Here is a 48712-nt window from a genome sequence, read left to right as displayed (position 1 = left end):
CAGGTGCTGAATTACATCGTCTCGCGTTATGGCGAGTTCGTGCTGCTGAAGCCGCGCGTCAGTGTGCGCACGCTGCTGCTTTGGGGTGCGCCGGTGCTGCTGATCCTCGCCGGCGGTGCCTCGCTCGTCGTCTTTGCCCGCAAGCGGGCAGGCAAGCCCACCGGCAGCAAACTCACCGCCGAAGAGCAGGCGAGGCTCGCCGAGTTGCTGGAAAAATAAGAAGCCATTCCGCCGCGACGAACCACGACGGAATGATTGATGCCTATGCCTTTCGGTAGGGAAAGAGCGCCCTGACTGCAGGATCCCGCAGCCACAACCCACCCCACATGAACAGCCCGAGATAGATGCTGAACAGGATATGGCTGAAGAGCGGGCTTCCGGCCCGGATCTGCGTGGCCATGGCGCCGCCGAGCAGGCCCATCATCAGCACAGCGCCGAAAATGCTCGTCTGCGGGATGAGGTAGAGCACGAGGCAGGTCAGCTCGATCAGACCGATCATCAGCACATATCCACCAGGCCATCCGAGCTGGATCATCGTTTCCTCGGCGACGGACAGTCCCAGGAGCTTGGGGGCGATCGATGCACCGAGCATGAAGAGCGCGAAAAGCCCGGTCAGCACGCGACCGGTCCAGACCATGGCACTATCGCTCATCGCCGATCCGCCGGGATCGTATTGACCATCCAGGGTGTGCCGAAGCGATCGGTGAACATGCCGAAGCCCGGCGACCAGAAGGTGGCGTTGAAGGGCATGGTGACCTTGCCGCCGTCCGACAGCGCCTCGAAAACTCGCTTCGTTTCCGCCGCATCCTCACTGTGATAGGTGGCGCTGAAGCCGCCCATGTCTTCCTGATATCCGGGAGGGGCATCGCAACCCATCAGGGACTGGTCGCCGATATCGAGCCAGGCATGCATGATCTTGTCCTTGAAGGACGGGTCTATCTGCATGTCGCCGGGCGCTTCGGCGAAGGTGAACATGCCGTTCAGCTTGCCGCCGAGCACTTTGGCATAGAATTCGAAGGCCTGCCGGCATTCGCCTTTGAAGACGAGATTCGTTACGAGTTTCATGGTCCTCACTCCCTTTGATTTCCTTGAGTTGCAATCCAGCTTTCCAGCCTGCCGAAGGTGCTCTCCCAGCCGTGCCTGTGTCCGGTAAGGCTCTCTTCGGACCTCAGGTCCGCATGGGTGAAATCCATTCGCGTTCGGCCATCGGCCATTTCCTCGAAGACGACGGTCACAAGCGTTACGACCGGTTCTCCATCCTCATGCGATCCCTCCCACTGGAAGGTGAAGGAGAGGCGCGAGGGCTCCTCGATTTCCCTGTAGACGCCGCTCTGCCACAGCAGGCTGCCATCCCCGGTATTCTTCAGGCATGCCCTGTATGTGCCGCCGATGCGCAGATCCTGCACGACGCTGACCGCCGGCCATTCGACAGGGCCAAGCCAGGCAACGACCATTTCCGGCCGGGTCCAGGCAGCCCATAAGAGGGCACGCGGTGCATTGAATATCCGTTGCATATGCAATGTGGGGCGCGAGAGCTGATCGGCCATGATATTCCCCTGTCGTGATTTGAAAATATGGGGCCGACATTCAGTTGCGGGGGCCGCTGTCGTCCGCTTTCTGGATCTTCTGAAGGTAGCCGTCCAATCGGTCGAAGCTCGATTCCCAGAAGCGCCTGTATTGCTCCAGCCAGTCCGCAATGCTCTTCATCGTTTGCGGTTCGAGCCTGGCCGGTCGCCACTGGGCTTCCTTGCCGCGGCTGATCAGCCCGGCCTTTTCCAAGACCTTCAGATGCTTCGAAACCGCCGGAAGGCTCATGTCAAAGGGGGCTGCGAGCTCGTTGACCGAAGCCTCTCCTTCGGCCAGCCGCGCGATGATCGCCCGGCGCGTGGGGTCTGCGAGGGCTGCGAAGGCGGCGCTCAGAGTGTCGGTCTGCATGATGGGCCTCGTATGTAACTATTAGGTTAAATACAGGACGCAGTCTCAATTGTCAACCGATCGGTTAAATACGGTCCGGCAATTGGTCTCGCCCCTTCGGCATGCAACCAAAGAATATCAGTACATTACGAATTTTTCATCGGCCGGACAGTTCGTAGTAAGGTGCGGCGTCCTATATCTCGGTCATCACAGATCCGGCACCGCCGGAACGAAAGTCTGAAAAAGAAGAGAAGGTGCTCTCATGCTGAAAAATTTCCGCGGACGTCCGTCCCTTAAAACGGTGCTTCAGGCATCCACCGTTGCCGGTCTGGCAGCCGCAGTGCTTGCAACCGGTATCCCTGTCGAGATCTCCCGTTCCTATGCCGAGGCTGTCAATGTTCAGTCGCCTTCGGTTCCGAGCTTCGCCAATGTCGTCGACGCCGTCTCCCCGGCCGTTGTTTCCGTCCGTGTCGAAAGCCGCGTCAAGCCGGCATCCGATGATGGTGATGGTTTCTCTTTCGATTTCAACGGCCGCGGTTTTGATGATCTGCCCGACGCTCTGAAGCCGTTCTTCCGCCAGTTCGGCGAGCAGCAGAACCGCCAGAACCAGGAGGGTCAGAACCAGCAGCGCCGCTTCGGCCATCAGGGCGAGGGCCGTCTGCGCCCGGTCGCTCAGGGTTCGGGCTTCTTCATCAGCGAAGACGGCTACGTCGTCACCAACAATCACGTCGTTTCCGACGGCTCGGCATTCGTGGCCGTCCTGAACGACGGTACCGAACTCGACGCCAAGCTGATCGGCAAGGATCCGCGTACCGACCTCGCGGTGCTGAAGATTGATGGCAAGGGCCGCAAGTTCACCTACGTGAATTGGGCCGATGACAACAAGGTCCGCGTCGGCGACTGGGTCGTCGCCGTCGGCAACCCCTTCGGCCTCGGCGGCACGGTCACGGCCGGCATCGTTTCGGCCCGCGGCCGTGATATCGGCTCTGGTCCCTATGACGATTACCTGCAGGTCGACGCAGCCGTGAACCGCGGCAACTCTGGTGGACCGACCTTCAACCTCAATGGCCAGGTCGTCGGCATCAACACCGCGATCTTCTCGCCGTCGGGCGGCAGCGTCGGTATCGCCTTCGCAATCCCGGCCTCCACCGCAAAGGACGTTGTTGCCGACCTGATGAAGGATGGTACGGTTTCGCGCGGCTACCTCGGCGTGCAGATCCAGCCGGTCACCAAGGATATCGCCGACTCGCTGGGCCTCTCCGAAGCCAACGGCGCTCTGGTCGTTTCCGCACAGGAAGGCACACCGGGCCAGAAGGCCGGCATGAAGACGGGTGACGTCGTCACCGCCGTCAATGGCGAACCTGTCAAGGATGCCCGAGATCTCAGCCGCCGCATCGGCGCGATGACGCCGGGCAGCAAGGTCGAGCTTTCGGTGTGGCGTTCCGGCAAGGCCCAGTCGGTCACCGTCGAGCTCGGAACGCTGCCCGCTGACCAGCAGGCTTCTGCCGGAGATGACAACAGCCCGCAAGAGCCGGCCCAGCCGCCGGCTTCCGAAAAGGCGCTTGCCGATCTCGGCCTGACCGTCGGCCCGTCGGATGACGGCAAGGGCCTCGCCATCACCGGCATCGATCCGAATTCGGATGCTGCCGACAAGGGCATCAAGGAAGGCGAGACGATCACCTCGGTCAACAACCAGGACGTTTCCAGCGCCGATGATGTCGTCCGCGTCATCAACCAGGCCAAGAAGGACGGTCGCACTCGCGCGCTGTTCCAGATCCAGTCGAAGGACGGCAGCCGCTTCGTCGCGCTCCCGATCAACGGCCAGGGCTGATCTTCTGGCCTCAGAAAGCCGGAGCCGCGCCAGCGTAAATGCTGCGCGGCTCCAGATTCCTCAAGTCTGCCAATCTACCCAATTTTAAAGCTGCCCAATCTTCGAATTTGCCCAATTCTCCAAATCTGCCCAATTCTTCGAATCTGAAGGACGACCGCGATGGCCCCCGCACAACAGGAAGACGCTTTGAGCCTTGCCGAAACGCAACCGGCGGGTAATGTCGGCCGCATGAAGATTCTCATCATCGAAGACGATCTGGAGGCGGCGGTCTATCTCACGAAAGCCTTTCGCGAGGCGGGCATCGTTGCCGACCATGCAAGCGATGGCGAAAGCGGTCTCTTCATGGGGTCGGAGAATACCTACGACGTCATCGTCATCGATCGCATGCTGCCGCGCCGCGATGGTCTCTCCGTCATCAGCGAGCTGCGCCGCAAGGCCATCCACACGCCCGTTCTCATTCTTTCTGCCCTCGGCCAGGTCGATGACCGCGTAACGGGTCTCCGCGCCGGCGGCGACGATTATCTGCCGAAGCCTTATGCCTTCAGCGAGCTGCTTGCCCGCGTCGAAGTGCTTGGCCGCCGCAAGGGCACGCCGGATCAGGACGTCGTCTACCGTGTCGGCGATCTCGAGCTCGACCGCCTCTCCCATGAGGTCCGCCGCGGCGGCAAGGAAATCCCGCTGCAGCCGCGCGAATTCCGCCTGTTGGAATATCTCATGAAGAATGCCGGTCAGGTCGTGACCCGCACCATGCTGCTGGAGAATGTCTGGGATTACCATTTCGATCCCCAGACCAATGTCATCGACGTGCATGTCTCGCGCCTGCGCTCCAAGATCGAGAAAGACTTCAGCCAGCCGCTGCTGAAGACGATCCGAGGTGCGGGGTACATGATCAAGGACGAGGGATGAGCCGTTTCTGGGTTCTCTTCAAGTCCACTGCAGTCCGCCTTTCGGCCCTTTATATCCTGCTTTTTGCCATCTGCGCCGCAACGCTCGTCTTCTATGTGACGGCGATGTCCGAGCGGCTGCTGACCGGCCAGATCCGCGACGCGGTTGCCCAGGAAGTGACGCAGGTCCAGCGCGCTTATGATGCCGGCGGCATGAACCTGCTGCTGCGCACGATGGAGCGCCGTGCCCGTCAGCCGGGCGCCAATCTCTATCTCATTGCTGGTCCCTCGGGCGATATCCTCGCCGGTAACGTCGCCTCCGTGCAGCCGGGTGTTTTCGAGGAGCAGGGTTGGACCTCGGTGCCGTTCATGTATCAGCGCTACACCGATAGCGGTGTGGTGCGGCATACGGCGATCGCCAACATTTTCGTCCTCGACAACGGCCTGCGGGTGTTGATCGGCCGCGACCTGGGAGAACCGGAACGCTTCCGCGTGCTGGTGCGCCAGGCGCTGATGATCGCGCTCGCCATCATGGGTCTCGGCGCCATCATCATCTGGTTCGGCATCGGCCGCAACGCGCTGAAACGCATCGATCGCATGTCGGATGCCGGCAAGAAGATCATGGCCGGAGATCTCTCGCAGCGCCTGCCGGTCGGCGGATCGGGCGACGAGTTCGACCGTCTTTCCGTCTCGCTGAACAACATGCTGGAACGCATCGAGAAGCTGAATGAAGGCCTGCGGCAGGTCTCCGACAATATCGCCCACGACTTGAAGACTCCGCTGACGCGCCTGCGCAACAAGGCCGCCGATGCGCTTGATATCGAGGATGGCGAGGTGCGCCGCAGCGCTCTGGAAGGCATCATCTCCGAATCCGACCAGTTGATCCGTACCTTCAATGCGCTGCTGATGATCTCCCGTGTCGAGGCGGGTTCCGTCGCCGCCGAAATGTCACCGATCGAACTGTCAGCCATCGTCGCCGACAGCGCCGAACTCTACGAGCCGGTCGCCGACGAAGCGGGCATGGCGCTGACCTCCGAGATCGACCCCGGCATTGAGATCCAGGGCAATCGCGAACTGATCGGCCAGGCGATCTTCAATCTGCTCGACAACGCGATCAAATATTCCGCCGATACGGAAGGGGCAGGCTCCGTCTCGGTGAAGCTCAGCCGCCGTCCCGACGGCTTCTGCCTGTCCGTCGCCGACCACGGACCGGGCGTCCCGCCTGACCGGCGCGAGGACGTAGTGAAGCGCTTCGTGCGCCTGGACGAAAGCCGCTCGAAACCGGGCACCGGCCTTGGCCTCTCGCTGGTGGAAGCGATCATGGAGCTGCATGGCGGCACGCTGGAGCTTTCGGACACGGATCCCGGCAACGCACAACGCCCCGGCCTGACCGTCAGCATGGTTTTCCCCGCTCGCGCAGCCTGATTCCTTGTCATTTTCATATTGGCGCTTTCACGCCGGCACCCTAGTTTAAAATCGCATTGCGGCTATGCCAGGGAGAGCGAATGCTGACGAAATCGAAGCACGGCCTGAAGGATGTCACCGAGGGACTTCTGCGGCCGTTGAACCAGACGGAACTGAAAGCAGCACTCGTCGACCTCCAGGAAATCGGCAGGAGCGAGCCTGTTGTCGCCGATATGCTGAAGGCCGAAGGACCGCTTCGCGATTTCGTCGCCGCCGTCTTGACCCTCTCTCCCTACCTGCGCGAGATCGCCAATCTCGATCCGGCAATCCTTGCCTCCGCCATCAGCGATCCGCTGGAACCGCAGATCGAGGCGCTGATTGCAGAGGCGCGCGATTGCTGGAAACCGGACAATGAAGGAAGCGCGCCGGGTGAAGGCCAGGTGATGAGCAGGCTGCGCATCATCAAGCGCAGGGTGGCCTTCCTCACAGCACTTGCCGACCTCGCCCGCATCTTCGACGGCAAGGCGACGACCGGCTGGCTCAGCGAGCTTGCAGAAGCCTCAGTCGCAGCGGCGATCGATCATCTGCTGTTCTCCACCCACGAAAGCGGCAAGCTGAAGCTGAAGAATGTCACGGCACCCAGCGAAGGCTCCGGCCTGATCGTTCTCGGCATGGGCAAGCTCGGAGCGTCCGAGCTCAACTATTCCTCCGACATCGACCTCGTCGTCTTCTTCGACGAAGAAGCCGGCATCGTGCCGGACCCCGATGATGCGATCGAGATTTTCCCGCGCATGATGCGGCGGCTGGTGCGCATCCTGCAGGAGCGCACGGCGGATGGTTATGTCTTCCGCACCGATCTGCGGCTGCGGCCGGACCCCGGCTCGACACCGCTCGCGATTTCCGTCGATGCCGCCATGATCTATTACGAGGGCAGGGGGCAGAACTGGGAGCGGGCGGCTTTCATCAAGGCCCGCGCCGTCGCCGGCGATCTGCCGGCAGGCGAGCAGTTTCTGCGCGGCCTGGTCCCCTTCGTCTTCCGCAAATATCTTGATTATGCGGCGATCGCCGACATCCACTCCATCAAGCGGCAGATCCACGCCCATAAGGGTCATGGCGCCATCGCGGTAAAGGGCCACAACGTCAAGCTCGGCCGTGGCGGCATTCGCGAGATCGAATTCTTCGTGCAGACCCAGCAGCTGATTGCCGGCGGTCGTATGCCCGCACTGCGCTCCCGCGTGACAGAGGAGACGCTGGCAGAGCTCACCAGGGCAAAGTGGATCGACGCGGAGACGCGCGACGAACTGACGGAGGCCTACTGGTTCCTGCGCGATGTCGAGCACCGCATCCAGATGGTGCGCGACGAGCAGACCCATCTTCTGCCGGAGACGGACGCAGAATTGAAGCGTATCGCCTTCATGATGGGCTTTACCGACACGCCGAGTTTTTCCGAGCGGCTGGTGGAAGTGCTGAAAGCGGTCGAGCACCGTTACGCCGACCTCTTCGAACAGGAGACCAAACTGTCCGTCGGCACAGGCAACCTCGTCTTTACCGGCCAAGGCGACGATCCCGATACGCTGGAAACGCTGAGGAAACTCGGCTTCGAACGCCCTTCGGACATCTCTCGCATCATCCGCACCTGGCACTATGGCCGCTATCGTGCCACGCAATCGGTGGAGGCGCGCGAGCGGCTGACGGAGCTGACGCCGGAGCTTCTGCGCGTCTTCGGCGAAAGCAAGCGGGCGGATGAGGCGCTGCTGCGCTTCGACAGCTTCATTTCCGGCCTGCCATCAGGCATCCAGCTCTTCTCGCTGCTTGGCAGCAATCCGGCGCTGCTCTCCCTCATTGTCAACATCATGTCCTCGGCGCCCAAGCTCGCGGAAGTCATCGCCGCCCGCCCGCATGTCTTCGACGGCATGCTCGATCCCGCCCTGATGGCCGAGCTGCCGACACGCGACTATCTCGGCGAGCGCCTGGAGGCTTCGCTCGTGCAGGCCCGGCACTATGAGGAGGTGCTCGACCGGCTGCGCATCTTCGCTTCCGAACAGCGCTTCCTGATCGGCATCCGCCTGCTGACGGGCGCGATCAACGGCGACATGGCCGCACGCGCCTTCACCCATCTCGCCGATCTCATCATCAAGGCGGCGCTCGACGCGGTCATGAATGAGATCCGCGTGGCACATGGTGATTATCCCGGCGGGCGGATCGCCATAGCAGGCATGGGCAAGCTCGGCAGTTTCGAGCTGACGGCCGGCTCCGACATCGACCTTATCCTGCTTTACGACTACGACGATTCCGCCACCGACTCCGATGGTGCAAAGCCGCTCGATGCGACGCGATACTTCACCCGCATCACCCAGCGCCTAATCGCCGCCTTCTCCGCCCCGACGGCTGAAGGCGTGCTCTACGAAGTCGATATGCGCCTTCGCCCCTCCGGCAACAAGGGACCGGTCGCCACCCGCATCAATTCCTTCGGCAAATATCAGCGCGAAGAAGCCTGGACCTGGGAGCACATGGCGCTGTCGCGCGCCCGGCTGATCTGCGGCGATCAGAGCCTGATCGGCGAAGTGGAAGGCATCATCGCCGACGTGCTTCAGGCAAAACGCGATATCGCCAAGGTGGCCCATGACGTCACCGAGATGCGTGAGCTGATCGAGAAGGAGAAGGCGCCGGAGAACGGCTGGGATCTGAAGCTCATCCCGGGCGGCGTGATCGATATCGAATTCATCGCCCAATATCTGGCGCTGATCGCGCCGGCAAAGGGTGTCGAGATTACGGTGAACGGCTTGACGACAGGCGTAGCCTTGAAGGCGCTCGGCGACAAGCTGATGGCCTCCGCCGACCTCGATACCTGCCTCGAGGCATTCACGCTCTACACCGAGCTTTCACAACTCATTCGCCTCTGCATCGACGGCCCCTTCGACCCGAAGGAGGCCCCCGCCGGCTTGATCGAACTCGTCTGCCGCGCCGGAGACTGCCCTGACATCAAGACGCTGGAGGCTGAAGTGAAACGGCTTTCCAGGGCGGTGCGTAAGGTTTTCCAAGCGGTGGTGAAGGCCTAGCGCCTGGTCACCTTAAGCATGATCGGGAATGCGCAGCGAGATCACCGTCCCGACGGACTCGCGGGAGCGGATTCTCATGCTGCCGCCGTGCAGATTGGTCAGCGAACGGGAGATGGCGAGGCCGAGGCCCGAGCCGCCCTTGCTTTTGGCATACTGGCTCTGCACCTGCTCGAAGGGCTGGCCGATCTTGATCAGCGCTGTCTGGGGAATGCCGATGCCGGTATCGGCAATGGTGACCATGACGCCATCTGCGACGCGGCGGGTGCGGACGGCAATGCGCCCGCCCTCATTGGTGAACTTGACGGCGTTGGAGAGCAGGTTGAGCAGCACCTGCTTCATGGCGCGGCGGTCGGCCATCAAGGTCATGCCCGAGGAGATGCGCTGCTCGATGACGATGTTCTTCTCTGCCGCCGGAATGGCGGTGAAGCGCAGGCTTTCCTCGATCAACGGTGCAAGGTCGGTGCGCTCGCGCGACAGCAGCATGTGGCCCGCCTCGATCTTCGACATGTCGAGAATATCGTTGATGACGTTCAGGAGATGCTTGCCGCTGTCATGGATGTCGCGGGCATATTCATTGTACTTGGCCGAGCCGAGCGGGCCGAACATCTGGTTCTGCAGGATCTCCGAGAAGCCGAGGATGGCGTTGAGCGGCGTGCGCAGCTCATGTGACATGTTGGCGAGGAATTCCGACTTCGCCTTGTTGGCTGCTTCCGCGCGTTCCTTCTCCACGAGATAATTGGAGTTGGCGGTGGAAAGCTCGGCCTTCTGTGATTCCAGCGTCTGGCGCGAGGCGGAGAGATCGTTGATCGTCGCCATCAGCCGGCGCTCGGAATCGCGCAGGCGCTCCTGATGGCGCTTCAAAGGCGTGATGTCGGTGCCGACCGATACGCGGCCGCCATCGCGGGTGCGCCGCTCGTTGATCTGCAGCCAGCGCTCGTCGGCAAGCTGCACTTCCGTCGTGCGCGAATAGCCGGAGCCGTCGGCATCGGCAATGCGCCGCTCGATGACGGGACGCGCCGCGGCAGAGTTGACGGCCGTGCGCTCGGTGCCGGGCACAAGCACGCTGTCGGGAAGCCCGTAGGCCTGCTGGAAATGCGCGTTGCACATGACGAGCCGGTCGTTCTTGTCCCACAGCACGAAGGCTTCCGAGGTACATTCGATGGCATCGGCCAGACGCTGGTCGGCCTCGGCATAACGCTGCGCCAGGCGATGCTGCTCGGTCACGTCCATGGCGATGCCGATCATGTGCACACGGCCGGAATGGCTGCGGATCACCTGGGCGCGGGCACGCATCCAGACATAGTGGCCAGCCGCATGGCGCATGCGGAAGATCTGGTCCACCTGGCCGGAATCGCCCTTGGCGACGGCGCGGGCGATCTCGTGCAGGCCATTGTCTTCCGGATGCATGAGCCGCGCCGCATCGGCAAAGCCCATCGTCTTGTCGGAGCCGGCAAGCCCGAGCATGTCGTACATCGAGCGCGACCAGAAGAATTCGCGGTTCTGGAAATCGAAATCCCAGAGGCCGCAACGACCGCGCGACAGCGCCGTCTCGACCCGCAGATTGGATTCCAGGAAGATGTCGTCGGCATCGCGCGCCCGTTTCACCTGCATGTAGTAGGCGTAGAGGACAACGAGCAGGATGGAGGAAATGCCGGCAAACAGCGTGACGTTGAGTGTCAGCTCCTCGCGCCAGAGACGGTTGATGTCATTGAGCGAGATGGCGGAAATGATGTAGCCGCCGGCCGTGCCCATCAGGGCGATCTCGGCATAATGCAGTTCGCCGCCGATGCTCGTTTCGATGACATCGGTGCGGTCGCCAAAGCGGCGGATGGCGGAGATCTCGGGAAAAAGGGTCGAGACATCGGCGCCGACATAGGAGGCGCCGGCCGCCGTCGCCGCAAATACCTTGCCGCTTGCCTGGACCAGCAGAACGAAGGCGCCGTTTTCCAGCCGGTCCTGCGGCAGGAATTTCGCAAGACGCGCCTGTGCCCCGGCGGCATTGCCGCCATCGAAGAGATCGGTCGCATCGGAAAAGACGGCGGCGGCGGTTGCAGCGGAAAGCGCCGTCGCATGGCGCGCGGAAGCCTCCATGCGGGTATATTCGCTGACCATGCCGAAGAAATGCGAGGCCGCCACGACAGCAAGAAAGGCGACGATCAGAACCGGGATGGTGCGCTTCAGCAGAAGCTCCGCCTTTGGCAGGTGGCGCAACAAGGGTTCAGGAGCCTTTGCGGCCTGACCGGACAGGCTGTCGCGCCAGGCTTTGAGCCCGGCAAAATCGACACGCAGCCGCCCTTCGGCCGCGGTTGCCCGCCGCACGTCCATCATCTCTGAACCCTGTCCCTCGTGTGATTCGCGCGCCGCTCGCTCGAACTACACCTAGAGAATCATGCGTGATTCGCCTTGTCCATAGCTGGCGGTAAAAATTTATTAACTATTTGTGATTGCTGGTTTTTCAGAGGGATTCGCTGATGGCGAGCCTAGCTGCTCCACGGGTGGAAGACAGCTAGGCGGCAAATCATTTGCGAGAAATCACCCCTTGAGAGTGCGCTCGACGATATCGCGAACATCGGTCGAAAGGCTGGCCGCCCGCTCGATCTCGATCAGTGCCGAGCGTGCGTGATCGGCACGCGCCGATTCCAGCGAGCGCCAGGAGCGCATCGAGGTCAGCAGGCGAGCGGCGAGCTGCGGGTTGCGCTGGTCGATATGGAGGATCTCGCTGGCGAGGAAACGGTAGCCTTCACCGTCGGCGCGGCCGAAGCCGGTCGGATTGCCGAAGGCGAACGTGCCGACGAGCGAGCGCATGCGGTTCGGGTTCGTGCGCTTGAAGAGCGGGTTTTCCATCAGCGCCTTGACGCGATCGACCGCGCCGTGGCCGGGAATGCCGGCCTGGATGGCGAACCACTTGTCGACGACGAGCGCATTTTCCTGGAAACGGCTGCGGAAGGTTTCGAGCGCGGCCTTCGCCTCTGCGCTGTCGGGGAAGCGATGGGCGAGGATCGTCAGCGCATGGCTGAGATCGGTCATGTTGTTGGCGCCGTCGAAGGCGGCCTTGGCGCGGTCAGGGCTGCCCTCGGCATAGGAGAGATAGGTGAGGGCGGTGTTGCGCAGCGCGCGGCGGCCGGCGCTCTTGGCATCCGGGCTGAATTCGCCCGGTGTGGTCATCGCGTCGTAGAGGGCCGCGAAGGTGGCTTTGCCGGCTTCGGCGATCTGTTTCATGATCGCCTGGCGGCCGGCATGAATGGCATCCGGATCGATATTGCTTCCGAGTTCGCGGGCAATGTCGGATTCGCTCGGCAAGGCCAGCGCCTGGGCGCGGAAGGCGGGCTCGAGGTTTTCATCGGCAGCGGCCGCAAGCAGCGTCTCGACGAAGGTCTGTTCGCAGACGATCGCGGCACCCTCGCGGGCATCGCGGGCGGCCTTGAGCAGGTTCGGCAGCGCGAGATCGGTCAGCGCCTGCCAGCGGGCGAAATGATCCGTCTCATAGCGCGCAAGCAGGGCCAGATCGGCCGGGCTCTGGTCGAAATGCAGGTTGATCGGTGCGGAGAAGCTGCGGTTGATCGAAACCACCGGACGTGAGGCAACGCCGTGGAAGACAGCCGTTTGCGTGCGCGCGGTCAGATGCAGCACCTCGCCAGCATATTCGGCGCCGTCGACCTTAACAGGCTCGATCTTGGAACCGTCCTCGGCAAACAGAGCGAGGCTCAGCGGAATGTGCATCGGCTCCTTGTTCGGCTGGCCGGGTGTCGCGGGAATCATCTGTTCCAGCGACAGGCTGAAGCTCTTGGCGCCGGCATCATAGGTGCCGGAGGCGGTGACGAGCGGTGTGCCGGCCTGATGGTACCAGAGCGAGAACTGCGAAAGGTCGCGGCCGCTCGCATCTTCGAAGCATTTCACGAAATCCTCGATCGTGACGGCCTGGCCGTCATGGCGATCGAAATAGAGGTCCATGCCCTTCTTGAAGGTTTCGCGGCCAAGCAGGGTCGCGATCATGCGCGTGACTTCGCTGCCCTTCTCATAGACCGTCGTCGTATAGAAGTTGTTGATCTCGCGATACTTGGTCGGGCGCACCGGATGGGCGAGCGGGCCGCCGTCTTCCGGGAACTGCTCGGACTTCAGGTGGCGCACCTCGGCGATGCGCTTGACCGGGCGCGAGCGCTGGTCGGACGAGAATTCGTGGTCGCGATAGACAGTCAGGCCTTCCTTGAGGCAGAGCTGGAACCAGTCGCGGCAGGTGATGCGGTTGCCGGTCCAGTTGTGAAAATATTCATGCGCGATGATCGCCTCGATATTGGCGTAGTCGGCATCCGTCGCGGTCTCGGGATCGGCGAGCACGTATTTGTCGTTGAAGATATTGAGGCCCTTGTTCTCCATGGCCCCCATGTTGAAGTCGGACACGGCGACGATCATGAAGATATCGAGATCGTATTCGCGGCCGAACACTTCCTCGTCCCACTTCATCGAGCGCTTCAGCGCGTCCATGGCATAGGCCGCGCGCGGCTCCTTGCCGTGCTCGACATAGATCTTCAGCACGACCTCGCGGCCGGACAGGGTGGTGAAACTGTCTTCCACGACACCGAGATCGCCGGCGACCAGTGCGAAGAGATAGCTCGGCTTCGGATGCGGGTCGAACCAGGCGGCGAAATGCTTGCCGGGGCCATAACCGGCGCCGCCGAGGAAGTTGCCGTTCGACAGGAGCAGCGGGTTGGCATCCTTGTCGGCGATGATGTTGACCGTGTAGGGCGCCAGCACGTCCGGCCGGTCGGGGAAATAGGTGATACGGCGGAAGCCTTCGGCCTCGCACTGCGTGCAATAGATGCCGCTGGTGCGGTAAAGGCCCATCAGCTGGGTGTTGGCTTCCGGATTGATGATCGTGGTGACGGTGACTTCGAAAGGCACCGTTTCCGGCAGGTCGCGGATGGTGAGGCTTTCGGGCGTTACCGTGTAGCGTTCCGGCGCCAGTTCGTTCTGGTCGAAGAGAAGGCTGTAAAGATTGAGTTCGTCGCCATCGAGGATCAGCGGGGCAGAAAGATCAGCGCCTTCGCGACGGTGGAAGATCAGCCGCGCTTCCACCTTCGTTTCGGTCGGATCCAGTTCGAAAGTCAGGTCGACGCGTTCCAGCACGAAATCGGTTGGGCGGTAGTCTGCCAGATTGATGACCTGACCGGTATCTGTTCGCATGTTCCGTGAAGACCTTTATTAGACAATGGCCGAATATAGAGGCGGGCGCACTCTGCTGAAATTTGGCCGCCATAATTACATTAAAGTCTGAACTAAAGTTAAAGCAAATTGGCCGTGAGCGCGAAGTTCACAGCCAAATTATCATGGTCAAATTGTCGTGTATGTGCAGCCGAAAGGGGAAGACTGCTATTTGAGATTGAGGGCAGTCTTGATTGCAGCATCACTTTCCGTCTGCTGTACCACGACGCCACACCAGCCGAGCCCGTCATAATCCTCGTAGCCGAGCGTGCGCGCAAAGGCGACGATCGAGCCGTTATTGTCGTAATAGCTGCCCTTCGGCTGGCCGGTCTGGTTGGCGAGCGCAAAATGGGTGAAGAGCATGGCCGGATTGGTGCTGGCAATCACACGACTTGCGCCGTCGAGCAGCATGACGGTGGTCTTTTCCGCAAGCTGCGGCGGCAGGTTCGCTTCCTTCTCGACGATCGCCTGGCCCTGGTTCTGCCAGTCGAAATAGACGCCCAGCGTGCCGAGCAGCTTGCCGTCGACCTTGCCGCCTTCGCGGATGCCGGTGGCATAGACGAGGGCATGCCGCTGGTCGTGGAGAAGGCTCGGCTTTACCTCGTCGACGATATAGTCGTCGCCGGAGGCGCAGCTTGCTGCAGCCCGGAACCAGGGATCGCCCGCAAGCGAAGAGCCTGATATCTTGCGCTGGAAGGTCGGATTGGCCGACGCGATCACCCGGCCGGAGAGATCGGTCATCACGAGATCGAGATAGACGGTATAAAAGCGGTTGATGACGCCGAGCCGTTCAGCCGCGAAGGCGACACGATCCTTGTCCGGATCCTGCAGCGCCTGCCAGAGCGCCGCATCCGTTGCCCACCAGCGCACGTCGGCTGTGCGCTCGAAGAGGTTGCGCACGATGAGCTGAACCAGCGTCTGCGCGAGATCGGTCAGCCGCACGCCTTCCATCTCGGTGACGAGCGAATCCGCCATCGCACGGCTGAGGCCGATGCGCCCGAGCACATTGCTCTCGAACTTGCTGGTGATCTCGGTGGCGATCTGCGCCAGCCGCTGCACTTCGTTGGCGACGACGGCAAAGCCCTTGCCGGTTTCGCCGGCGCGGGCCGCCTCGATCAGAGCGTTGATGGCAAGCAGCTTGATCTGTTTGACGATGCTGGTGTTGTCGGTGCTGAAACGCTCCAAATCCGTGCTGATGCCATCGGTCACGACACGCATCGAGCGGGGCGTTGCGTTCTGTGACTGGGATATGATCTCTGCGCTGAGCGGCTTCATCAAAAAGATCCTGAAAATAATCTACGCGACTGGCTGCGGAACGAATGCGATTCTTTTGTATGGCTAATTCGCTGAGAACGATGCGGTGGCATGGTTTGCAACCGGTTAACGCAATAGGTGCGGATACGAACATTTTCGGGGGAATGAGCGTAAAACGTGAAGTTTTTTCACCAGAAAACGGAGTTGCACAGAAAAGCGGCAGATAAAAACGGGTAGATACTTGCTACCTGGGTGGGGCAGATTTTTCCCCACTGGCGCATTTCTTCGGTTACGATGAAAAAATCGTCCGCTGCGTTCGAGTCGAACGCGTCTCCCCCGCTCGGCATACCCGCATAAGAGCCTGGATCATGGAATCGGTTCTCAGAAACCCGATGAGAGGCATTGCGCTGAAAGTCTCGTCGGTCGTGGTCTTCCTGGCCATGCAGACATTCATCAAGCTGGCAGGGTCGGGTATCCCGCCGGGGCAGGTAACTTTCTGCCGCTCCTTCTTCGCGCTGTTTCCAATCATGGCCTATCTCGGCTACCGGCATCAGCTGCGCTCAGCCTTCTACACCGCCAATCCGATCGGCCATCTGAAGCGCGGCACCCTCGGCATCATCTCGATGGGGCTCGGCTTCTACGGGCTTCTGCATCTGCCGCTGCCGGAGGCGATCGCGCTCGGTTATGCGACGCCGCTCGTCGCCGTCATCTTCGCGGCCGTCTTCCTGGGGGAGACGGTGCGCGTCTATCGCTGGAGTGCCGTCTGCTTCGGCATCATCGGTGTCGCCATCATCTCCTGGCCGAAGCTGACCTTGTTCCGGGAAGGCGGCATGGAGGCCGAACAGGCAACCGGCGCGCTCTGCGTACTTTTGTCGGCCGTGCTCGGTGGCATGGCGATGATCCAGGTGCGCCGCCTCGTCGAGGAAGAGAAGACGGCGACGATCGTGCTCTATTTCTCGATTATCGCTTCGGTTTTCTCGCTGGCGACCGTGCCCTTCGGCTGGCTGCTGCTGGACTGGTCATCGGCCCTCTTCCTGATTGCCGCCGGTTTCTGCGGCGGTGTCGCGCAGATCCTCCTGACCGAGAGCTACCGCCACGCGGACGTGTCCACCATCGCTCCCTTCGAATACAGCTCGATCCTGCTCGGCGGCATCGTCGCCTACTATGTCTTCGACGACGTTCCGAGCAACACGATGCTTTTCGGCACCGTCATCGTCATCGCCGCCGGCATCTTCATCATCTACCGCGAGCATCAGCTTGGCCTCGAACGCCGCGAGGCGCGAAAAGCCGGCGCGCCGCAATCCTGAGCGGCTGAATCTATATCAAAAGTCGAATTTCCTATCGCATAGATTGAAAAATGATGCCATCCGCCCCTCTAAAGAGAGTGGGATGGTGAAATATTGGGATATCGCATTCCGCAAAAATGTGGTTATGAAAGTGAATTACTTTCATTTATTCAAAGCTGTGCATAATCGATAGGCCATTGATGCCGGGGGAGTTTCGGTATCGCTGCTCCGAACGCTGGCTTGCGAGCGAGGGTTGAGGAAAAGCATATGGCGTTCACGGCAGAACAACTGGCGCAGAACCCTTCTTTTTTAGTGAGTATTCGCTTCCTGGCCGGGCAAATGCGCGGCATGTTTGATGCGGGGCCGCGGCTGGCGCGCCTGCTGGCCTCGCATCAACGCTGGCTGCTGACGCAGACGGCCTATGCGCTGCATCTGGAATACGATCCGCAGGACGTGACCTCGGGTTTCACCGCCGTTCGGCTGACCGGCAAGATCACCGCCCACAAGATCGCCAGCCGCAATACGGTGCTCGCCTTCATCGAAGAGCTTTTCACCTATCGCTTCATCACCCATACGCCCGGCGACGAGCGCCGCCGCCCTCGCCATTTCGAGCCGGCCGAAGTCAGCCATCAGGCAATGTTCGGCTGGTTGCACACCAACCTCGGCGCGCTTGATCTCATCGATGGTGGAAACCGGGCGGCGCTCCTGCTGGAAAATCCTCTGCTATTCCGCCAGATCCAGCCGCGTGTCGCCTATAACTGCCTCGAGGATGCCAACTGGCGTGAGCCGCCTGAACAGGTGGCGCTGTTTCTCTGGACGGAAGCGGGCGGTATGGTCATCGATCATTTCATGTCCCGGCTCGATCTCGAAGGAACCGATCCGACACGGCTGGCGATCGGCAAGATGGAAACCCGCGCGCTGGCCGGTGATTTCATGATGTCGCGCACGCATCTCCAGCGGCTGCTCGCCAAAGGCGCGCAACGCGGCTGTGTCGGCTGGTACGACGAGCCGAAGAAGTCGCAGCTGTGGTTGTCGCGCGATTTCCTTAGAGAATATGTCGGCTGGCAGGCGATCAAGTTCGCCTATGTCGATGAAGCCTTCGAATCGGCAAAGGCGCAGCTCGAAAGCGCGAACGGTGACAGCATCAGCCCAAAAATCGGAATCGATTTTCGGAAAGCCTGATGCGCAGATTAAAGAGAGTGAGAGCGTCCATTGTGCATTCGAATGGACGCGCGGCGCTCTGAATCAAATCCAGCAAAAGTGCGCAGCGGTTTTGCGTCCACAACTGCGTGAAAATACCCTCAGAGCGCGATGGCGGAAGCCGGGCTCTTGACCTCGGACGGGGTGTCGCAAAGCTCGCTCCGATATTCGCGCGCGGCGCAGACGGCAGCACGGATATGCTCGAAAGATTCGATGTTGCGCAGCAGTGAAATCAGGATTGTGGACATCGGTCGATACGTCTGAAAACGGAGAAGGGCAGGCGAACCGCCTGCCGGATCGTCATTCCGGAATTCTCAATATTCCTGGAAATCCGCGAAGATCATCGCCGGACGCGACGTGCGGCCGCTGATGCCGGTGCCGCGGGCGATCATCTGTTCGTTGGTGGCAAAGCCGAAACGGCTGTAGCCCTGGGTAGTGCGAACTTGATCGCTTGCTTGGCGCAGGGTTTCAAACCCGCAATGTATAGGACGAAAACGCTTGCTCATGGCCTTGGTTCCTGTTCGTTCCTCCCAAGACACGCCTTCTATATTGCAGTGCAGCATCGATTCTTCAATGCACCCTTGCAGGATGCAGCCATGCGCATATTGCATGGACAAATTCATAATATTTTCAAACTTGGCTAATTTGTAAGCAAAGACAGTTCTCTAAGTCTAGCCTGGAAGGCCAGCAGATCGCTCCAGGCGAGCCGCTTATTGACCGGTGCAGTTAACAGGTCCTGCGGATGCAGACTGGCTATGGCCGGGATGACCTGATCTGCGACAGCGATCTCCTTCCACCGGCCGCGAAGCCCGTGAATCGTGTCATTCTCGCCAAAGAAGAACCGTGCCGTGTAATTGCCGAGCAGCAAAATGGCACGCGGCTCGGCGAGCGCGATCTGCCGCTCGATGAAGGGACGGCAGATCTCCGTTTCGGCCGCCGAAGGCATGCGGTTGCCGGGCGGACGCCAGGGAATGATCTGCGTCAGGAGAATGGCTGAGCGCTCCAGGCCGATCGAGGCCAGCATCCGGTCCAGCAGCTGGCCCTGACGGCCGGCAAAGGCCGCGCCCTCGCGCTCGTCATCAGCGCCCGGCGCCGGGCCGATCACCATGATGCCGCTTGCCGGATCGCCGCTCGCAAAGATGGTCGAGCGGACGCTGTGCTTGAGATTGCAGCCGTTGAAGGCTTCGAGCGCCGTCTTCAATTCCGCAAGCGAGCGGGCGCTCTCGGCTGCGAATCGCGCCTGTTGCACCGCTTCGCCGTCCGGGATTGCCGGTTGCGGCCGCGAGGCAGGCGGTGGCGCCGCTGCACGCTGTTGCGGTGCGGGCGAGGCTGGACGGACGACAGCTTGCATCTCCGGTTGCGCCGGCCGTTCCGGTTGCTGTTGGGCAATCGGTGTCGCCGGACGGCGCGCGGCCTTCATCGCCTCGAATTCGGCGAAACGGTCGACCGGCTCTTCTTCCAGCAACCAGTCCACACCCGCTTCCGCATGAAAATGCAGAAGCGCGGCAAGTTCGGCCGGACTCAGGTCGTTGGCGGAGATCATGGACAGACTTTAGCGGAGCGAAAACGGCAATGAAAGGGCGGGCGGACCTGCCGCCGCCCTTTCGGCCGTCATTGCACAGTCCATTGGTCGATGTCGTCGCGTTCGCCGATCAGCGCCAGACCGTGCGCGATCGAGAGCAGCTCGCCGCCGCTTTCGATCTTGTCGCGGTCAAATCGCTCGGTGAAGATGCGCCGCACGGCCGGCACGAAGGATGTGCCGCCGGTCAGGAACACCTTGTCGATGCCGGATGTATTCGTGTTGGTCTTCTCCAGCACCTCGTCGAGCGCCCCTTCGATGCGGGCAAGGTCGTCGACGATCCAGCTTTCGAAATCGCTGCGTTTGATCGTGCGATGGCCGCCGCGGCCGAGCGGCGCGAAATCGAAAGCCGCCTCTTCGGCGGAGGAAAGCGCCATCTTTGTCGCCGAGACCGCCTGATAGAGTGGATAACCTTCGTCATGGTCGATGAGATCCACGAAGGTTTCCAGCTTCTCCGGCTCCAGCGCCGTACGCACCAGTCTCTTCAGATCCTCGAATTCCCGCGATGTCTTGAAGATCGACAGCTGGTTCCAGCGGCTGAAGCTCGCATAATAATTTGAGGGCACCTCAAGGATCTTGTCGAAGCTCTTGAAATGGCTGCCCTTGCCGATTTGCGGCGCCACGATGTTGTCGATCATGCGCGCATCGAAATGATCGCCGGCTACACCAACACCCGAATGGCCGATCGGCGTTGCCGTCAGCTTTCCGGCCTTGGTCTCGAAGCGGATCAGCGAATAGTCCGTCGTGCCGCCGCCAAAGTCGGCGACGAGTACGGTCGCATCGGACTTCAGGTTTTGCGCGAAGTAGAAAGCGGCGGCAACCGGCTCATAGACATAATGAATTTCCGGAAAGCCGAAGCGCGTCAATGCCTCGTTGTAGCGCTTTACCGCAAGCGCCGGGTCCGGACTGGCGCCGGCGAAATGCACCGGCCGACCGGCGATGATGCGGCTGATATTATCGGGCCAGTTTTCGCCTGCGTAATGGCGCAGGCGCCGGATGAAGATTTCCATCAGGTCTTCGAAGCTCTGCCGCTTGCCGAAGATGATCGTGCCCTGGAAGAGCGCGCTTGCCGCAAAGGTCTTGATGGACTGCAGGAAACGGCAGTCGCCGGGATTGTCGATGAACTGCTGGATAGCCGCATGCCCGGCCTCCACCTTCAGCGCCGAAGCACCGAGCTGGGCATCCTTCATGAAGGAGAGCGCGGTGCGCATGCTATCGGCCGTGCCGGCGCTGCTGGTCAGCGATATGGAATGGGTGTCAGCGCCGCCATCTGCCAGCGCCAGAACAGTATTGGTCGTGCCGAAGTCAAGCCCGAGCGCCTGTGCCATGGCCGTGCTCCCTTATCAGATCTATCGAAAATGACTGAACCGGGGCAGGTGCCCCGAAATACGAAAGGGCGCCTTATGGTGCGCCCCTGACATGTTGTGAGAGGCGCGTGATCGCACAGGAGAGGGTGGAAAGCAACCCGCTCCAATCAGTTTCCGAGCTGCACCCGCGTCTCCCCGGCCATCTTGCCGATCCACTTGCGGAACATCTCCATGGCAGGGGTGACGGAACGGGATTGCAGCCGAGTCAGCCAGTAGCTGCCCTTCGAAATCCAGATCGGGAAGGGCTGTTCCAGTTCGCCCGCTGCAAGCTGACGGGAGAACATCAGGGGCGGCGCCAGCGCTACGCCCGCGCCCTGCAATGCCGCCTCGATCATCAGCACGGAAGAATCGAAGACCATGCCGCGGATCGGCGGGGAGGTGACATCGGCCTTCTCGAACCAGCCCGGCCATTCGTCGGCACGGTAGGAGCGCAGCAGCGTCTGATGGGCGACATCTTCGGGGGCGGAGAGCTGGCGGGCAATTGTGGGGATGCAAAGCATGGAAAGCGGTGCTTCGAACAGCGCTTCGGCTTCTATGTCATGCCAGGCGCCATTGCCGAACTTGATCGCATAGTCGAGCCCTTCGGCGGCAATGTCGACGCGGTTGTTGTTGGTCGAAAGCCTGAGATCGATGAAGGGATATTGCTCGCGAAAGTCGGCAAGCCGCGGCAACAGCCAGCCGACCGCAAGCGTGCCGACGGCGCCGAGCTTGAGGACTTCACGCACATGGCCGCCCTCGAACCGCTCCAGCATGTCGGCCATGCGATCGAAGGAATCCTGCAGGGCCGGCAGCAGCGCAAGCCCTTCCTCGGTGATCATCAGCCCGCGCGGCAGGCGGCGGAACAGGCTGACGCCAAGGCGCTGTTCCAGAAGCTTGACCTGATGGCTGACGGCGGCCTGCGTGACGCAGAGCTCGATGGCCGCCCGGGTGAAGGAAAGATGCCGCGCCGCCGCCTCGAAGGCGCGCAGCGAATTCAGCGGCAAATATGGTCGAACCATGGCAATGGCCTAATCTGATTTATGCCTGACCGGAAATATCATCGTTTGATCGGGCCTTCCAGGCTGGCCTAGAAAGCTGAGGTCCAACCATTTGGAGAACGAAAGTGGCTTTCGAAAGACTTTTCCTTCTGGCATTTTCCATAAGTATTACAGCAATTTCAATGAACGCGACGCCGGCCTATGCCGCCGATCCGATCCGCTGCACCCTCATCATCGACGAGAAGACCGGTGACACGGTCTATCGTCAGGGCAATTGCGATCAGGGCTTTTATCCGCAGTCGACGTTCAAATTGCCTTTGGCCATGATGGGCTACGATTCCGGCATTCTCGTCGACGAACACACTCCACTCTGGATATATGATCCGAAGCTCAAGCGTTCCAAGCGCGAACAGAAGGATACCGATCCGACCATCTGGGAGCGGGATTCCATCGTCTGGTTCTCGCAGGCGCTCACCCGCAAGCTCGGCAAGCGCGCCTTTGCCGATTACGTCGAGCGCTTCGGCTACGGCAATCAGGATGTTTCGGGCGGGCCTGGCAACACGGATGGACTGACCGAAGCCTGGTTGATGTCGTCGTTGAAGATCTCGGCCGAGGACCAGGTACAGTTCCTGCGCCGTTTCCGCACCGGCAGCCTGCCGATCTCGGAGCGCGCGCGGCAGATGACCGAGGCGATCGTTCCGCATTTTGAGGCCGCCGCCGGCTGGAATATCCAGGGCAAGACCGGTGCCGGCTGGCTGCGCAACGCGGCCGGCAAGACCCATTACGAACGGCCGCTCGGCTGGTTCGTCGGCTGGGCGACGAAGGGCGACAGGCGGCTTATCTTCGCGAGACTTCACATCGCCAATCACCGCTATAGCGACAATCCGATCAGTTTCGAGACGCGGGATTCGCTGATCGCGGATTTCCCGAAGCTGGTCGACGGCCGCTGACATGAAAAGGGCGCCGGAAGGCGCCCTTTCTGTCTCTCTATTCCGCGGCCATCGCTCGCGCTTCCTGTACCACGTGCTCTTCCTTCTTCCCGCGGCTGAGCATGCGGTGGAGGAAATTCCCGAAGCGGTCCATCTCGACGAAGATGACAGGGGTAATGAAGAGCGTCAGCATTTGCGAAACGATGAGGCCGCCGACGACGGCGATGCCGAGCGGCTGGCGCAGTTCCGAGCTGGCGCCTGTGCCGAGCGCGATCGGCAGGGCGCCGAGCAGGGCGCAGAAGGTCGTCATCATGATCGGGCGGAAGCGTCGCACGCAGGCTTCGTGGATCGCCGCCGTCGCCTTCTCGCCCGTCGTGCGCATGGTCTCCACCGCAACGTCGATCATCATGATCGCGTTCTTCTTGACGATGCCGATCAGCATCAGGAGGCCGATAAGGGCGATGATCGACAGGTCGAAGCCCATGATCTTCAGCGCCAGCAGCGCACCGAAGGCCGCAGCCGGCAGGCCGGACAGGATGGTGAGCGGGTGAATGAAGCTTTCATAGAGCACCCCGAGCACGACATAGATGGTCAGAACAGCCGCCAGGATCAGATAGGGCGTATTGCCCTGCGACTGCTGGAAGATCTCGGCCGTACCGCCATAGGAGGTGAAGACATCGGCCGGCATGCTGATTTCCGTCTTGATCTGGTCGATCCTGGCCGTCGCGTCGCTGAGCGATACGCCTTCCGGCAGGTTGAAGGAAACGGTGGTGGAGACGAGCTGGCCCGTCTGGTTGATGGTGACGGGTCCGACCGTGCGCTCGACATGCGCGAAGTTCGAAAGCGGCACCAGGCTGCCATTGGACGAAGCGACGCGGATTTCCGAGAGTTTCTGGTCATCCCAGGGCTTGCTCGTGTCATATTCGACAATGACGTCGTAGCTGTCGCCGGTCGACTGGATTTCCGCAGCCGCAAAACCGCTGAAGGATTCCTGCAGCGTCGTGCGCAGCGTGTCGTTGTCGATCCCGTAGGCGGCTGCCCGCTCGGTATCGATGACGATATTGGCCTGCAGGGCGTTGTTCTGCGCATCCGAGGTCACGTCCGTGAACAGGCGGTCGCCTCGCATCGCCTGCTGGATCTTGCCGGCCCACAGGTTGGTCTGGTCGGCATTCAGCGCCTGTATGACCAGCTGATATTGGCTGGCGGTCTGGCGGCCGCCAAAGCGCAGGCTCTGGTTCGGCGTCACGAAGGCCTGCAGGCCGGGGATCTTGTTGATCGCCGTACGCAGTTCGCGCAACGTCTGGTCAAGCGGTGCACGCTGATCCTTGTCCTTCAGTTCGACGAACATCGAGCCGTTGTTCTGCGGCTTGTTGGGATTGCCGCCGATCGTCGACATCACGTGGTTGACCGCCGGGTTCGCCTTGACGACGGCCGCGGCCTGCTGCTGCAGGGCCTCCATCGCCGAATAGGAAATATCCTGCCGTGCCTGGGTGCTGATCGTCAGCCGGCCGATATCTTCCTGCGGGAAGAAGCTCGTCGGCAGCGTCATGAAGAAATAGATCGTCAGCGCCACCGAGCCGAGGAAGACCCCGAGGATGATGGGACGATGGCGAAGGCACCAGCCGACGGCATTGTCGTAACCGCGCAACGTCCGTTCGAAACCGGCATCGAAGATGCGGATGAGAAGCGGCGGGCGGCTGTGGTTGTTGGAAAGGCGCGAACCCAGCATCGGCGTCACCGTCAGCGAGACGATCGCCGAGGAGATGATGGCAATCGCCACCACCATGCCGAATTCGTTGAACACGCGGCCAACGACACCACCCATCAAGAGGATCGGGATGAAGACCGCGATCAGCGACACCGACATCGAGATGATGGTGTAGCTCACTTCGCCCGCACCCTTGATCGCCGCCTCGCGCACCGGCATGCCTTCCTCGACATGGCGCAGGATGTTTTCCAGCATGACGATCGCGTCATCCACCACGAGGCCCACCGCGAGCGTCAAACCCAGCAGCGAGATGTTGTCGATACTGTAGCCCAGCACATACATCATGCCGAAGGTCGAGATCAGCGACAGCGGAACGGCAAGGCCCGGAATGATCGTTGCGGTCGCATGGCCGGTGAAGAGGTAGATGACGAGAACGACGAGGCCGATCGTCAGAAGCAGCGTGAACTTCACGTCGGCGATGGCATCGCGGATCGGCTTTGCGGCATCGTTCATGACGACGGTGTTGACCGAAGAGGGTATTTCCGCGTGAAGCAGCGGCAGCTTGGCATTGATCGCATCCACGACATCGACCGTATTGGCATCCGGCTGGCGCTGGATGGCAAGGATGATGCCGCGCTGGCCGTCATACCAGCTGCCTGTATACTGGTTCTCGACGCTGTCCTGCACGTCGGCAATATCGCCGAGATGGATCGGCGCACCGTTCGGATTGGCAATGACCAGCGAACGGAACTGCTCGGCGCTGGTGCGCTGCGTATTCGCCGTGATGGTCATGGCCTGCGAATTGTTCTGCAGCGTGCCGACCGGCTGTTGGCTGTTGGCGGCGGCAAGCGCCTTGTTGACGGTATCGATGCCGATGCCGCGGGTCAGCAGCTTGTTGGGATCGACCTCGACGCGCACGGCATAGGTCTGCGCGCCGAAGACGCTGACCTGGGCAACGCCTGGAAGCGTCGAGAGCGACGGCGAGATGATGTCTTCGGCGATCTCGTCGAGCTTGCTGCGCGGCACGGTGTTGCTCTGCACCGAAAGCAGCATGACCGGCGCGTCGGCCGGGTTCGTCTTGCGGTAGCTCGGCGGCGTCGTCATGTTGTCGGGCAGCTGCCGCGTCGCATGCGAAATGGCTGCCTGCACATCGGCGGCGGCCGCATCGATATCGCGGTTGAGGTCGAACTGCAGCACGATGCTGGTGCTGCCGAGCGAACTCGACGCGCTGATTTCGCTGATGCCGGGGATCGTCTCGAACTGCTTGATCAACGGTGTCGAGACCGAGGTCGCCATTGTCTGCGGTGAGGCACCGCTCAGCTGTGCCGAGACGTTGATGGTCGGGAAGTCCACCTGCGGCAGGGCCGCGACCGGCACGAGCCGGTAGCCCGCAAGGCCCGCCAGGATGACGCCGATCGCAAGCAGCGTCGTTGCGACCGGGCGCTGAATACAGAAATTCGGGATCATTGCGCAGCCCCCACCGCGATCGTTTCGGCCTGCTGCTGTCGTTGCTGAGGCACGTCAGCGGACGCGACATCGAGCGTCTTGGCGTCGAATTGCTCGTTGACCGCCTGCTGGTCGCTGAGCTGGCCCTGGCCTTCGACGACCACGTGGTCGCCCTCCGAAAGGCCTGACGCGATAGCGGTGAAGCCGCCGTTGGCGCGGGCGACGGTAACAGGCGTCAAATGCGATTTTCCGTCCTTGGCCACGAAGGCAAAGAAGCCGTCGGGGCCGGGGCTGACGGCAACCGTCGGCACGACCACCTGCTGCTCGTCATTGTTGAAATGCACGACGATATTGACCGACTGGCCCGGCCACAGGGCGCCGGAGGCGTTTTCGAACTTCGCCTTGGCAAGGATCGTGCCCGATGCCGTGTCGACCGCGTTGTCGTAGAAGCTGACCTCGCCCTTGCGCACTTGTCCCTTGGTGGAATCGGGCGCCGTGCTGACCTCGACCGGACCGGAGGCCAGCGCCTTCTTCAGTACGCGCAGGTAGCGCTCCTGCAGGTGGAACTTCACATAGATCGGATCGTATTTGGCGATGGTGACAATCGCCGCACCGGCATTGACGAAGGCACCCTTGCTGAGGGCTATATCGCCGAGCCTGCCATCGAAGGGCGCACGAATATCGGTATGCTCGAGGATGACCTGGTCCGAAGCGAGCATGGCCTTGTCGGCTTCCACGGTTGCGGCGGCGGTATCGCGGGCAGCCTTGGCCTGATCGAGGCTCTGTTGGGTGCCGGCCTTCTGGTTGAAGAGGTCCTGCGCGCGGGTCAGCGCCGTCTCGGATTCTGCAAGCGTCGCCGTATCGCGCACGATCATCGCATTGTCCTTGTCGACGGCAGCCTTGGCCGTCCGGTCGTCCAGCTTGGCGATCAGGTCGCCCTCCTTGACCGTGGCGCCGTCTTCGGCCTCGATGCTGACGACCAGGCCCTGTTCCTGTGCGGCAATCGTCGTATTGTCCTCGGCATCGGCCCAGCCAGTCGCCGTTACATCCATGGGCAGAACGGCCTTTACGGCCGCCACGGTGTTGACCATGGTGGGGCCACCGGCACCGCGCCTGCGTCCGCCACTCTGTTGTTGACCACCTTGCTGCCCGCCGCCGCTCTGGGCCTGATCGGCCTGCGCTCGCTGATGGCCGCTGTTCTGGCCGCCCTCAGGCTTGTTGATGAGCTGTGACAGATAGGGGATATCAGAAGCATAGGGAATCTTGTCCCCGAACTGCCAGAAGCCAACCGCGGCCACGGCTACAATGCTGATGGTGATCCAAAATTTCTTCATGAGCGAGACCGGTCTTGTTTGGGCAGATTGCATGATTTTCCAGCCCGATTGAGCCGCCTATATTGCGGCGCAAAAAAGACATAATCACCCCGGCGATGATCACTAACCGGTTATAATGGCTTAAATTTTCGTAATGAACATTCTGTAATATTCAAACTATACTAATATATATTCGGGTAGGCAGCGTCGTCCACCTTGGTGACCTGCCAGCGCAGGCTGTATTGGCGAAACACTATTTCGTCCGCATTGCAGGTCTTGCGCGCGATGGAACTGGAAAACGCAGAGGCAGACGGTCATGGCCGAGTTGAATGCCGGTGAATTTCGCTCACTCATCACCAACATCTTTCCGGAACTTACGGCCTCCGTTTTCAGGCTCGCGACGAAGGGCTGGGATTCGATGGCCATCGATGTGGATGACAAGCTGATCTTCAAGTTTCCGCGCAATCCGGAGGCGGAGAGGGCGCTGGTGAAGGAGGCCGCCCTTCTCGGCATCATCAGGCCGTCGCTATCGATGGCAGTTCCCGACATGCGGGTCCATGACGGCCCTCCGGTCTTCTCCAGCCATGCCAAGATCCGGGGCGAACATCTCATCACCGACGATTATGAGGTGCTTCCGGAAGCGGTTCGCCAACGTCTCGGCGACGATCTTGCCCGTTTCTACGCAGAATTGCACGATCTCGACGACGATCGCATGCGTGCAGTCGGCGCCGCACCGATCCTGCCCTGGCAATCGCCCGAGACCGTCAGGGACAAGGCCTTGCCGCTGCTGTCCTCTCAGCTGGCAAGCTATGCGGAAAATGTCATCCGGGATTTCCAGGCCCTGTCGCCCGACCCCTGCGGCATCACTTACGGCTTCTTCGACGGCCACGGCTGGAACATGGCCTTCGATCATGCTGCGGACAGGCTGAACGGCCTCTATGACTTCGCTGATTCCGGCTTCGGCCCGCTGCACCAGGAATTCATCTATTCGAACTTCATCTCACCCGATCTGACGGCGCGTATCGTCTCGGGCTATGAGACGTTGACAGGTCGCCAGCTCGACCGCCGGCGCATCGCCATCCTGACCGGTTTCCATCGCTTGTCCGAACTCGCCGAACTTGCTGATGATCCCGCCTATATCGGCGCAAAGATCGATAGCGTCACGGCATGGGCCGCTGCTTCGGCCCATGCCGGATGATGCAATCAGTCAGACGGAACGCGCCGCGCCGCCGTCGCAGCGGATCAGCGAGCCGGTGATGTAGCTCGCCGGCTGGCTGCAGAGGAAGGCGGCCGTCGCGGCGAATTCCTCGACCTTGCCATAGCGGCCGACCGGAATGCGTGCTTCCTTTTCCACGCGGATGTCTGCGACGCTCTTGCCGGTCCGTTTGGCGGCGGCACCATCGAGATCGTCGAGCCGTGCGGTCAGGATGCTGCCGGGCAGCAGCAGGTTGGTGGTGACGCCGTGGCCGGCCACTTCCGATGCCAGCGTCTTGCTCCAGCCGGCAAGGGCCGGGCGCAGCGTGTTCGACAGCGCCAGATTGGCAATCGGCTCGATAACCCCTGACGAGGCCACCGTCAGGATGCGGCCCCAGCCCTGCACCTTCATGCCGGGCAGCAGTGCGTTGGTCAGCGTGATGACGCGCGCCACCATGGAGAAGAAATAGGTTTCGAGCTTCTCCGGCGTCATGTCCTCGGTGGTGCCGGGCGTCGGTCCGCCGGTATTGTTGACGAGGATATCGAGCCCGCCGAATTTCTCCTGCACGGCGGCCGTGACGCTTCCAACGAAATTGTCCTCGGAAAGGTCGGCCCAGATCCAGTCGGCCTTGCCCTTGCCTTGCGCATTGATCGCCTTGCAATTGGCGTCGAGCTGCTCGCCGCTGCGCCCGCAGAGAAGAACATTCGCTCCCTCCTGCGCCAGCGCCTTCGCAATGCCGAGCCCGAGACCGCGCGAGGAGGCCAGTACGAGTGCGCGTTTGCCCTTGATGCCGAGATCCATGATTTCCTCCATTTCCTGTGCCCTTTCTATAGGGCGCAAGTCCCGTGAAAGAAAAGGCCGAAGACAGCTTCCGAACCACTTCAATAATTGACGTTAACGTAAGCGTTATATAATCTTTTGTGCTAGGGAACATCATTGTGCGAATTGGGGGATTGGCTGTCGCTTCCCGGCTCGACAATGTTTTCCGGTTTTGACAAGAGAGTACCCCATAATGGGGATGAACGGCCTTGAAACGGCCGAGCGGAGACGGATGGATGACCGACATGACTGAGCTGCCCGAACGCGAAAGCATGGAATTCGACGTGGTGATCGTCGGCGCCGGTCCGGCCGGTCTTTCGGCGGCGATCCGGCTGAAGCAGGTCAATCCGGAACTGTCCGTCGTCGTCCTGGAAAAGGGGGCCGAAGTCGGCGCCCATATCCTCTCCGGGGCAGTCGTCGATCCCATCGGCATCGATCGCCTGCTGCCCGGCTGGCGCAGCGAAAGCGACCATCCCTTCAAGACCGAGGTCAAGGACGATCACTTCCTGCTGCTCGGCCCTGCCGGTTCCATCCGCCTGCCGAACATCATGATGCCGCCGCTGATGAGCAACCACGGCAATTACATCGTATCGCTCGGGCTTGTCTGTCGCTGGCTGGCGACGAAGGCTGAAGAACTCGGCGTCGAGATCTATCCGGGCTTTGCCGCAGCGGAAGTCCTCTACAATGACGAAGGTACCGTCATCGGTGTCGCGACCGGCGACATGGGCATCGAGAAGAATGGCGAGCCCGGCCCGAGCTACGCGCGGGGCATGGCGCTCATGGGCAAATATGTGCTTGTTGGAGAGGGCGTGCGCGGGTCGCTTGCCAAGCAGCTGATCGCCAAGTTCGACCTCTCAAGCGACCGCGAACCGCAGAAATTCGGCATCGGCCTCAAGGAGCTCTGGGAGGTCAAGCCCGAGAACCATCGCCGCGGCCTCGTGCAGCATTCCTTCGGCTGGCCGCTCGGCATGAAGACCGGCGGCGGCTCGTTCCTCTATCACCTGGAAGACAATCTCGTCGCCGTCGGCTTCGTCATCCACCTGAACTACAAGAACCCCTATCTCTACCCCTTCGAGGAGTTTCAGCGCTTCAAGACCCATCCGGCCATCCGCGGCACTTTCGAAGGCGGCAAGCGCCTCTCCTATGGTGCGCGCGCCATCACCGAAGGCGGTTATCAGTCGGTGCCGAAGCTCTCCTTCCCGGGCGGCGCGCTGATCGGCTGTTCGGCGGGTTTCGTCAACGTGCCGCGCATCAAGGGCAGCCACAATGCCGTGCTCTCGGGCATGATGGCGGCCGACCGCATCGCCGACGCCATTGCATCAGGCCGCGCCAATGACGAAGTGGTCGAGATCGAAACCGACTGGCGGGCGAGCGATATCGGCAAGGACCTGAAGCGGGTGCGCAACGTCAAGCCGCTCTGGTCGAAGTTCGGCACGGCCTTGGGCGTGGCGCTCGGCGGTCTCGACATGTGGACCAACCAGCTCCTCGGCTTCTCCTTCTTCGGCACGCTTGGTCACGGCAAGACCGATGCTGCTTCCCTGGAGCCGGCCTCGCGGCACAAGAAGATCGACTATCCGAAGCCGGATGGCGTGCTCACCTTCGACCGTCTCTCCTCCGTCTTCCTGTCGAACACCAATCATGAGGAGGACCAGCCGGTCCATCTGCAGGTCAAGGACATGGCGCTGCAGAAGTCATCGGAACTCGGCATCTATGCCGGCCCGTCGACACGCTACTGTCCGGCCGGGGTCTACGAATGGGTGGAAAAGGACGGCGAAGAGACCTTCGTCATCAACGCCCAGAACTGCGTCCACTGCAAGACCTGCGACATCAAGGATCCGAACCAGAATATCAACTGGGTGCCGCCGCAGGGTGGCGAGGGACCGGTCTATCCGAATATGTAACACGGGATGATCGTTCGGTGCCGCGAACTCGGCTCCAAACCGGTCGCTGGGAAAACTTGCTGCAGATCAATGTGGCGCGCTGCTTGGAAGTATTGAACCTATAGCCGAGTAACGCGTCGCCTATACCTGATAACGCATTCGTTATCTCTATTTGCTGCGTCCGTTTATCATTTCATTAACCATAATCTCCTTAGCTTGCGACATCTTCTTGACGCGCTAAGGACACATTCATGACGATCTCGCGCAGGGGCTTTCTGATCGCTCTGCCCCTTTTTGTTGCCGGCTGCTCTTCGACCACTCTGAACAGCCAGACGAACTATGCAGCCCTTCCGGATGAGAAATTTCCGCTGCGGCAGGTGCCGATCGACAAGATCAAGCCGGAGCTGCGCCGCACCGAAGTGGCCTATGAGGGCAGCTATGCGCCGGGTACTATTATCGTCGATACGCCGGCGCGCCGAGCCTATTACATCCTCGGTGACGGCAGGGCGATGCGGTATGGCGTCGGCGTCGGCCGCGAAGGGCTTGCCTTTGCCGGCAATGCCTATGTCGGCCGCAAGGCGGAATGGCCGAGCTGGACGCCGACCGAAAACATGCAGCGCCGCGAGGAGCGCTATCGCAAGCTCGCCGGCGGCATGCCGGGCGGTCCGAACAATCCGCTCGGCGCGCGTGCCATGTATCTCTATCGCGGCGGCGGCGATACGCATTTCCGCATCCACGGTACCAACCAGCCGCAATCGATCGGCCTTGCCATGTCGAGCGGCTGCATCCGCATGATGAACCACGATGTGATCGATCTCTACAGCCGCGTCGAAGTCGGCGCCAGGGTCGTGGTCATCCAGGCGACAGCCTGACCCCAAGCCGGAACTATCGCCACATAAAAGCCGCCGCAGCTGATCGCCGTCGGCGGCTTTTATTGTTGGAGAATGCTCAGCGGCGCTTGGCGGCAATGCCGGTCGAAAGCGCCACGCCGATGCCGGTGATGACGGCGGCGCTGATTTCGGCAAGTCCCATCTGCTCGCCGAGCAGCAGGCCACCGCCGAGTGTAGCAAGCACCGGGGTCAGTGCCGTGAAGGCGGCAGCCTGTGTCCCGCCGAGGGTACGAACGGCCGTGCCATAGGCGACCATGGCGACGAGGCCCGAGAGAATGCCCTGGCTCAGCACCTGCAACCCGATCTCCGGCAAAGGAACCTGCGGCAGTGAAACGCCGAAGACCAGCGCAAGGGCGGCCATGATCAGGAAGGACCAGATGGCGATCAATGCGCTCGCCTGGATGGCGGTCAGGCCCGAGCGGCGGAAGGCATGCGTATAGCTTGCCCAGAGAACGGCGCCTGATGGCAGCAGCACGAAGCTGGTCCAGGGCAGGGAAGCATCGGCAAGGCTGCGCGCAAGCAGGATCATCACACCTGCGACGATCGCCAGCAACCCGGCAATCCGCGTGGCATCCGGCCGTTCGCGAAACAGCAGAATGCCGATCAAGGCGGTGGCAAGCGGCATGGAACCGCCGAGCAGAATGCCCGACGAGGCCGCCGGTGTGGAGTGAATGGCAAGCGTGGTCACCAGGAAGAAGATCGCACCGCAGCCGGCAACCATGATCGCCAGCAGATGCAGCGGAAGACCCTTCGGTAAGAGCCCGGTCCGCAGCCAAACGGGCGAAAGCACGAGCGCCGGAATGCCGAAGCGGATAAGACCGATGTCGATCGACCCAAGCGGCGTTGCCGCACTATGGCGCGTCGCCAGAAACCATGTCGACCAAATCAGCACGGTGATCGTGCCGGCAGCATAACCCAGGGATTGCGAAGGCGATTTGTCGTTTGAAAATGCGATCGTGCTCATCGTCCTGATCCTTTCCTCCGTCCGGATCCTGTCCGGTTGAAGAGAAGATTAGCGCCAGACGCAGAGGCATGTCCTTGCTATCTATGGCTCAAAAATCATGCTATGCGCAATGATCTGCCAATTTGTGCCTTCAGAGTTCGCGAAAATGCCAAATCTCGATAAATTCGATATTGCCATCCTGAAATGCCTGCAGGAAGATGCGCGCGCCACCAATGTCGAGATCGCCGAGAAGGTGAACCTCTCGCCATCCCCTTGCCTGCGCCGTATCCGCAATCTCGAGAAAATCGGCGTCATCCGCCGCTACACGGCCGATATCGATCGCAAGGAGGTCGGCCTCGGCCTCACCGTCTTCGTCGAATTCAAGGTCGCCCACCACAGCCGGGAGAATTCCGAGGCGCAGCAGGCAGCCCTGCTCGCTATTCCCGAGATCGTTTCCTGCTTCCTGATCTCGGGCACCGCCGATTTCCTGGCGGAGGTCGTGGTCGAAGACCTCTCGGCCTACGAACGGCTGCTGACGGAGACGTTGCTGACCCTGCCGAATGTCACCGATATCCGCTCGAATTTTGCCATCCGCAGTATCAAGACGCATGGACCACTGAAGCTGCCCGAGCGCAATTGACGCAGCAGCGGAATAAGGTGAGTGCGATTGTAAACTTTACTTGAAAAATCCGCTTCATTTCTGTAGCCGGTGTCTCACTCGGTGTGAGGGCCGGTCGATCATTTCAGTATGAAGGATTTTGTCGTGAGCGTTTTTGATATTCCGCTGTCGCGCCGCCAGTTCGGCCTGTTGCTTTCGGCCTGTGCTACCGCTGCCGTACCGGGCCTTGCCCTTGCAGACGATAATAAGCGCACCATCAAACATGAGCTCGGCACGACCGAAATCTCCGGCAAGCCGTCGCGCGTCGTCGCTCTCGAATTCTCCTTCGTGCAGGCCCTGAATGCGGTCGATGTCCTGCCCGTCGGCATCACCGACGACAATCAGTCGAAGCGCATCGAGCAGCTTCTCGGCAAGAAGATCGACTACAGCTCGGTCGGGACCCGCCTGGAGCCCAATCTGGAACTCGTCGCAGCGCTGACGCCCGATCTCATCATCGCCGATGAACTCCGCCATTCGGCGATCTATGAACAATTGAGTGCCATTGCGCCGACCATCGTGCTGAACAGTTGGGAAGGCAGCTACGAGGTGATCAAGGCTTCTGTCGTGACCATCGCCGATGCGCTCGGTGAAAAGGAAAAGGGCCAACAGGCGCTTGCCACGCATGAGGCTATCATCGCCGGATTGGTCGCAAAGATCCCGGCAGGCGAAAAGCGTCGCTTCCTCCTCGCCGTCGCCAATCCGGATTCCATGAGCCTGCATAGCTCCTCCTCCTTCACCGGTTCCGTCTTCAAGGCCATGGGCCTGACGCCGGCCATCGATTCCAGCGATGCCGTGGAAAGCGGGGCAGGGATCGAGCGCCTTGTCGCCATCAATCCGGACGTATTTCTGGTTGCGACCGATACCGGCGCCACCGTGTTCGACCAGTGGAAGAGCAACGCCGCCTTCAACAACATTGCGGCGGTGAAGGCCGGCATGATCTTTCAGGTCGACCGCAACCAGTTTTCCCGTTTTCGCGGTTTGACGACGGCGGAGATGATCGCTCGCGAGATACTCGCCAAGGTCTATCAGGCCGGATAAGCGCCAATGACGACAAGGAGCGGCGCAATCATGCGGCATGGAACCGGCAGCCCTGTGCTGCTGGCGCTTTGCCTTTTGCTTGCGCTTGCCATTATCATCCTGGGCAGTATTTCCTTCGGCGTCTCCGAGCTGCCGGTTATCAGGGCCCTGCACCTGCTCTTTGCACCCGATGGCTCGCCCGACAGCGCGCTGGTCTGGGACGTCCGCCTGCCGCGGGCGATGCTCGCCATGCTGGTCGGCGCCAATCTCGCTGTTGCCGGGGTACTGATCCAGACGCTCACCCGCAATTCGCTGGCCTCACCCCAGACTTTCGGCATCAATGCCGGGGCTTCACTGGTCATCGTCATCAGCCTTATTGCAGTGCCGGGCCTAAGCGCCGGCGGTACGGTCTGGCCGGCCTTCATCGGCGCGGCCGCCGTCGGTTTTGCCATGTGGGCGCTTTCGGTGTCCGGCGGCATGAACGAAATGAAGCTGGCACTCGCAGGCATCTCCATCCAGCTCGTGCTTGCAGCTCTTATGCAGGCGATTCTCATCGCCAACAATGCCGGGCAGGATATCGTTTACTGGCTCGCCGGCTCCATCAACGGCGCGCAGTGGAGCAAGGTCTGGATCATCCTGCCCTTCACGCTCTTGGGTGGTGGTATCGCCCTGATTGGCGGCCGTCATTTCGGCGTTCTGGCGCTCGACGACGCCACAGGCGTCTCGCTCGGCCAGAATGCCAGGCGCGTCGGCGGTCTTGCGGCGGTGCTGATCGTCATTCTCGCCGGTTCCGCCGTCGCCGTCAGTGGCCCGATCGGTTTCATCGGTCTGCTGGTGCCACATATCGTGCGCCGTCTGGCGGGCGGCGATCAGCTGACGGTCATTGCGCTCAGCGCCATCACCGGTCCCCTGCTGCTGAATGCCGCCGATCTGCTGGGCCGCGTCGCCGCCTTTCCGGCGGAGACGCCTGTCGGCATCGTCACGGCGCTGATCGGCGCACCGGCCTTTCTCGTCATCCTCTGGCATCAGAGGGCGAAATGACGAGTGCCGCCTTGCCATCGAAGAGCCTGCGCGCAGCAAGCGTCTGCCTTGCCATCGCGGTCCTCATTCTCGTCGTTGCCGTTATCGGCATGACGATCGGCGCCGTCACGCTGTCGGTCGGTCAGGTGCTGGATGGTATCGCCGGCGGCAAGAGCGGATTCATCGTCATGCAGTACCGCGCCCCGCGCGTCATCGTTTCCATCCTCGCCGGCGCCTCGCTCGGCGTTGCCGGCGTCTTCCTTCAAGGCGCGCTGCGCAATCCGCTGGCCTCACCCGATGTCGTCGGCATCACCAAATGGGCAGGCTTCGGTGCCTTCCTTGCCGGCCTCTTTGCGCCGCCGGCCTGGGCCGTCTGGGCAATTCCGGCCGGCGTCGTCGCCGGTGCCGTTGCCGGTGCGCTGGTGCTGCTCGCCATCGGACGCGCATTCGGCGGCGGTATTGCGGCATTGGCGCTCGTCGGCGTGGCGCTCGGCATGCTGGCCCAGGCGCTGATGCAATATGTCATGGTGCTCTTCCCGACCCGCGCCGACCAGTCGATGGTCTGGCTCGCCGGCAGTGTCTACGGCTCGACGATGACCGATGTGATTGCGCTCTCGCTCTGGCTTGTCGCCTGCCTGCCCTTGGTGCTGATCGCTACTATCAGGCTCGATGCCGGCGGTTTCGGCGACGATACGCTGACGAGCCTCGGCATTTCGCCCGGCCTGTTGCGCGGCGGCCTTATTGTCGTCTCGGTGCTGCTCTGCGCCGGCAGCGTCGCCGCTGTCGGCTCAATGGGCTTCCTCGGCCTGTTGTCACCGCATGCCGCGCGCCTGCTCGTCGGCCCGCGCGCCCGTCATATGGTTCCGGCAAGCGCCCTGATCGGCGCTTTGACGCTATCGACTGCCGATCTGATCGGCCGGCTCGTGGCCCTGCCGAACGAGATCCCTGCCGGCATTGTCGCTGCCGTCATCGGCGGTCCCTATCTCATTTTCCTGCTGATCAAGGAGGCCGGCCGTCATGACTGATGCCGTCCATTCACGCCTCTCCGCCGAGGATCTGACGCTCGGTTACGCCGCGATCAAAGTCCTCGACCATGTCGATGTCGTGATCCCCGACGGCAAGATCACGGCGCTTATCGGCGCCAACGGCTCCGGTAAATCGACGCTGCTACGCGCCCTTGGCCGCATCATCCAGCCGCTCGGCGGCACGGTGACGCTGGACGGCAAAGCGATTGCGGAAATGCCCGGCAGGGTGATTGCCCAGACGCTGGCGCTGCTGCCGCAAAGCCCGGTTTCGCCTGATGGCCTCACCGTGCGCCAGCTCTGCCGCTTCGGCCGCCACCCGCACAAGGGCATGCTGTCACGCACGACGCGCCATGACGAGCAGATCGTCGAAGCGTCGCTTGCCGCAACTGGCCTGACCGATCTCGCCGAGCGCCCGCTCGACCGCCTCTCCGGCGGCCAGCGGCAGCGCGCCTGGATCGCCATGGCGCTGGCGCAGGAAACGCCGATCCTGCTGCTGGACGAGCCGACGACCTATCTCGACATCGCCCATCAGCTGGAAGTTCTGGAACTGTTGAAGGAACTGAACGGGAAAAGTGGACGCACCGTCGTCATGGTCGTCCACGATCTCAACCACGCCGCCCAATATGCCGACCACATCATCGCGGTCGCTGATGGCGGCATTCACGCGTCAGGCAGTCCTGTCGATATTCTGAAGCCGGAGCTCATTCGCGCCGTCTTTGGGATCGACGCGGTCGTGATATCCCATCCCGTTGATGGCACACCGCTCTGCCTGCCCTTCGTCGAACGTTAGAGCCATCCCAGCAAAAACGTGCAACGGGTCTGCGTTGAACCGACGGGATGGAGCTGTTCTTGTACAGAACGAACCAGATCACTGGTAAGGTGCATAGGATGCAGGGCTTGCATAGGTTTTTTTATAGGTCGCGTGGGAATTGTCAGACGGTGATATGACAGGCATTGAATCTGACAATTCCTATAGAGCGACGAAAACTGCCCCTGCATCTCCTGCATCCTATGCAGGCACTGAAGGACTCGCCCGGAATTGCATCATAACAAAGCGTTGGGTGGAGATGATTTCAGGCCGAGCGGCCTGAAATCTGAAGCAGGATCTAGAGCAGCGTCCCGCTGAGGATCAGCAGAGCCACCGAGAAATAGATGACGAGCCCGGTGACGTCGACCAGCGTGGCGACAAACGGAGCCGATGCCGTTGCCGGATCGAGCCGCAGCTTCTGCAAGATGAACGGCAGCATCGAACCCGAGATGGAGCCGAAGGTGACGATACCGACCAATGCGGCAAAGACCGTCAGGCCGACGAGCTGCCAGTGCGGGCCGTAATCATAGAGCCCGGCCGTCTGCCAGAAGATGACGCGCAGCATGCCGACAAGTCCGAGAATGGCGCCGAGCGTGATGCCCGTCGGCAGTTCGCGCAGCAGCACCCGCCACCAGTCGGTCAGCTTCAGCTCGCCGACAGCAAGCGCCCGGATGATGAGCGAGGTTGCCTGCGAACCGGAATTGCCGCCGGAGCTCATGATCAGTGGAATGAAGAGCGTCAGCACGACAGCCTTCTCCAGCTCGCCTTCGAAATGCTGCATGGCGCTTGCCGTCAGCATTTCGCCGAGGAAGAGGGCGCAGAGCCAGCCGGCCCGCTTGCGGATCATGCCGCCGAAGCTGATCTTCATATAGGGCTTGCCGAGTGCTTCCATACCGCCGAACTTCTGGGCAGCTTCGGTCGTATCTGAGATCATCGTGTCGATCACATCGTCGACCGTGACGATGCCGAGCACCATGCCGTGATCGTCGATGACGGGCAGCGCCAGCAGGTCGTGCTTGCGGATCAGCCGTGCGACGTCTTCCTGCTTCATCAGCGCATCGGCCGAAACCGGCGTCCCCTTCTGCGCGACAGAAAGGATCGAAGCGTCGGCCTCGCCGGTAATGAGGCGGCGCAACGTCACGACATGCAGCAGCGCGCCGGAATTATGGTCCAGCACATAGATGGCATAGACGGTTTCCCGCGAGCGTTCGACCTGACGCACATGGTCGAGCGTCTGGGCGATCGTCCAGTCGTCGGGTACGCTGACGAATTCCGTCGTCATGATGCTGCCGGCCGTGCGCGGCGGATAGCCCATCAGATGCTGGATGGCGATGCGGACAGGTTCTTCCAGGCTGGAGAACAGGCGCACGCGGTCGTCGATACCAAGCTCCAGCAGGACGTCGGCGACGCGGTCGTTCGACATGCCATGCAGGAGGCGGGCCGAATCCGTGCCGTCCATCAGCGCCAGAATGGCCGGCGCGTTGCGCAGCTCCGGACGGTCGAGAATGTTGACGGCATATTCCTGCGGCATCCGCGAAAGGATGCGGCCGGCTTCAGCCGGGGCAAGCCCGTTCAGCGATTCCACGCGCTCGGCAATGGACGCAACACGGCTGTTGTTCATGAAGGCACGGGCGGCATAGCCGGCCCGCAGGGGGAAGCGATTGATATTCATTGGCTCGCCTTTCCGTCGATCCGCCGTAGCGTCCGATCGGGCGAGCCCGGAGCGTCCAGGTCAGCGCACGAAGGCCGCGTACGGCAAAGGCAATCGACTGCTACTGTCGCTTGGCATCTGAATGATGGCTCCGTTGATATCCGTGCAAAACGTGTGTCATGCACGTGTCGCACTAGGTGGTCTCGAATGCGGAAAAAGTCAAGTTGCTTAGATGCTTAACGCCACAATGCCGCACCCTCGGCGCGGCATTGTAAGTCAGTATCGTTTACGTATTATTTCAAACGATTGAAAAAGCTGGTTTCCGAAGTCCGGAAATTCAGAATCCGGCGAGAACCACCTTGCCCTTCATCGTGCCGCTTTCGACCATGGCGTGCGCCTTTTTCATGTTTGCGGCATTGATCGTTCCGACGGTTTCCGACAGCGTCGTGCGGATCTTGCCCGCATCGACGAGCTCGGAAATCCTGTTCAGGATCCTGTGCTGCTCGATCATGTCAGGCGTGCCGAAGAGTGGGCGGGTGAACATCAGCTCCCAGTGAACGGAAGCCGCCTTGCGCTTGAAGGGAACGATATCGAAGGTCTTGGGATCGTCGATAAGTGCGAAGCGTCCCTGCGGCGCGAGCGCCTCGACGATATCGGCGACATGCTTGTCCGTATTCGTCGTCGAGAAGATGAAGCCCGGCGCGCCGATGCCGAGGGCTGCGACCTGAGGGGCGAGCGGCTTGGAGTGGTCGATGACATGGTGCGCGCCATGAGCCTTCACCCATTCCTGGGTTTCTGGGCGGGAAGCGGTGGCGATGACGGTCAGGTCGGTGAGCGTGCGGGCAATCTGCACGGCGATCGAGCCGACACCGCCGGCACCGCCAATAATGAGCACGGCAGGGGCGGCACCCGGCACCGGATCGGTCACACGCAGCCGGTCGAACAGTGCCTCATAGGCCGTGATCGAGGTCAGCGGCAGCGCGGCCGCTGCGGCGAAATCCAGGCTCTTCGGCTTCCTGCCGACGATGCGCTCGTCGACGAGCTGGAATTCGGCATTCGAGCCAGGGCGGTTGATGACGCCGGAATAGAAGACTTCGTCGCCCGGCTTGAAGAGCGTGACATCGGAACCGACAGCCTTGACGATGCCGGCGGCATCAAAGCCAAGCACTTTCAGCTCATCGGCGGGTGGCGCCATGTTGGCGCGGACCTTCACGTCGACAGGGTTGACGGAGACGGCCCTGATCTCGACGAGCAGATCGTGGCCCTTCGCCTCGGGTGTGGGCAGTTCGACATCGATCAGCGAGGTTTCGGCGGCGATTGGCTGTGGGGTCTTGTAAGCGACGGCGCGCATCTTGGTAACTCCTGTGTTCATTGTACGAGAGCTAGATGCGACCTATGTTCCGGCAACGCAAGAATGCACAAATTCTGTACGTAGTACCAAAAAGGATACTGTAAATGTCACGCCCGCGCGCCAAGCTGATCGAGAATTTCCCCGGTTGCCCGGTGGAGGCGACGCTGACTTATCTCGACGGAAAGTGGAAGGGCGTGATCCTTTTTCACTTGATGGACAAGACGTTGCGCTTCAACGAGCTCAGGCGCCACCTGCCTGCCATCACCCAGCGCATGCTGACCAAGCAGCTGCGCGAGCTGGAGCACTCCGGCCTGGTCTCACGAACAGTTTACCCGGTCGTGCCGCCGCGCGTCGAATATGCGCTGACGCCGCTCGGCTCCACGCTGAAGCCGGTCATCCGGGCGCTCGCCGCCTGGGGGGATGAATTCGTGTTCTGCAGCCCGGAGGGCCGCGAGCTGCGTATCACGAAGGCGTTAAGCGCTCCGGGTGCGGCGCTCCAGGCGTAGCGACGCGGCAAAGACGAAGAGGCCGAGGAAGGACAGGACGGCGCCGACATAGCCGGTCGCCGCATAGCCGTAACCCCAGGCAATGACGAGGCCGCCGAGCCATGCGCCGAGCGCGTTGGCGATGTTGAAGGCCGAGTGGTTGGAGGCGGCCGCCAGCGTCTGCGCATCGGCCGCAACATCCATCAGGCGCGTCTGCAGCGCCGGGCCTGCCGCAAAGCCGCAGCCGACGAGGAAGACGCAGAGCCCGAGCATATAGGGGTTCGACGCGGTCAGCGAGAACATCGTCAGCACGACGATATTGTAGACGAGCGACCCGCCGATCGTGCCGAGCAGCGACTTGTCGGCAAGCCACGAGCCGATGAAGTTGCCGGCATTCATGCCGACGCCGAAGAGCACCAGCATGAGCGCAACGGCCGTTTCCGGCAGCATCGCCACCTGCGTCGTCGTCGAGGCGATATAGCTGAACATGGCGAACATGCCGCCGTAACCGACAGCGGCGATGGCAAGCGTCAGCAGCACCTGGGGACGGCGGAAGGCGCTGAGTTCGCGCAGCGCGCTTGCCCCTTCCGAAACCTTGTCATGCGGCACGTAGAACCAGATGAGCGCGACTGTTACAAGCCCGATGATGCCGACGGTCAGGAAGGCGACCTGCCAGTCGAGCGCCTGGCCGAAGAAGGTGGTCAGCGGTGTGCCGAGCAGGGTCGCGACCGTCAGGCCGAGCATGACGCGGCCGACGGCCCGTGCGCGGCGATGCACCGGCACCATGGAGGCGGCGACGAGGGCGGCAACACCGAAATAGGCGCCATGCGGCAGGCCGGTGATGAACCGCAGAACCGCGAAGCTCTCGAAGGTCGGAGCGACTGCGCTCAGGATGTTGCCGACTGCAAAGAGCAACATCAGGCAAAGCAGCAGCGTGCGCCGCGCCATCTTGGCGGCAAGCACGGCGATGACGGGTGCGCCGATGACGACGCCAAGGGCATAGGCACTGATGACATAACCTGCCTGCGGCGTCGTGACCGAGAAAGTGTCCGCCACATTGGGCAGCAGGCCCATGATCGCGAATTCGCCCGTACCGATGCCGAAGCCGCCGGCGGCGAGCGCCAGCTGTACCAGTGCGACAGTCGTGGCCGAGGGAAGCGCTGCCTCCAGTTCGGAATCGATGGAATCGTTGACGGCAACCTGGCTCACGGGTGGTCCTTCGGAGGATCTAAGCTTGGCAACGGCTGCTGGCTTTGAGCGCAGAACCGGTCATCTAGAATTGGTGGGCAGAAATGGCGGGAGGCGGAGATGTGATCTCCAGTATCCCATCTATTGAACGCGAAGCTGACAGCGTCGAGTGCTTTTTTTGCAGTGCAGCGTAGCGCTATCTGCATACGTCCATTGCAATATTTGCGTTTCGGCGATGTTGCCGGGCAAATCATCCGGCTTGAAATCGCATATGCTTCAACCATCTTGAGGTCAGGAACAGCGGGATAGGGAACAGGCACCTCATGAAGCTCGTCGGTTTATTCAATCGCGACGGCGGTACCTTCAGAACGACAGACATGCAGGCATATGAAAGGCGCGCGGAAGAAGTCTTCCGCGAAGCCGGCCATGATTTCGATGCCATCGTCTTCTCCGGCAACGAGATCGTTCCCGCCATGGAACGGGCAGCGCGGCGTGACGACATCGACGGCATAGTCGCCGGCGGCGGTGACGGCACCATTTCGGCAGCAGCGTCGATCGCCTGGAAGAACGGCGTAGCGCTCGGGGTCGTGCCGGCCGGTACCATGAACCTCTTTGCCCGCTCGCTGAAAGTGCCGCTCGATATCTGGCAAGCACTCGATGTGCTGGCTTTCGGCGAACTCGACAATGTCGATATCGCCAGCGCCAACGGCAGGCCCTTCATCCACCAGTTCTCCGCCGGCCTGCATGCGCGCATGGTGCGCTACCGCAATTCCTACAGCTATCGCTCCCGCTTCGGAAAGATGCGCGCCAGCACTCGCGCCGCCTTCGGCGTCGTCTTCAACCCGCCGGAATTCGAGGTCGCCTTCGAGGCGGCCGGCATGAAAGAAACCCGCCGCGTCTCGGCGATATCGGTATCAAACAACCCCTTCGGCGAAAACGCGTTGCTCTATGCCGATAATCTGCGCAGCGGCGAACTTGGCTTCTACACCGCAAAACCGCTGAAACCGCTCGGTGTCGCGCGATTGGCTATCGACATGCTGCGCGGCAAATTCCGCGAAAACGATGCGGTCATGGTCCTGCATCCGGCCGAGGTGCATCTGCACTTCCCGAAGCTGCGCGCCAAGGCGAACTGTGTGATGGATGGCGAGCTTCTGCCGCTGCAGCGCGACGTCACGATCAAGCTTCATCCCGGCGAGTTGAAGGTGCTGGTCAAACAGGGGCTCGCCGCACAGGAAGGCGAGGGGGAGCGGCGCGAGCCGGCCGCTTGACGCTCAGAGCGAAGCGGAGCGCCTGGCTCTAAAAGGAATTAGAGCGTTTTCGACGATATCCCGGTCCGCTTCGTCCCCGAATACACAGGTGCGGTTGCGTCCCTGCTTCTTGGCGCAGTAAAGCGCCTCATCGGCCGATGCGATAAGCTGTCGCCAGCCTTCGGTACCGCAGGCGCCGGAGGCGACGCCGATGCTGACGGTGACGGAGAGATCGACGCCGGTTTCCGCATCGCGGATGACATGCGCCTGAATGCGGCTGCTCAGTTCCTCCGCAAAAGCTGCGGTGGCCTCAAGATCGGCATTCGAAACGAGAACGGCGAATTCCTCGCCGCCATAGCGCGCGACAATATCCGTCGGCCGCATGGCGCTCTGCAGCAGTGACGCGATTTCGATGAGCACAGCGTCGCCGGTGAGGTGACCATAGGTATCGTTGACCGTCTTGAAGTGATCGATATCGATCAGCATCAGGCAGACATCTTCCTCACGCTCCGAAGGGGCATTGCCGAAGCCTTCCAGCGCCCGGCGGTTCCATACGCCGGTCAGGCCGTCTTTCTCGGCCTGCATCCTCAGGCGGGCCTCATATTCGGCCCGCTCGTCAAGCTTGCCGCGAAGCAGTTCCAGCGCTTCGAACAGGCTGCGCATCTCCGGTGCCTTGGAGACCCCAAGGTTTGTCATGGCGTTGCCCTCGGCAAGCGCGATGATCTGCCGGCGCGCCGTCAGCAGCGGATCGAGCATGTGAAGGCGGATGGAGCGGAAGAGGGCGAGCAGCACCGCCAGTGCAGAAGCCGTGATGACGGCAATGGCGGCCAGACGGTAGGAGGCTGCGTCATGCTGGGCCCTGTAGCGTTTCACGACATCATCGAGGAAGACCGTGCGCAGCCGCGCTAGTGGCTGCAGCGTCGGAACATAGTTGCGCGTCAGATCGACGGCGGAGATCGAATAATCGCCGGAAATCTTGCCTTGTTCTATGAGGATCTTCACGAGGTCGAGGCCGGATCCGAAAAAGATCGTATCGACATCCTTCATGAGCTTGGCAGACAGCGCATCATGATCGCTGACGATCTTCTGGCCCTGCATCAGCGTGCGCAATTCCAGAAGCCGCCCGATAGTGCGGTTTGCATCGGTGATATGGCTGTCGCGCAGCGGCTGGCGTGTGGCGATCGGCCCCATGATCTGTGAGGCGGCCCGCCCGCCATATTCGCGCATGTCACTGATCATGCGTCCGGTGAGGAACGGCGCGGTCAGTTCCGGCCGGCGGCTCGTGAGGGCCGCCACGTGCCAGTCGACGACATGCTGGAAGGTTTCGATCACCTCGATCATTTCGCCGATCGCGGCCTGGACATCCTGCGGCCGGCGCTCGGCAAGGGGCGTTGCGGCAACCCGGTCCACGGCCTCACGGGCTTTGCGAAGCTGGTCCCTGGTATCGTCGATAGCCTTCTGCAGATCGGGCAGGGCGGAAGAGACATCGACGGCAAGCGGCTCGTCGAGAGCCTCGAGCGCCAGATCGCTGATGCGCCGGAAGACCCTCAGCCGCTCCGTCGCTGGGGCGCTGCTATCCGGCTCGATCGCCATGATGTCATTGGCCGGGCCGCGCTCCGCGGACATGTGGGTGGCGACCTCCAGAACCTGTTGGAAGCGTTCCACGGCAAGCAGATTGTCATGAGTCGAACGGTAGCTCTCATAGGTCGGAATGAGGGCGCTAGCTGTCAGAACGAGGGTGAGAAAGGCGACGATGACGGTCGCAAACAGCAGCTTTCCCTCAAGAGTGATGCGGTTCATCAAACCGATCCCTTTCCCTGTACGATTATCCATGCCGGCTCCGCTGCCGGTCACTGCACATGCCGGTATCAGGCATATATTACTGATGCCGAGTATATATCGGCGAGAATGCCAACAGGGTTAAGAAAAGCGTCTAGATGACTGTTATATGAAGGGTTATATTAACTTACAGGCGCGCAAGATATGTGCGGTAATCGAAATCCGATACCGTGCGCAGATGCGCGATCGCTTCCTTGTACTTTGTGTCGCCATAAAGCTTGCGATACCGCTCGCCGAAGACATCGGCGATGAAAGCCGAGTGCCGGAATGTCTCCACCGCCGTCAGGAAATCATGCGTGAGCCGCTTCGCGCCCGGCGGGGTGTAGGCGGGCGTCGTTTCCTCACCGGGATTGAGATCACCATCAAGGCCAAGCAGCATGCCGCCAAGGATAGCCGCCAGCAGCAGATAGGGGTTGGCATCAGCGCCCGCCACGCGATGCTCGATGCGCGCCGCCGGCCCGTTGCTGTCAGGGATACGGATGGCCGTGCCGCGATGTCCTGTGCCCCAGGTGAGGTCGGTCGGCGCGAAGGATCCTGGCTGGAAACGGCGATAGGAATTGGCGAAGGGTGCAAAGACGAGCTGCGCCTCATGCATGGTCTGCAGCATGCCTGCCGTCACTGATTTCAAAAGCTTGGGCTCGCCGCCCTTGGCATCGAGAATATTGTTGCCATCCCTGTCGATGATGCTCGCATGAACATGCAGACCGGAACCGGCATGTTCCGAATAGGGCTTGGCCATGCAGGTCGATTTCAGCCCGTGCTTGCGCGCTGCCTGCTCGGCGATGCGCTTCAGGTAGAGGCAGTCGTCGGCCGCAGCCAGCGCATCGGGCCGGTGCAACAGGTTCACCTCGAACTGGCCGGGGCCGAATTCCGCCGTCGTCGCCTCCGCCGGCAGGTCCATCGCTTTTGCATAGGCGCGCAACGTCTGCAGATAGGCGTCGAGCGCGTCGACGGCGCTCATGTCGTAGAGCTGAAAGCCGTTTGGCTCGCCGCGGTAGGTGAGGCTAACAGGCGGGGAGGGAATGCCCGTCTCGCGCCAGTTCTCCTCGACCACATAAAATTCCAGCTCGGTTGCCACGACGGGCGTCAGCCCGCGCTCGGCATAGCGTTCGAGCACAGAGGCGAGAATGCCGCGCGGGTCCATGAAGCTGCGGCTGCCGTCGAACTCGTGCATCGTGGCGAGCACCTGCATCGATCCCTCCGGCGCCCAGGGCATCGGCGTCAGGCTGCGGCGATCGGGGATGACATTGCCGTCGGGATCGCCGATCGTCAGCGACAGGCCGGTAATGTCGTCATTGTCGTCACCCCAGATGTCGAGCGACTGCGTCGAGGTCGGCAGGCGGATATCGCCGGCCCAGACTTTCTTTTCGGCCGAAAGCGGAAGCTGCTTGCCGCGCAGATCGCCATTCATGCCAACGATCAGGATCTCGAAACGCGGATCGCCTTCTCCAGCCTCTTTGCCGTTGCTCGCCATGACCTTGAAAATCCTCTCGCAGAAGGCCAAGGTCGTAAACCATCACAGAAAGCCTTTCAATCCGAAGGTCTAATCATGTCCGATACTTACCCGCTTTCGAACCTTGCCGCGATCGATGCCGCCCATCACCTGCATCCCTTCTCCGACATGAAGAAGCTGAATGCCGAGGGAACGCGCATCATCCAGCGCGGCGAGGGCGTGCATATCTTCGATAACAACGGCAAAAAGTATCTCGATGGTTTCGCCGGTCTCTGGTGCGTCAATATCGGCTACGGCCGCAAGGAAATCGCCGATGCCGTCGCAAGGCAGATGAACGAGCTTCCCTACTACAACACCTTCTTCGGCACGACCTCGCCGCCGGCGACCCTGCTGGCCCAGAAGGTGACGTCCAAGGCCGGACCGCGCTTCAACCATATCTTCTTCACAGGCTCCGGCTCGGAGGCGAACGACACCTGGTTCCGCATGGCCCGCGTCTATTGGGCGGCGGTCGGCCAGCCCCAGAAGAAGACAGTCATTGCGCGGCGCAACGGCTATCACGGCTCGACGGTCGCCGGCGCCAGCCTCGGCGGCATGAAATACATGCACGAGCAGGGCGACCTGCCGATCCCCGGCATCGTCCATATCGGCCAGCCCTATTGGTATGGCGAAGGCGGCGATCTCTCGCCCGCCGAATTCGGCCTGAAGGTTGCCCGCGAACTGGAAGCCAAGATTGATGAACTGGGTGAGGAGAATGTCGCAGCCTTCGTCGCCGAACCGATCCAGGGCGCAGCCGGCGTCATCATTCCGCCGGAGACCTACTGGCCGGAGATCGACCGCATCTGCAAGGCGCGCAACATCCTGCTCGTCACCGATGAAGTCATCTGCGGCTTCGGCCGCCTCGGCGAATGGTTCGGCCATCAATATTTCGGCGTCGAGCCGGACTTTGCCCCAATCGCAAAGGGCTTGTCGTCAGGCTATCTGCCGATCGGCGGCGTGCTCGTCAGCGATCGCATTGCCGATGTGCTGATCAACGAGGTCGGCGATTTCAACCATGGCTTCACCTATTCCGGCCACCCGGTCTGCGCTGCCGCCGCCCTCGAAAACCTGCGCATCATCGAGGAGGAAAAGCTGGTCGAGCGCGTGCGCGATGACATCGGCCCCTATTTCGCCAAGAAATGGGGCGCCCTTGCCGAGCACGATTTCGTCGGCGAGGCTGAAAGCGTCGGCCTCATGGGCGGCCTGCAGCTTGCCGCCGACAAGAAGACCCGCACCCGCTTCGAAAAACCCGATCCGATCGGCGCGCTTGTGCGCAACCATGCTCTGGCAAACGGCCTCGTGCTGCGCGCCACCGGCGACCGCATGCTGGCCTCGCCGCCGCTCGTTATCAGCCACGAGGAGGTCGACGAGATGGCGCGCATCGCCAAGATTGCGTTGGATGCTGCTTGGAAGGAGCTGCGCTCTTAGGGATAGGCGATCGCGTAGGCGAATTGATAGGTGTCACCCGGCTGGCCGTAGATATAGGGCAGGGCAACGATATGCGTCTCCGGCTGCTTCAAGCCGGTTTGCGCCAGTACATCTCCAAAATATTCATTCGGCCAGGCCGGGGGCGTTTTGCCCTTGTCATCACGCCAGACGAAGACGATGGGATGTTTTGCGTCCAGCTGGAACTTCGGCTTGAAGTCCGGATAGAAATAGGACTGTACCGGGGTGCCGGGCATCAGCAGCCGCATATTGCCGTCGAGATGCGGGTCGTAACCGACGATCAGCCCCGGCTCGCCGCCGATATCCTTGCGGATCGTCTCGGCGAAGCTGCCGTAGGGGATGTTCAGCCGCTGATATTTGCCGAAGAGCGGGCCGTAATAGGCGCGCATGGCGAGCACGGCCAGCACGACG

41 protein-coding genes (1 of these 41 running past the window's edge) are annotated in these 48712 nt (G+C 61.5%); 19 read left to right on the top strand and 22 right to left on the bottom strand.

Translation table 11 applies throughout. From position 1 onward, the window contains the following. Positions 1–219, top strand: a 219-nt coding sequence (locus AC1DNW_RS03310) for a cytochrome c-type biogenesis protein (RefSeq protein WP_477851856.1), incomplete at its 5' end; no start/stop codon positions are given. Between the two features lie 43 nt (positions 220–262). Here AC1DNW_RS03310 and AC1DNW_RS03305 read toward each other — a convergent pair. The 4 genes from AC1DNW_RS03305 to AC1DNW_RS03290 are packed head-to-tail and all read right to left on the bottom strand — an operon-like array spanning position 263 to position 1935. Further along, a complete protein-coding gene (locus tag AC1DNW_RS03305) occupies positions 263–652 on the bottom strand; it encodes a DoxX family protein (protein WP_113311499.1) in 390 nt (129 codons plus the stop codon). Beyond that, complete coding sequence (locus AC1DNW_RS03300; protein WP_113300905.1) at positions 649–1065, bottom strand: VOC family protein; 417 nt, start codon at positions 1063–1065, stop codon at positions 649–651. Before AC1DNW_RS03300 ends, AC1DNW_RS03305 begins: the two co-directional genes overlap by 4 nt. 5 nt (positions 1066–1070) lie before the next feature. Beyond that, complete coding sequence (locus AC1DNW_RS03295; RefSeq protein ID WP_113300906.1) at positions 1071–1547, bottom strand: SRPBCC domain-containing protein; 477 nt, start codon at positions 1545–1547, stop codon at positions 1071–1073. Positions 1548–1587: 40 nt separating this feature from the next. Next, entirely contained in the window at positions 1588–1935 is a 348-nt protein-coding gene (locus AC1DNW_RS03290) for a metalloregulator ArsR/SmtB family transcription factor (RefSeq protein WP_113311498.1), read from the bottom strand. Between the two features lie 241 nt (positions 1936–2176). On the opposite strand from AC1DNW_RS03290, the gene AC1DNW_RS03285 reads away from it, so the two are divergent. The 4 genes from AC1DNW_RS03285 (at position 2177) to AC1DNW_RS03270 (ending at position 9092) form a co-directional block, all read left to right on the top strand. After that, complete coding sequence (locus AC1DNW_RS03285; RefSeq protein ID WP_113300908.1) at positions 2177–3745, top strand: Do family serine endopeptidase; 1569 nt, start codon at positions 2177–2179, stop codon at positions 3743–3745. A gap of 159 nt (positions 3746–3904) precedes the next feature. Further along, positions 3905–4651 (top strand): response regulator transcription factor, encoded by a 747-nt coding sequence (locus AC1DNW_RS03280; protein ID WP_113300909.1) that lies wholly within the window; start codon positions 3905–3907, stop codon positions 4649–4651. Continuing rightward, entirely contained in the window at positions 4648–6054 is a 1407-nt protein-coding gene (locus AC1DNW_RS03275) for a sensor histidine kinase (protein ID WP_113300910.1), read from the top strand. The genes AC1DNW_RS03280 and AC1DNW_RS03275 overlap by 4 nt, the downstream gene beginning before the upstream one ends. A gap of 80 nt (positions 6055–6134) precedes the next feature. Beyond that, positions 6135–9092 (top strand): bifunctional [glutamine synthetase] adenylyltransferase/[glutamine synthetase]-adenylyl-L-tyrosine phosphorylase, encoded by a 2958-nt coding sequence (locus AC1DNW_RS03270; RefSeq protein WP_113311497.1) that lies wholly within the window; start codon positions 6135–6137, stop codon positions 9090–9092. Positions 9093–9104: 12 nt separating this feature from the next. Here the strand turns inward: AC1DNW_RS03270 and AC1DNW_RS03265 are convergent, their stop codons facing one another. From AC1DNW_RS03265 to AC1DNW_RS03255, 3 genes are all read right to left on the bottom strand, one after another. Further along, positions 9105–11420, bottom strand: a complete 2316-nt coding sequence (locus tag AC1DNW_RS03265) for a PAS domain-containing sensor histidine kinase (protein ID WP_113311496.1) — start codon at positions 11418–11420, stop codon at positions 9105–9107. Positions 11421–11624: 204 nt separating this feature from the next. Further along, complete coding sequence (pepN, locus tag AC1DNW_RS03260; RefSeq protein WP_113311495.1) at positions 11625–14273, bottom strand: aminopeptidase N; 2649 nt, start codon at positions 14271–14273, stop codon at positions 11625–11627. 186 nt (positions 14274–14459) lie between these two features. Beyond that, positions 14460–15566: a methyl-accepting chemotaxis protein gene (locus AC1DNW_RS03255; protein ID WP_113311494.1), complete on the bottom strand. Its 1107-nt coding sequence runs from the start codon at positions 15564–15566 to the stop codon at positions 14460–14462. A gap of 347 nt (positions 15567–15913) precedes the next feature. Here AC1DNW_RS03255 and AC1DNW_RS03250 point away from each other — a divergent pair, with 347 nt between their 5' ends. After that, positions 15914–16852, top strand: a complete 939-nt coding sequence (locus tag AC1DNW_RS03250; RefSeq protein WP_113311493.1) for a DMT family transporter — start codon at positions 15914–15916, stop codon at positions 16850–16852. A gap of 246 nt (positions 16853–17098) precedes the next feature. Beyond that, the gene (locus tag AC1DNW_RS03245; RefSeq protein ID WP_113311492.1) at positions 17099–18013 is read left to right on the top strand and encodes a hypothetical protein; all 915 of its coding nucleotides are present in this window, start codon (positions 17099–17101) and stop codon (positions 18011–18013) included. Positions 18014–18132: 119 nt separating this feature from the next. Here the strand turns inward: AC1DNW_RS03245 and AC1DNW_RS03240 are convergent, their stop codons facing one another. The 5 genes from AC1DNW_RS03240 to AC1DNW_RS03220 all read right to left on the bottom strand — a co-directional run bounded on the left by AC1DNW_RS03240 (position 18133) and on the right by AC1DNW_RS03220 (position 21975). Continuing rightward, on the bottom strand, positions 18133–18279 hold the full coding sequence (locus AC1DNW_RS03240) for a hypothetical protein (protein ID WP_477832878.1): 147 nt from the start codon (positions 18277–18279) through the stop codon (positions 18133–18135). 66 nt (positions 18280–18345) lie between these two features. After that, positions 18346–18537 (bottom strand): hypothetical protein, encoded by a 192-nt coding sequence (locus tag AC1DNW_RS03235; protein ID WP_113300917.1) that lies wholly within the window; start codon positions 18535–18537, stop codon positions 18346–18348. 134 nt (positions 18538–18671) lie between these two features. After that, complete coding sequence (locus AC1DNW_RS03230) at positions 18672–19574, bottom strand: uracil-DNA glycosylase (protein WP_113311491.1); 903 nt, start codon at positions 19572–19574, stop codon at positions 18672–18674. A gap of 68 nt (positions 19575–19642) precedes the next feature. Then, complete coding sequence (locus tag AC1DNW_RS03225; protein WP_113311490.1) at positions 19643–20938, bottom strand: Hsp70 family protein; 1296 nt, start codon at positions 20936–20938, stop codon at positions 19643–19645. Between the two features lie 146 nt (positions 20939–21084). Next, complete coding sequence (locus AC1DNW_RS03220) at positions 21085–21975, bottom strand: LysR family transcriptional regulator (protein WP_113311489.1); 891 nt, start codon at positions 21973–21975, stop codon at positions 21085–21087. A gap of 104 nt (positions 21976–22079) precedes the next feature. On the opposite strand from AC1DNW_RS03220, the gene blaOXA reads away from it, so the two are divergent. Further along, a complete protein-coding gene (gene blaOXA, locus AC1DNW_RS03215; protein ID WP_113311488.1) occupies positions 22080–22904 on the top strand; it encodes a class D beta-lactamase in 825 nt (274 codons plus the stop codon). Between the two features lie 37 nt (positions 22905–22941). Here the strand turns inward: blaOXA and AC1DNW_RS03210 are convergent, their stop codons facing one another. Beyond that, positions 22942–26058: an efflux RND transporter permease subunit gene (locus AC1DNW_RS03210; protein ID WP_113300922.1), complete on the bottom strand. Its 3117-nt coding sequence runs from the start codon at positions 26056–26058 to the stop codon at positions 22942–22944. Continuing rightward, positions 26055–27371, bottom strand: coding sequence for an efflux RND transporter periplasmic adaptor subunit (locus AC1DNW_RS03205; RefSeq protein WP_113311508.1), 1317 nt, complete (start codon positions 27369–27371; stop codon positions 26055–26057). Before AC1DNW_RS03205 ends, AC1DNW_RS03210 begins: the two co-directional genes overlap by 4 nt. A 295-nt stretch (positions 27372–27666) precedes the next feature. Here AC1DNW_RS03205 and AC1DNW_RS03200 point away from each other — a divergent pair, with 295 nt between their 5' ends. After that, positions 27667–28548, top strand: a complete 882-nt coding sequence (locus AC1DNW_RS03200; protein WP_113311487.1) for an aminoglycoside phosphotransferase family protein — start codon at positions 27667–27669, stop codon at positions 28546–28548. Between the two features lie 9 nt (positions 28549–28557). Here the strand turns inward: AC1DNW_RS03200 and AC1DNW_RS03195 are convergent, their stop codons facing one another. Further along, entirely contained in the window at positions 28558–29346 is a 789-nt protein-coding gene (locus AC1DNW_RS03195; RefSeq protein ID WP_113311486.1) for an SDR family oxidoreductase, read from the bottom strand. A gap of 254 nt (positions 29347–29600) precedes the next feature. Here AC1DNW_RS03195 and AC1DNW_RS03190 point away from each other — a divergent pair, with 254 nt between their 5' ends. Next, positions 29601–31265: an electron transfer flavoprotein-ubiquinone oxidoreductase gene (locus AC1DNW_RS03190; protein ID WP_113311485.1), complete on the top strand. Its 1665-nt coding sequence runs from the start codon at positions 29601–29603 to the stop codon at positions 31263–31265. Positions 31266–31495: 230 nt separating this feature from the next. Then, a complete protein-coding gene (locus AC1DNW_RS03185) occupies positions 31496–32116 on the top strand; it encodes a L,D-transpeptidase (RefSeq protein WP_113311484.1) in 621 nt (206 codons plus the stop codon). A 76-nt stretch (positions 32117–32192) separates the two neighbouring features. On the opposite strand, the gene AC1DNW_RS03180 is transcribed toward AC1DNW_RS03185, so the two are convergent. Next, on the bottom strand, positions 32193–33098 hold the full coding sequence (locus AC1DNW_RS03180) for a DMT family transporter (RefSeq protein ID WP_113300927.1): 906 nt from the start codon (positions 33096–33098) through the stop codon (positions 32193–32195). 97 nt (positions 33099–33195) lie between these two features. On the opposite strand from AC1DNW_RS03180, the gene AC1DNW_RS03175 reads away from it, so the two are divergent. From AC1DNW_RS03175 to AC1DNW_RS03155, 5 genes are all read left to right on the top strand, one after another. Beyond that, a complete protein-coding gene (locus AC1DNW_RS03175) occupies positions 33196–33717 on the top strand; it encodes an Lrp/AsnC family transcriptional regulator (protein ID WP_477851855.1) in 522 nt (173 codons plus the stop codon). Positions 33718–33840: 123 nt separating this feature from the next. Continuing rightward, complete coding sequence (locus tag AC1DNW_RS03170) at positions 33841–34773, top strand: ABC transporter substrate-binding protein (RefSeq protein ID WP_113311507.1); 933 nt, start codon at positions 33841–33843, stop codon at positions 34771–34773. A 6-nt stretch (positions 34774–34779) separates the two neighbouring features. Next, complete coding sequence (locus AC1DNW_RS03165; protein WP_113311483.1) at positions 34780–35793, top strand: iron ABC transporter permease; 1014 nt, start codon at positions 34780–34782, stop codon at positions 35791–35793. Then, positions 35790–36797, top strand: coding sequence for an iron ABC transporter permease (locus tag AC1DNW_RS03160; protein WP_113311482.1), 1008 nt, complete (start codon positions 35790–35792; stop codon positions 36795–36797). Before AC1DNW_RS03165 ends, AC1DNW_RS03160 begins: the two co-directional genes overlap by 4 nt. Beyond that, on the top strand, positions 36790–37587 hold the full coding sequence (locus tag AC1DNW_RS03155; protein WP_113311481.1) for an ABC transporter ATP-binding protein: 798 nt from the start codon (positions 36790–36792) through the stop codon (positions 37585–37587). The genes AC1DNW_RS03160 and AC1DNW_RS03155 overlap by 8 nt, the downstream gene beginning before the upstream one ends. A 316-nt stretch (positions 37588–37903) precedes the next feature. On the opposite strand, the gene mgtE is transcribed toward AC1DNW_RS03155, so the two are convergent. Together mgtE and AC1DNW_RS03145 are read right to left on the bottom strand one after the other, a co-directional pair. Next, positions 37904–39277 carry a magnesium transporter gene (gene mgtE, locus AC1DNW_RS03150; protein WP_113311480.1) on the bottom strand — a complete coding sequence of 458 codons (1374 nt, stop codon included), beginning with the start codon at positions 39275–39277 and terminating at the stop codon, positions 37904–37906. Between the two features lie 316 nt (positions 39278–39593). After that, on the bottom strand, positions 39594–40607 hold the full coding sequence (locus AC1DNW_RS03145) for a zinc-binding alcohol dehydrogenase family protein (protein ID WP_113509035.1): 1014 nt from the start codon (positions 40605–40607) through the stop codon (positions 39594–39596). Between the two features lie 104 nt (positions 40608–40711). Here AC1DNW_RS03145 and AC1DNW_RS03140 point away from each other — a divergent pair, with 104 nt between their 5' ends. Beyond that, positions 40712–41113, top strand: coding sequence for a winged helix-turn-helix transcriptional regulator (locus tag AC1DNW_RS03140; RefSeq protein WP_113311479.1), 402 nt, complete (start codon positions 40712–40714; stop codon positions 41111–41113). On the opposite strand, the gene AC1DNW_RS03135 is transcribed toward AC1DNW_RS03140, so the two are convergent. Continuing rightward, on the bottom strand, positions 41081–42301 hold the full coding sequence (locus AC1DNW_RS03135) for an MFS transporter (RefSeq protein WP_113311478.1): 1221 nt from the start codon (positions 42299–42301) through the stop codon (positions 41081–41083). The two genes, AC1DNW_RS03140 and AC1DNW_RS03135, sit on opposite strands and share 33 nt — an antisense overlap. Positions 42302–42603: 302 nt before the next feature. On the opposite strand from AC1DNW_RS03135, the gene AC1DNW_RS03130 reads away from it, so the two are divergent. Beyond that, positions 42604–43548, top strand: coding sequence for a diacylglycerol/lipid kinase family protein (locus AC1DNW_RS03130; protein WP_113300936.1), 945 nt, complete (start codon positions 42604–42606; stop codon positions 43546–43548). Between the two features lie 3 nt (positions 43549–43551). Here the strand turns inward: AC1DNW_RS03130 and AC1DNW_RS03125 are convergent, their stop codons facing one another. Continuing rightward, on the bottom strand, positions 43552–45327 hold the full coding sequence (locus AC1DNW_RS03125; RefSeq protein ID WP_162748625.1) for a GGDEF domain-containing protein: 1776 nt from the start codon (positions 45325–45327) through the stop codon (positions 43552–43554). 166 nt (positions 45328–45493) lie between these two features. Further along, positions 45494–46870: a glutamine synthetase family protein gene (locus tag AC1DNW_RS03120; RefSeq protein WP_477851851.1), complete on the bottom strand. Its 1377-nt coding sequence runs from the start codon at positions 46868–46870 to the stop codon at positions 45494–45496. A gap of 45 nt (positions 46871–46915) precedes the next feature. Here AC1DNW_RS03120 and AC1DNW_RS03115 point away from each other — a divergent pair, with 45 nt between their 5' ends. Further along, positions 46916–48283 carry an aspartate aminotransferase family protein gene (locus tag AC1DNW_RS03115; RefSeq protein ID WP_113311476.1) on the top strand — a complete coding sequence of 456 codons (1368 nt, stop codon included), beginning with the start codon at positions 46916–46918 and terminating at the stop codon, positions 48281–48283. Here AC1DNW_RS03115 and AC1DNW_RS03110 read toward each other — a convergent pair. Then, positions 48280–48712, bottom strand: partial view of a glycosyltransferase family 39 protein gene (locus AC1DNW_RS03110; protein ID WP_162748624.1) — the 3' portion only. The gene runs 1058 nt beyond the window's last position; 433 of the gene's 1491 nt are visible here — the last part of the coding sequence; its start codon lies off the right edge, out of view; it ends in the stop codon at positions 48280–48282. The two genes, AC1DNW_RS03115 and AC1DNW_RS03110, sit on opposite strands and share 4 nt — an antisense overlap.

It is taken from the genome of Rhizobium sp. 05L429, assembly GCF_056397645.1.
Note: the sequence above shows the minus strand (reverse complement) of the source record. Positions and strands in the feature narration are given on the sequence as shown.

Coding starts and splice junctions, on each gene's coding strand:
- AC1DNW_RS03305 (WP_113311499.1), bottom strand. CDS start 652: ATGAGCGATAGTGCCATGGTCTGGACCGGTCGCGTGCTGACCGGGCTT.
- AC1DNW_RS03300 (WP_113300905.1), bottom strand. CDS start 1,065: ATGAAACTCGTAACGAATCTCGTCTTCAAAGGCGAATGCCGGCAGGCC.
- AC1DNW_RS03295 (WP_113300906.1), bottom strand. CDS start 1,547: ATGGCCGATCAGCTCTCGCGCCCCACATTGCATATGCAACGGATATTC.
- AC1DNW_RS03290 (WP_113311498.1), bottom strand. CDS start 1,935: ATGCAGACCGACACTCTGAGCGCCGCCTTCGCAGCCCTCGCAGACCCC.
- AC1DNW_RS03285 (WP_113300908.1), top strand. CDS start 2,177: ATGCTGAAAAATTTCCGCGGACGTCCGTCCCTTAAAACGGTGCTTCAG.
- AC1DNW_RS03280 (WP_113300909.1), top strand. CDS start 3,905: ATGGCCCCCGCACAACAGGAAGACGCTTTGAGCCTTGCCGAAACGCAA.
- AC1DNW_RS03275 (WP_113300910.1), top strand. CDS start 4,648: ATGAGCCGTTTCTGGGTTCTCTTCAAGTCCACTGCAGTCCGCCTTTCG.
- AC1DNW_RS03270 (WP_113311497.1), top strand. CDS start 6,135: ATGCTGACGAAATCGAAGCACGGCCTGAAGGATGTCACCGAGGGACTT.
- AC1DNW_RS03265 (WP_113311496.1), bottom strand. CDS start 11,420: ATGATGGACGTGCGGCGGGCAACCGCGGCCGAAGGGCGGCTGCGTGTC.
- pepN (WP_113311495.1), bottom strand. CDS start 14,273: ATGCGAACAGATACCGGTCAGGTCATCAATCTGGCAGACTACCGCCCA.
- AC1DNW_RS03255 (WP_113311494.1), bottom strand. CDS start 15,566: ATGAAGCCGCTCAGCGCAGAGATCATATCCCAGTCACAGAACGCAACG.
- AC1DNW_RS03250 (WP_113311493.1), top strand. CDS start 15,914: ATGGAATCGGTTCTCAGAAACCCGATGAGAGGCATTGCGCTGAAAGTC.
- AC1DNW_RS03245 (WP_113311492.1), top strand. CDS start 17,099: ATGGCGTTCACGGCAGAACAACTGGCGCAGAACCCTTCTTTTTTAGTG.
- AC1DNW_RS03240 (WP_477832878.1), bottom strand. CDS start 18,279: ATGTCCACAATCCTGATTTCACTGCTGCGCAACATCGAATCTTTCGAG.
- AC1DNW_RS03235 (WP_113300917.1), bottom strand. CDS start 18,537: ATGAGCAAGCGTTTTCGTCCTATACATTGCGGGTTTGAAACCCTGCGC.
- AC1DNW_RS03230 (WP_113311491.1), bottom strand. CDS start 19,574: ATGATCTCCGCCAACGACCTGAGTCCGGCCGAACTTGCCGCGCTTCTG.
- AC1DNW_RS03225 (WP_113311490.1), bottom strand. CDS start 20,938: ATGGCACAGGCGCTCGGGCTTGACTTCGGCACGACCAATACTGTTCTG.
- AC1DNW_RS03220 (WP_113311489.1), bottom strand. CDS start 21,975: ATGGTTCGACCATATTTGCCGCTGAATTCGCTGCGCGCCTTCGAGGCG.
- AC1DNW_RS03210 (WP_113300922.1), bottom strand. CDS start 26,058: ATGATCCCGAATTTCTGTATTCAGCGCCCGGTCGCAACGACGCTGCTT.
- AC1DNW_RS03205 (WP_113311508.1), bottom strand. CDS start 27,371: ATGAAGAAATTTTGGATCACCATCAGCATTGTAGCCGTGGCCGCGGTT.
- AC1DNW_RS03200 (WP_113311487.1), top strand. CDS start 27,667: ATGGCCGAGTTGAATGCCGGTGAATTTCGCTCACTCATCACCAACATC.
- AC1DNW_RS03195 (WP_113311486.1), bottom strand. CDS start 29,346: ATGGATCTCGGCATCAAGGGCAAACGCGCACTCGTACTGGCCTCCTCG.
- AC1DNW_RS03190 (WP_113311485.1), top strand. CDS start 29,601: ATGACCGACATGACTGAGCTGCCCGAACGCGAAAGCATGGAATTCGAC.
- AC1DNW_RS03185 (WP_113311484.1), top strand. CDS start 31,496: ATGACGATCTCGCGCAGGGGCTTTCTGATCGCTCTGCCCCTTTTTGTT.
- AC1DNW_RS03180 (WP_113300927.1), bottom strand. CDS start 33,098: ATGAGCACGATCGCATTTTCAAACGACAAATCGCCTTCGCAATCCCTG.
- AC1DNW_RS03175 (WP_477851855.1), top strand. CDS start 33,196: ATGCTATGCGCAATGATCTGCCAATTTGTGCCTTCAGAGTTCGCGAAA.
- AC1DNW_RS03165 (WP_113311483.1), top strand. CDS start 34,780: ATGACGACAAGGAGCGGCGCAATCATGCGGCATGGAACCGGCAGCCCT.
- AC1DNW_RS03160 (WP_113311482.1), top strand. CDS start 35,790: ATGACGAGTGCCGCCTTGCCATCGAAGAGCCTGCGCGCAGCAAGCGTC.
- AC1DNW_RS03155 (WP_113311481.1), top strand. CDS start 36,790: ATGACTGATGCCGTCCATTCACGCCTCTCCGCCGAGGATCTGACGCTC.
- mgtE (WP_113311480.1), bottom strand. CDS start 39,277: ATGAATATCAATCGCTTCCCCCTGCGGGCCGGCTATGCCGCCCGTGCC.
- AC1DNW_RS03145 (WP_113509035.1), bottom strand. CDS start 40,607: ATGCGCGCCGTCGCTTACAAGACCCCACAGCCAATCGCCGCCGAAACC.
- AC1DNW_RS03140 (WP_113311479.1), top strand. CDS start 40,712: ATGTCACGCCCGCGCGCCAAGCTGATCGAGAATTTCCCCGGTTGCCCG.
- AC1DNW_RS03130 (WP_113300936.1), top strand. CDS start 42,604: ATGAAGCTCGTCGGTTTATTCAATCGCGACGGCGGTACCTTCAGAACG.
- AC1DNW_RS03125 (WP_162748625.1), bottom strand. CDS start 45,327: ATGAACCGCATCACTCTTGAGGGAAAGCTGCTGTTTGCGACCGTCATC.
- AC1DNW_RS03115 (WP_113311476.1), top strand. CDS start 46,916: ATGTCCGATACTTACCCGCTTTCGAACCTTGCCGCGATCGATGCCGCC.